Genomic DNA, 57,271 nt, shown 5'->3' on the forward strand with positions numbered 1-57,271 from the left:
AGTTGGCCGGAGGTGGTTATTTGTCCACCGCAACAGATATTGCGAAATTTGGGCAGGCGTATTTAGATAATCAGATTCTTGATTCGCAGATTCTTAAACCCTTTTTGACCGCTGGTGATGTAAATGGTACTTCCACCTTTTACGGATTGGGTTGGCAGGTAAGTGCTGATGCCAAGGGTAGGCCTTACTTTGGTCATATTGGCAACGGGGTTGGGGGCTATTCCAATTTTTATGTGTACCCAAAAGAAAAAATGGTCTTTAGTATTTTGATTAATTGTACGGACCCCAAAGTACAGGAACATCTGGATTTGGTAGTGGACACCTTGCTGATTTCTTCTGAAAATACCTCGTTATAAGTTATTTAGTGTCCATTCCATTCAAAAGATGCTGTAATCGCTTCGAAGATTATTTTGTTTAAGTAATTGTTATTAATTTTAAACAAAAAATAACCATGAAGAAATTCACTTTAATAGCAAGTATCATTTTTATGGGTGTGGCAGCTCAGGTTACTGCACAAGAAATTACCTCCTTTCCGGGAATGTGGGGACACGATTTTTATCAAGATAGGGAAAAGCTCACATGGAAGGAAGTAGATAAAATAATGTCTGAAAGCCAGGCGGCGCAACTGAATTGGCAAAAGTCAAAGAAAAATTTATTGGCCGGTAGTATCGTAGGAGCGCTTAATTTTGGGTCGGGAATCTGGTTCATCGTCAACGAGGTGGATAATGAACCTGTAACTGGTCCTGCAATAGCTTTTGCTGCTACAGGATTGGTAGGTTCTATCTTTTTTCACAAGGCGATGAAAAACAAGAAAGAAGCAATTCTTAACTACAATGAAAGTTTAGAAAGGGAAACATCTTTCAAGTTGGTACCCACAAGCAACGAGAACGGAGTTGGCTTGGCTTTGAAGTTTTAGTGTTTAGGATGTCAACTCTGTAAAAAGACTCTCCAGATTTTTGTTTTTACGGCTTAACTGGAGGGTCTTTAATTTGTTATCATGTGCAAAATCAAAAACCGCAGGGCGTCTGTCCTGTGTCGTATTAAAAGTAATTTCATAGACAAATCCACCTGTATTCTTCACTTGGGTCGCATTAGGTAATTGATTGAGAAAGGCTTCTTCTACTCGGTAATCAAATTCCACTTCAATGATTTGTTCTTGAGATTTGCGCAATTCTTCCAATTTCTTATCGGCTACCAGAACACCATTGTTGATAATAAGGACACGATCACAAACAGCTTCCACCTCTTTCATAATGTGGGTCGATAATAAAATGGTTTTCTCTTGCCCTATTTCTTTAATAAGCTTACGAATTTCAATTAATTGGTTAGGGTCAAGACCAGTGGTAGGCTCGTCTAAAATCAACACTTCGGGGTCGTGTAGCAGCGCTGCAGCAAGGCCTACCCGTTGGCGATACCCTTTTGATAGCTGACCTATTTTTTTATGGGCTTCGGGAGAAAGCCCTGTAATCTCAACAACTTCTGCAATTCTGCTTTTATCACATTTATAGACATCGGCATTAAATGCCAAATATTCCTTTACGTACATTTCAAGGTATAATGGATTGTGTTCCGGTAGATACCCTATGCTTTGTTGCACTTCTTTGGATTGTGTGAGCACATCAAAAGAGTTGACCTTTGCTATACCTTCATCGGCCTTATGATATGTGGTCAAAATTTTCATCATAGTGGATTTGCCAGCACCATTGGGGCCTAAAAACCCGACAATTTCTCCTTTTTTAAGGTCGAAAGAAATATCGTTCAGGGCTTTTTGGGTACCAAAAGTTTTGGTGATGTGCTGCACGGAAATGGACATATCGTAATTGAAATTTACCTGATTGAGGGACTATTATTATACTTGACGACGGCAGAAAAACCATTTTCAAAATCAAAAATAGCCAATAAATAGGGTATTTGCTTGAGTGATTAAAATATTAATCCAAAAAAATAGCTTCCTACAATTTGATTTCTAAATATAATTGTTACTTTAGCCAAAGTTTAAGTGTACAATGTCAAAGCAATATTTTTTTAGCGGTTTTTATTTTTACTTCTTTTTTAAAAGAGGTGCGGGACTGCTATAGAATATTGTAATCAAGATATTATGTGAAAGTCCCGTGAAAAACGGGACTTTTTTTGTTTAACGCGTATGCATTTTTTTTAAGAACTAATGAGTTTAAAGGTTGCCATTCAGGGGATTAAAGGGTCTAACCATCATCAGGTTGCCAAGGAGTATTTTGGGGAAGAAATTGATTTGGTAGAATGTATGTCCTTTGATTTTTTGGTAGACCAGCTTTTGGGAAAGTCGGCCGATGTTGGTGTCATGGCCATCGAAAATTCAATTGCCGGCTCCATAATTCCAAATTATGCCTTGGTCTATCACAATAACCTGCATATCATTGGTGAGCATTACCTGAATATCAATCACAATTTGATGATGCTCAAGGGTCAAAAAATAGAGGATATTGAAGAAGTGCGTTCACACCCTATGGCTTTGCTTCAGTGCAAGGAATTTTTTAGGGATTATCCGAATATAAAACAGGTTGAAGATGTAGATACTGCCGAGACCGCCAAACGAATTCAAGAACAGCAATTGAAGCATGTAGCGGCCATTGCCCCCCAAGTGGCATCGGAACTGTATGGTTTGAACATCGTAGCGCCCAGCATTCAGACCATTAAAAATAATGCGACCCGTTTTATTATTGTAAAGACAAAAAATAAGGTCCTTCCAAAGGAAGAGATTAACAAGGCATCGTTGCGGTTTTTGACCGACCATAAACGCGGCAGTCTCGCTACTGTGCTTAATGTGATGAGTGATTGTAGGTTGAACCTGACCAAAATTCAGTCGTTGCCAGTCATTGAAAAACCGTGGAAGTATTCCTTTTTTGTGGATGTAACTTTTGAGGAATACGACTATTTTGAAAAAGCCAAATCACTGTTGAACATCATGGCCGAAGACTTTAAAGTATTAGGCGAATACAAAAATACAAGAGTATGATACGCACGGCGAACCGTTTGCATACCGTAGAAGAATATTACTTTTCAAAAAAGTTGAGGGAGGTACGTGGCTTAATGGCCCAAGGCAAACCTATTATCAATATGGGCATTGGTAGCCCAGATTTGGCGCCTTCCAAAGAAATTATTGAGGCGGTACAAAATGCCGTTTGGGAAGAGGGGGCGCATCAATACCAGAGTTACCAAGGTTTGCCCGAACTTAGAGAGGCAATGGCAAGCTTTTACAAGCAGCGCTTTAATGTGACGGTAGAACCGGTAAACGAGATTCTCCCTTTAATGGGCTCAAAAGAAGGTATTATGCACATAAGCATGGCTTTCTTGAATGAAGGGGATGCCGTTTTGGTGCCCAACCCAGGTTATCCTACGTATACCTCCGTTACCAAACTGGTGGGGGCAGAGGTGAAGTACTATGGACTTACCGAAGAAGGAGGGTGGTTTCCTGATATTAGGACTTTGGAACAGATGGAATTGTCGAAGGTCAAAATCATGTGGGTAGGCTATCCTCACATGCCAACGGGGGCAACTGCCACGAAAACTCAATACAAAGAACTGGTCGATTTTGCCAAGAAGAACGATATTTTGATCGTGAATGATAACCCCTATAGTTTTGTTCTCAACGACCACCCCGAAAGTATTATGGAGGTAGAAGGGGCTAAAGAGGTGGCTCTGGAACTCAATTCCTTAAGTAAAACTTTTAACATGGCCGGTTGGCGTGTGGGCATGGTTTTGGGCAATGCGGAGCATATCAATGCGGTTTTGAAGGTGAAAAGCAATATGGATTCCGGAATGTTTTACGGCATTCAAAAAGGAGCCATAGCCGCATTGAACAGTGGACAAGAATGGTTCGATAGTTTAAAGGAGGTGTACAGCAAAAGAAGAAATTTAATCTTTCAGTTGGCAGATAAACTGAATTGTACGTATGACACGAATGCGGTGGGCATGTTTGTTTGGGCCAAACTACCTGCCGAAATTGAATCTGCGGAAGAATTTATAGATAAGGTACTGTACGAGAAAGATATATTTATCACTCCGGGTACTATTTTCGGAAGTAATGGGGAAGGCTACATTCGGTTTTCACTTTGCGTGACCGAGGAAAAAATACAAGAAGCCATCAGTAGGTTTTAAAGAGAATTAGTATGAACGTTTTTATCATCGGAATAGGATTAATTGGAGGTTCTTTTGCAAGGGATATTAGGAGATTGCGACCTGATACCACCTTTTATGGAATTGACGCCAACGAGGCACACCTAGAAGAAGCTTTAGCGTTGGGCCTGATCGATAAAAAATCCGATTATAGTGAGCTTGCGGTGGCGGATATGGTCATAGTGACTATTCCTGTAGATGTATTGGTAGAAGAATTGCCTAAAATTCTCGATGCGGTGAATGATGATTGTGTGGTGTTCGACGGGGGTTCTACCAAAAGCTTGATTTGCAAGGTGTTGGAAGACCATCCTAAAAGAAGAAACTTTTTAGCGGCACACCCCATTGCGGGAACGGAATTTTCCGGACCTTCGGCGGCCATTGAGAATTTATATGCCGGAAAGACCAATATCATCTGCGAAGTAGAAAAAACGGCTTTTAAATTGCAAGAGCGTGCCTTAGAGCTGTTTCAGGATATGGGAATGCGAATTAGGTATATGAATCCGCAAGCACATGATAAACACATCGCCTACGTGTCGCATTTGTCACACATCAGCTCCTTTATGTTGGGAAAAACGGTTATTGAGAAGGAGAAAAATGAACGTGATATTTTTGACATGGCGGGGAGTGGTTTTGAGAGTACCGTACGGTTGGCAAAGAGTTCACCGGCCATGTGGACCCCCATTTTTAAGCACAACAAAGAGAATGTGGTAGAAACCTTGGAAGAGTACATTCAAAACTTGCAAAAGTTCATGCAGCTCATTAAAGAAGATGATTATGAAGGTATCTATAAAGAGATGAACGATACCAATAAGATAAAGGAAATATTAAACGGAATACCCCTTAATAATAGTAAAACAGTAACAAACAAATAAGTCAAACAAGGAAGAAGAAAACAAAACGGTTTTTAAAATCCTTTCTGTCTTTTATCGCAGAAAAATTGAAACAATGGAAAACAAGAAAGAAATGAGAAAATGGTTGGATGATTTAGGGTTAGATCATCCATTGGTCATCGCAGGTCCATGTAGTGCTGAGACCGAGGAGCAGGTGTTGAGAATAGCCCACGACCTAAAAGATACGGACGTGAATTACTACCGCGCCGGTATCTGGAAGCCTCGTACCCGCCCAGGAAACTTTGAAGGGGTAGGTGCTCTTGGCCTAAAATGGTTACAGCGCGTAAAAGAAGAAACGGGAATGAAAACCGCAACTGAGGTTGCCAACCGTGCCCACGTAGAATTGGCCTTGGAACACGATGTAGATTTGTTATGGGTAGGTGCCCGTTCTACAGTTAGTCCCTTCATTATGCAAGAATTGGCAGACGCCTTGGAAGGTACTGATAAAGTGGTTTTGGTGAAGAACCCTGTGAACCCAGATTTGGCATTATGGTTAGGTGGTATCGAAAGGTTGTATACCGCTGGAATCGAGAAATTAGGTGCTATTCATAGAGGTTTCTCTACTTATGAAAAAACGAAGTATAGAAATATTCCAGAGTGGCAAATGGCCATTGAGTTTCAAGATAAATTTCCTGATCTGCCTTTAATCAACGATCCATCTCACATCACCGGTAAGCGTGACATGATTTTTGATGTTTCTCAAACGGCCTTGGATCTAAACTTTGACGGATTGATGATCGAAACGCACCACGATCCAGATAATGCTTGGAGTGATGCTGCTCAACAGGTGACTCCATCAAGGTTGGTGCAGATCATGAAGGATCTCAGAATCAGAAAAGAAAGCGATAGCGAGGCTGAATACAATGCCAAGTTGAGCAACTTGCGTGCGCAAATCGATATTCTTGATGGTCAATTGATCGAGACCATGGGTAAGAGAATGAAAGTGTCGGATGGTATAGGGGCCCTGAAGAAGGAGAAAAACGTTGCGGTTCTTCAATCTAACAGATGGAACCAAATTTTAGGCGCCATGATTTTGGAAGGAGAATCACACGGTTTAAGTGAGGAGTTTGTCTTGAAAATGTTCAAGGCTATCCACCAAGAATCTATCAATCACCAAGAGAAAATTATCAACGGATAATTACTTGGTAAACATATCAAAACAGCCCCGAATTTCGGGGCTTTTTATTTTTTATAGCCTATATGTTAGTCTCTTTTAAAGATGTATCGGGTAATAAAAATACCTTGCCCGTCTTTGTCACCGGCATCGGCTTCTACGCCACTGGTAACAAACACCAGCTCCCAGCCTTCTGAGGCCATAGCCGATAATTTCGAGGAAATTACGGCATCATTGGCCGCAATGTTCTGAAACCTGATTCCGGCAATATTGTAAAAGTTGAGAAGCTTGGTTTCTTCAAAGTTTTTTACACGAATATCTCCCCTTTTTGATTTGTTGCGGGTATTGTCTTCCTCGGTTTGTTCTGAGGTAAATTCCTCAAAATCTTTATCTTCTTGTCCATCGATAATTCGAGAGCGACCCATTCCGCTGGGTACTATAGATTCTACACTGGTAATTACCTTGTATTCTTGGGCCTCAAGTGCTACAAAAGCAAAAAAGAACATCGGTAGCAATAGTATTTTTTTCATTTTATAAAATTTTGTTTGTAGTTAAAGACAACAGCAAAAGAAAAAAGTTGCACGGGGCAAATGCCTCATCGATAAAGAGGTGCATTTATAAAACTATTGCTTTTCTTTGTAGCATATTAAAAATAAATGACTGGAACCGTTTATAAATCTACTGGCAGTTGGTACACCGTTAAAAATGAAAACGGGGATTTTTATGAATGCCGTATAAAGGGTAAGTTCCGTATTCAAGGTATTAAGAGTACCAATCCTATAGCGGTGGGTGATGTTGTGGAATTTGAAATAGAGCAGCTGGGAGATGATATTGTTGGGGTCATTCACCACATACAAGACCGTAAAAACTACATTATTCGTAAGTCGGTCAATCTTTCAAAGCAGACCCATATCATCGCGGCGAATTTAGATCAAGTTTTTTTACTGGTTACCTTGAACAATCCGGTAACCTATACCATTTTTATAGATCGTTTTTTGGCTACCGCCGAAGCCTATGAAGTGCCTACCATATTACTTTTTAATAAGGTGGATACCTATGAGCTGGAAGAACTGGCAGAGATTAAGTTTTTAGCGGAGATGTACCGGAAAATCGGGTATACTTGTATAGGGATATCTGCCAAAAATGGAAAGAATGTGGACAAGGTAAAAGAGTTGATGACCAATACCACCAGCATGTTCGCCGGGCATTCCGGAGCAGGCAAATCTACGTTGGTAAATGCTCTGGAGCCTAAACTGGATTTAAAAACGGCAGAAATATCCGAACAACATTTACAAGGGCAGCACACCACCACCTTTGCAGAGATGTTCGACCTTGATTTTGGAGGAAGAATCATTGATACTCCTGGTATCAAGGGTTTCGGAATTGTGGATATGGAAAAGGATGAAATAGGGGATTATTTTCCAGAATTTTTTGCTTTGAAAGGGGAATGTAAATTCAACAATTGTTTGCATTTAGATGAGCCCAAATGTGCGGTGAAGGAGGCCTTGGAGAACGATGAGGTTGCTTGGAGCAGGTACCGTAGTTATGTACAAATGGTCACTGGGGAAGAGGAAACCTACAGAACGGACATTCACGACAACAAAAAATAAGCAAACAATTTTAGAAAGGCATGCGATCGGTACTTCAGCGAGTGGCTTGGGCCAGTGTTACAGTAGAAGGGAAAAAGGTGTCAGAGATAAAAAACGGCCTCTTGATATTGCTAGGTATTGAAGATGCCGATGGAAAGGAAGACATTGAATGGCTGTCAAGAAAATTGGTAAACCTACGTATTTTTAACGATGATGATGGTGTTATGAACAAGTCATTGTTAGATGTCGATGGAGAGGCCATCGTGGTAAGCCAATTTACCTTACATGCGGCAACAAAGAAGGGGAATCGTCCTTCCTATATAAAAGCTTCCAAGCCGGAGGTGGCAATTCCCCTGTACGAGGCTTTTGTGAAACAATTGGAAAAAGACTTGGGCAAAAAGGTAGGTACTGGTGTTTTTGGAGCTGATATGAAGGTTGAATTGTTAAACGACGGACCCGTTACTATAACGTTTGATACAAAGAACAAGGATTAAGGCCCCCTTGTCGAATATATCTTGCTTTCTGTAAGAAAAATAGGTGATTTGTTGCCGTAAGGTACCAACTCACTTTTTCATGCGTCATCTCATTTTATTTCTATTTCTTTTCTCCTACTTTCCTGGATTTTCTCAAAGCGATGATTTACAGATTTTTAATCTAAAGACGGAACTGACTAATAATGCCAACGCCATAGTTCGTTTGGATGAAATGATGGTAGACATCGTTTCTAAAAAGGAAATGGTGTTGAAACGCAAGAAAATAGTTACGGTCCTTAATGAGGCAGGTAACAAGCATGCCGTGGCCTTTGTAGGATATGACAATGGCAAAAAGGTAAGGAATATTCAAGCCAAAGTTTACAATGCCCTAGGTAATGAACTGGAAAAAATTAAGGAAAAGGATTTTAAGGATGTAAGTGCGGTTGATGGAGGAACGCTATATACGGATTACCGATATATGTATTACCCTTATACGCCTGTGAGCTATCCATATACCATAGAATTGGAATATGAAATAAGCACCAAGAATACAGGAGAACTACCAGCTGCTTGGATTTTTCTAGATGATTTTTTAGTTAGTACGGAGGAAAGTAGCATACATATCAATTTTGCTAGTCCTGAACTGAAGCCTGAGATTAAGGAACTTCGGCTGGAGAATTTGGATATTGAAAAGGTGGTTACAGCTAACAGCATTCAATATTTGGCCAAAAATATACCCGCGATTAAAAGCGAAAGTCTATGCCCATCATTTTCAGAGTTAGCGCCACTAGTGCGATTAAGGCCGGTTAATTTTTACTACGAAGGTTTTGATGCTTCCATACAATCTTGGAATGATTTGGGAATATGGATGTCTTCCAATTTATTAAAAGGGAGGGACGAACTATCGCCAGTAACCATTGGGGAAGTTCAAAATTTGGTTAAAGATGTAGATGGTACGCTCGAAAAGGCTCAATTAGTATATGAATACGTACAGCAAAATACGCGATATATAAGTGTTCAAGTGGGTATTGGCGGGATGCAGCCCATAAGTGCCATAGATGTAGATCGCGTAAAATATGGGGATTGTAAGGGTTTGAGCAACTATACCATGGCTCTGCTTAAAACAGTAGGGGTAGAGGCTTATTATGCGCATGTTGAAGCAGGCAATGAGCAAGTGGATTTTGAGGATGATTTTCCTGATTTGGCCCAAGGAAATCATGTGATCTTGGCTATTCCACATGAGGGGAGCTATTATTGGATTGATTGTACGTCTCAAATCCATCCCTTTGGCTTTATAGGTGATTTTACGGACAATCGTAAGGCTTTTATAATTAAGCCCAATGGCGGTGAAATTGTACGTACCACCTCTTATCTAAACGAACAAAATCAGCAGCTTACAAAAGGTGACTATACGCTACAGCTTGATGGAAGTATGAATGGAAAGGTGTCCATTGTTACCAAAGGAATTCAGTATGATTCCCATTTCAATCTAACGGATAAAACGGAGGAGCACATAAAAAAACATTACAAGAACTTTTGGAATAATATCAACAACCTTCATATCAATTCCTATGAGTTCAAGAATGATAAGAAGGAAGTTGTTTTTAGGGAAGATGTTGCTATAAGTGCCACCAATTACGCATCTAAAAGTGGAGATCGTTTATTGTTTGCCGCTAATGCATTCAATAAAAATAAATATGTCCCTGGTAGGTACCGGAACAGAAAATTGCCCTTTGAAATACAAAGGGGATTTTATGACGAGGATCAAACGTCAATCACAATTCCGCAAGGTTATAGTGTTGAGTCCGTTCCGGAGACAATGACATTGGAAACTACCTTCGGAACTTATTTTCTCCAAATAAAGGAAGAAAACGGACAAATTGTCCTTGAACGAAGATTGTTGGTAAAGGCCGGAGAATACAGTGCAACGGAATATGGGGCGTTTCGTGATTTTATGAAAAATGTTTCAAAACATGACAACTCTAAAGTTGTTTTAAAACCTATCCTATGATAATTGAAAGAATGCTCTTAGTAGTAACACTTCTCGCTTGTTTTCAAACTCGGGCACAAGAGGTAGAATTTGGTAATGTAAGCAAGGAAGAGTTAATGGAAACATCCTACGCCCAGGATTCAGATGCCAGTGCCGCGGTTACTTTTAGAAAGCAGGAAACTTATCTGTTGTCTAGTAATGGAATTTTACGATTGATTACAGAGGTGCACGAGCGTATTAAAATTTATAACAAGGATGGTTTTGAGTATGCCACGGAGAAGGTCAATCTCTTTAAGGCAGGTTCTGATAAGGAAGAGGTTAGAAAAATAAAGGCCAGCACCTATAATTTAGAAGATGATAAGGTGGTGGAATATTCTTTGGAAAAGGATCAGATATTCGATACCGCAATGAGTTTTAATTATGATCAGGTAAAGTTTACCATGCCCCATGTAAAAGAGGGCTCCGTTATAGAGTTTACTTATTCCATCAGTTCTCCTTTTGTTTGGAATATTGATGAGTTCAGATTTCAAAGAGATATACCTGTAAAACATTTGATGGCGGAATTAAGGACGCCCAAAGGTTTTAACTTCCGGCAGACGCAGAAAGGATTTTTAATCCTAAATTCAAAGAAAACGACGAAGCAGGACCATCGTTTGGGAATGGAAGTTGTCATAACCAGCTATGACCTTAAAAACATCCCGGCCATGAAGGCCGAAAATTATGTGGATAATATAGATAATTATAGGTCAGGAGCCATGTTTGAATTGGTTTCCATAGATATTCCTGGAACTCCCTACAGAAGCTACGCCCAAACGTGGCAAGATGTTGCTAAAACTATTGGAAGTTCTAGTGATTACAAGAATGATTTGGACAAGACCAGGTCATTCAAAGAAGAATTGAAAACTGTTTTAGGAGGAAAAACGGACCAACTGCAAATTGCTAAAGACCTTTTTAAATATGTAAAAGATCAAACGGAATGGAACGGGTTGGATGGAAAGTCTTTTCAAAATGGAATTAAAAAGACGCTAAAAGAGAAAAAAGGAAATGCAGCGGACATTAATTTGTTGTTGGTGGCCATGATGAGAGATGCCGGCATACGGGCCAATCCGGTCATTTTAAGTACCAAGGATAACAGCATGCCTTTCTTTCCTACCGTAGACCGGCTAAACTTTGTTATTGCCCACGCCTTTATTGATGGTAAGGACTACTATATGGATGCAACGGAGGAATTCAGCGATATCAATCTTTTACCCGTAAGGGATTACAATTGGGGCGGGCTTCTAGTAGATAACCATAACAAGGTATGGAAGCACATTACCGCTATTAAGCCAAGAAAAGCCAATAATATTTATGCTTTGGATATTTCTTTGGATTCTGAGGGATATGCAGAAGGTAACTTTAAATCTAGATTAAGTGATCATTCGGCATACAGATTTAGGGAGAATTTTAAGAACAGGGATTTGGATGAATACCTAAACGAAATGGAACAAAGGTACTTGGGGATAGAAATTTCCGATTACGAAGCGGGAAATACGGATACCTATGAAGGAATGGTTACTGAAAAGTTTGTGTACGAAACGGAAAACGGTGCAGATGTGATAGGAGATAAGTTGTATGTACACCCCTTGGCTTTTTTACGTATGGATGAAAATCCTTTTAAACTGGAAAAACGGGAATACCCTATAGACTTTGGTTTTCCATTTAGAGACAGATATATGGTAAATATTAAATTGCCTCAAGGCTATGTTGTGGAATCTATGCCGGAAAATGTTTTGGTACATCTTCCCAATGAACTGGGTAGTTATAAGTACGTGGTCAAAAAAAATGCGGCAGGCATACAATTATCGGTTACCTTTGATTTGAATAGTGCCATAATTTCGGCTACTAATTATTCGGAATTAAAGGAATATTACAATCAAATAATCATTAAGGGATCGGAGCAAGTTGTTCTGGCCAGAGCAAGCAATGAGCATAACCAAAGCACAGCAGGAAGTAGATAATTGGATAAAAAATCACGGGGTTCGCTATTTTAATGAGTTGACCAATATGGCTCAACTTACTGAAGAAGTGGGGGAGGTGGCCCGTATCATTGCCCGCAGGTATGGTGAACAAAGTGAGAAGGAATCGGATAAGAAAAAGGATTTAGGGGAAGAGTTGGCAGATGTGCTTTTTGTGACCCTTTGTTTGGCAAATCAGACCGGAGTGGATTTACAGGATGCTTTTGACCGTAAATTGGAGCTTAAGACCAAGCGTGATCATGACCGTCATCATAACAACGAAAAGCTGAAATAGTCGTATATTTGCGGCTGAAATTTACCAAATGAACATTCTCTGGTTTTGAACGTAAAACGGAATAATATGTCCGTTAAAGTTTCAGGACTTTTACAGAGGACAACCGACTAAAGACAGCACCCTTTTGAAACTACAGTTAACCGCTCCGCCAAATACCCTTTTAAACGAAAATATCAAAATAACAGGCTCGAAAAGCGAGACCAATCGTTCCCTATTGCTGCAAGCTTTGTTTCCCAATGTGAAGATTGAGAACATTTCCAATTCAGATGATGCAGAGGTCATGCAAAAGGGTTTGAAAATAACTGATGGAGTGGTAGACATTCACCATGCCGGTACGGCCATGCGGTTTTTAACCAGCTATTTTGCCAGTCAAGAAGGGAAAAATGTGACTTTGACGGGTTCCCAACGTATGACCGAAAGACCGGTCAAGGTGTTGGTAGACGCCCTTAAAGATTTGGGTGCCAATATTACCTATGAAAATAATGATGGCTATCCGCCCATTCACATTAAGGGTAAAAAACTAACTGTAAATAAAGTAAGTCTTCCGGCAAATATCAGTAGCCAATATATTTCTAGCTTGTTGCTAACGGCACCAAGTTTGGAACATGGTCTGGAATTGGAATTGGTAGGAAAAATTACTTCCGTTCCTTATATAAAAATGACCTTGGCCCTGCTTTCGCAGATAGGGGTCCAGAATTCCTTTGAAGGGCAAATTATTAAGGTGGCTCCAAAAAAAGTCGTAGATGACATCACCTTAATAGTGGAGTCTGATTGGAGTTCCGCGTCTTACTTTTATAGCATCATTGCCCTGGCGGATGTAGGTTCAAGTATTACCCTTTCGGCCTATAAAAGAGATAGTCTGCAAGGAGATAGTGTGCTCTCCAAAATCTATACACAATTGGGAGTGGAAACGGTTTTTGGTAACAATACCGTAGAATTAAAGAAAATAAAGGAAGCTGAAATAGATTCCCTGAACGTTGATTTGGCCGATGCTCCGGATATTGCCCAAACAATTTCCGTGACCTGTTTTGGATTGGGAATCGGCTGTCACTTAACCGGTTTGCATACGCTTAAAATCAAGGAAACCGATCGGTTGGAAGCATTGAATACAGAGCTCTCTAAATTGGGAGCACCCATTTCAGTAACCGATAGAGACTTGACACTCTTGCCTGGCGAAAATATAAACAGCGGAGTATCTATTGATACGTATAACGATCACCGTATGGCGATGGCCTTTGCTCCACTTGCCCTTAAAACGGATTTGTTTATCAACGATGCGGAAGTGGTCTCAAAGTCATATCCTGATTTTTGGAAGGATTTAAAACAGCTTCAAATTGGCGTAGAGGAAGTTAACTAGGTTAACCTGTTCCTAGCATTTTAGAGTCCTAAAGCTCTTTTCCTGATAATAAAATTGATTTCTTCCATTTTTGTTAGTTGTGTGCAATTTCCGCAGTTTTTCAAGAGGGATGGTTATCTTCGTTTTTGATGGTAATTCTTATTGGTAATTTTGTTCAATAGAGGGAAGCAATTGAATTAAAAGTGATTTTTGTTCGCTTCCGCTAATGCAAAATTAAAAGCATCTTAAAATTTTATGTATATGTTCACCTCTGTAACAAAAGGCAAGTTTCTAATTCTGGCTATAGCCGTTTTCCTTATTCATAATATACTTTGCTCACAGGCGTCACCTAACTTTACAGTAGGAAAGAATACCAAGGTAATCAGTAACCAAGAGGGGTATTCCGGCTTTATCTCTCGATTTTTGATGGAGGACCTAAATCGGGTTTTTGAAAATTCTGATAATTCGCAAACTATAAATCATATCGTTTTGAGAGTTGCCGGTGAAACTTCCAATCTTTCCATACGTTCCCAACTAAAAAAAATTGATAGTGGTCTAGAAGGAAAATGGGAGGTTTTTAATTATAAAACCCTAAAAATAAAAGGAGCTGACTATTTGGTAATAACCGGGTCTGATAATCGTGGACTGGCATATGGTGTTTTCAATTTGTCCCAGAAAATTGGAGTAAGTCCTTGGCATTTTTGGGCAGATGTGCCGGCCAAAAAACGTACTGAGCCCTTAGCTGTAAGTGATACTTTGAGCCAAAGCCCTTCTGTGAAATACAGGGGTGTTTTTTTAAATGATGAAGATTGGGGGCTACAGCCTTGGGCAGCTAAGACTTTTGAAACGGATATAAAGGATATTGGACCTAAGACCTACGCTAAGATTTTTGAACTCCTATTGCGTCTAAAGGCTAATTTAATCTGGCCAGCAATGCACCCCAGTACCAAGGCATTTTACCATTATCCACAGAATAAGGAAATGGCTCAAAAATACAACGTAATTATAGGTACTTCACATGCAGAACCCCTAATGCGTAATAATGTGGATGAATGGGATAGTGAAACTATGGGTGCTTTTAATTTTACCACTAACAAGGATAGAATTTTAAATTATTGGTCAGAACGCATAGATGAAGTAAAGTCTTTTGAGAACCTTTATACCCTAGGTATGAGGGGAAAGCATGACAGTGGAATGGAAGGGGTAAAATCCGATGCTGAGGCTGTTGAACTTACTAAAAGAATTTTAGAGCAACAACGTCAAATGTTGGTCAATGTTTTAGGGAGGCCCATTGTGGAAATTCCTCAGGTTCTAACACTATATAAAGAAGTTTTGGACCTCTATAAAAAGGGTCTAAAAGTACCGGAAGATATTACGCTCATTTGGCCAGATGACAATTACGGCTATATCAAAAGTCTTCATACGAATTTAGAGCAAGAACGCCCTGGAGGTTCCGGTGTTTATTATCACGCCTCTTATTGGGGAAGACCCCACGACTATCTTTGGATAGGTTCAACGAACCCTTCTCTCATGCATTTTGAAATGAAAAAAGCATACGAAATGGGAGTGGATCAAGTTTGGGTAGTAAATGTAGGGGATATTAAGCCCATAGAATACCCCACACAGCTATTTTTGGATATGGCATATAATATGAAACCCTTTTTGACAAATGATGCTGTTTCAAGCCATTTGGAGAATTGGACAGATGTGAACCTTGGAGACAAGGATTTGGCAAAAATACTTTGGAAAAACTATGAGCTTGCATTTAAAAGGAAACCGGAATTTATGGGGTGGAGCCAAACGGAACCTACAAGGCCAACGCACCCAACCACTTTAACTCTGGATGAAATTGACCGGAGATTGGTCAGTTTTCAAACTCTTGAGCAACAGGTAGAGGATAAATGGCCTAGAGACAAGGATATGAATTCTGCGTATTTTCAGTTGGTTGCATATCCTGTCTTGGCGGCAAGTAAAATGAATCAAAAGTTTCTCTATCTCGATAAGTACTATACCGAAGCACCCGAAAAGCGCTCCGATGAAAATGAATACTTTCAAAAAGCATTGAATGCCTATCAAGAGATAGTTCAATTGACCCAACAGTACAATCAAGAAATTTCCGGTGGTAAATGGAATCACATGATGAGTATGGAACCTAGGGGATTACCGGTATTTAGCAGTCCTATGGACTTGAAAAATGTTGAACAAAAGACCAATCTAACTGCTATCCAGCCTTTTCTAACCATAGCCGCAGGTAATTTTCAAAGAATAGAAAAAACGGCAGAGGCCTATTGGGAACGAATAAAAAAGCCTAGTTTTTCAGGTAATGCCTTAGTTTCTAAGCCTTTTAAAACAACAGCGTCTATAACAGATAATAATTTTTCGGTAGTGGAATATGATTTTGAGGTTACTGAAAATGCATCGTATGAACTTCAACTTCAAGCATTGCCCCTACATCCACTAAATTTAAAGTCAGGACAAAAGGTAAAAGTTCAAATTGATAATGGTGAATTTCAGATTGTCGATTTTCAAACTTTTGGTAGAAGTGAAGAATGGAAGCAAAATGTATTGTCAAATAAGACAATCAAAAAATTGCAACCCGTAGCATTGGATAAAGGCCATCACACTATAAAACTTCAAATGATCGATGCCGGAGTGTTGATTGATTATCTTTTTCTTTATAAGAAATAGATTTTTCCATTGTACAGTGAATGGCGAGGCGTAAAAATGCCTTGCGTGTTAAAGACAGTGGTTAGAAAAAATTATCATTTTTCATAAGTTTAAATGGGAAATTATGAAGTAAGTAGCTTAATGTCAGTGGATAACATCCTCTTTGTCTTACCTTCAATCACCGGAGTTGTTTTTATCCTTTCGGGTAGCATTCTTTACAAATACCCTCCTAAAAAAATCAACTGGTGGTATGGTTACCGAACCTCAACTTCCATAAAAAGTAAGGAGCGTTGGGACTTTGCTCAGAAGTATTCGGGAAAGTTGATGATGAAATTAGGGATGTTTTTAATAATTGTTGGACCTTTAGGGTTGTTTTTCAACTACCATGAAATTGCTGCCTTGGGAATAAGTATGGCTCTTGTCATTCTAGTGGTCATTCTTCTAATTGTGCAGACGGAAACGGCCATTAAGAAACGGTTTCCAAAAAAAGAAAGTGAATAGTTTTTTGGTAGATGAATAATTTTAAAGATGAAAGAACACGGGTATCAAGTGAAAATAGAGTGGACGGGCAATGAAGGACAGGGAACTCTAAATTATCGCTCCTACAATAGAAACCATGAAATAATTGCCGAAGGAAAATATGATGTCATCAATGGTTCATCGGACCCTTCTTTTATGGGAGATCCAACCAGATATAATCCAGAAGAACTTTTTCTATCTTCACTTTCGGCCTGCCACATGTTATGGTATCTGCACTTATGTTCTGTCAATAAAATAGTGGTTACGCAATATTTGGACCATGCAACTGGCGTAATGGAAGAGGAGGAAAATGGAAGCGGTAGATTTACCAAAGTAACCCTGCATCCCCATGTTAAAATTTCCGATGCAAATAGGATTCTAAGAGCGAAAGAACTACACCATGAAGCCAATAAGATGTGTTTTATAGCCAATTCATGCAATTTTCAAATTGCTCACGAGCCTGTTATTGAGTCAGAAACTTGACTTTTAGATTAGATAAAAGTAATTGTCTTTTTTCATGCAATTTGAAGACTAGTAGGGATAGCATAAACGCGTAAGTCTAGGTTTTAACTATCTTAGTGAAAATTCGCCTATTTAGATAGTGCCACAGAGGCGAAGGTAAAGAGCTAAAATTAGCCAATGACATTAGAAGAAAGAATAGCGAAAGCGGAAACAAGGGTTTTTAAGGCCGTATTTCCGAATACCACAAATCATTATCATACCATGTTCGGGGGCACCGCCATGCAAATGATGGACGAGATTGCATTTATTACGGCAACCCGCTTTACGAGACAAACCGTTGTTACGGTTAGCAGTGAAAAGATTGATTTTGAAAAACCCATTCCAGCCGGAACCATTGTGGAACTCATAGGGAAAGTAATCCATTTAGGGAATAAAAGTCTAAAAGTAAGTGTTGAGATTTTTATTGAACAGATGTATTCTGAAAATCGGGAGAAAGCCATTTATGGAGAATTTACTTTGGTGGCTATTGATGAAAACAAGAAACCGGTAAGTATTAGAAAATAAGGCTCAGTCGGTTTTATGTCTCTTAAAATTGCTAAACCATATTGGATTAAACCTTTTTGAAATGGATAAGAATAAGACCAAATGGATACTAAGAACAGTTTTATTCCTAGGTACGGCCATCTCCCTGTTCTTTGTGCCTTGGTTGTTGGTAAAAGCTTGGATCCTACCGTTGCCAGATACGGTACAAGAGCAATTGGATGAAGCCGTTTCCCATGGCTTTGATGGGATGGTGGTCTATGTTGACCAAGCAGGTAAATCCGCTCAGTATTATGCATCTGGTTGGCATAATAGGGAGAAGAAGATTCCGGCCAAACCGCACGCGCTTTTTAAGATTGCTAGCATTAGCAAACTTTATGATGCAGTCGCAGTGACCAAATTGGTCAGTGAAGGAAGGCTATCGTTGGATAAAACCCTTGCTGATTATTTGCCTGAACTTACAGGAAGAATTGAGTATGCCGATAAAATTACCTTGCGGTTGCTGATACAGCACCGAAGTGGGATTCCCAATTTTACCGATGCTCCAAATTTTTGGGCTACACCCGTGGGCTATCAGGAAAGTTTGGAACTAATTCTGGACCAACCTGCCAATTTTGAACCGGGTAAAGACTACGAATACTGTAATACCAATTATTTATTGCTCAATAAGATTATGGACAATGATTTGGGATATCCCAATTTTCAATTTATTCAGAAGGAGGTTTTAAAACCAATGAAATTGGAAAACACTTTTGGTTCTCTCAGCGAAGTTGATTTAGGGAAGGTGATGAGCGGCTACCATGTTGGGTACCCAGATGATTTAAAAACGGACGATTACGGAATGCTCGCCACAGCGGAAGATGTAGGTATGTTTCTCAGAGCCTTAAATGATGGTTCATTGTTTGCACCAGGCGAGCAAGAAATTTATTCTTCCATTTACGAATATGAACACTCGGGTTGGGTGCCCGGATATCAAAGTTTTGCCGAGTATCATGAAGATATAGATGCGGTAGTGGTCGCTTTTTATAGCACCACGGACCCCAAACTGTACAATTGGAACCTTTCAGAAATTATAAATAGCAGGATTGTAAAAATTTTGGGAAAGGAGTGAAGTACTTCCTTTCTGTAGAAAATGTATGTTAAATATATACCGGCGGATTTGAAACTGCCTTTGGTGAAATTGAAGTTGTATCGATATTTAGACCCTAGTATCGATGCGGTAGTATATGTTAATTTGTCCATTAAATAATTTGCATCTCAATTTGAAACATCTCTGTATCCTATTATCTGTTCTGCTCTTTTTAGCTTCCTGCCATGAATCAAAGCTATCACCGACTGAAAAGGTCACCCAATATTACAAAGGCTTTGATCAAGGAGATTTTTCCAAAATTCGAGAGGTAATGTTCGATACACTTACCATCGTTTCTGGAGATTTTGTAACACCCTATTCGCGTGAAAATTTTTACGAGTTTTTTAAATGGGATTCCGTTTTTCAGTCCACCTATGAAATTCAGGATTTAATACAGGAAAATGAGAAGATTTTGGTCACCATCCGATCAGAATCCCAAGTACAACTTTTTGGAAAACAATCCCCTTACCACAAAATTTGCCTTAAATTTTACCAATGGTAAAATCTCGAAAATTGAAGATTTAGGTAGTGAGACGGCCAATTGGGAATTATGGCAATCAAAACGGGATTCTTTGGTCAATTATATCAAAAGATACCACCCAGAACTTGATGGTTTTATAAATGACATGAGTATGAAAGGCGCACAAAACTACTTAAGCGCTATAGCGCGTTACCAGAACCAAAACCGTTCCAACTAGATTACTTTCGTACAAGTAGTTTTTCCTGAATTGAAATAAACCTCAATATAATCAGTCATTTACTTGACAACCCCTATTTTCAGATTGTATATTTGCAGCCGCAAAACTTTTAACACAAATCTTGATCCATAAATTCACTTCCTAAAAATCCGCACCTTCAAGGTAGATTTTTAGGCTTCTTTATTTTTGGGTCATCACATTAATAACCAGATATGAAATTATCCAACTTCAATTTTGAGCTTCCTGACAATTTGTTGGCCGAGTATCCTGCAGAAAACAGGGATGAGTCCAAATTAATGGTCATCCACCGTGAAACAGGTAAAATTGAGCATAAAATGTTCAAGGACTTGATCGATTATTTTGATGAGGGAGACGTAATGGTTTTGAACAATACCAAGGTATTTCCAGCACGTTTATATGGTAATAAGGAAAAAACAGGTGCCCGTATTGAAGTTTTTCTTTTAAGGGAATTGAATGAGGAGCAGCGCCTTTGGGACGTATTGGTAGATCCTGCACGTAAGATCAGAATTGGAAACAAATTGTATTTTGGTGATGATGAGACGCTAGTGGCAGAGGTAATAGACAATACCACGTCTAGAGGTAGGACCCTCCGTTTTTTATATGACGGTTCCTATCTTGATTTTAGAAGAAAATTGCGTGATTTGGGGCAGACTCCCCTTCCTAAATACATCAAAAGAGATGTAGAGCCGGAAGATGAGGAGCGTTACCAGACCATTTATGCCAAGTACGAAGGTGCTGTAGCCGCGCCAACTGCCGGACTCCACTTTTCCAAGCACCTTTTAAAGCGTTTGGAAATAAAAGGATTGAACTTTGCCGAAGTTACCTTACATGTTGGTTTAGGAACTTTTAACCCAGTGGAGGTGGAAGATTTGAGCAAGCACAAAATGGATAGCGAGGAGTTGGTAATTGATGATAAAGCCGTACAGACGGTAAATAAAGCCAAAGCAGAGAAAAGAAAGGTATGCGCGGTAGGAACCACCGTAATGAGAGGTTTAGAGAGCGCTGTATCTTCAGAACAAACCTTAAATACGTTTGAAGGTTGGACCAACAAGTTTATTTTTCCTCCCTATGACTTTAGTATCGCCAACTGTATGATTACCAATTTCCACTTGCCTAAATCTACCTTGTTAATGATGGTTTCGGCATTTATTGGGCATGACCTTATGAAAAAGGCATATAAAGAGGCTATTTTGGAACAATACAAATTTTATTCTTACGGGGATGCCATGTTGATCCTCTAGAAAATAAGAATTAGGTTATCCGCAAGGAAAGCCCAAAAATCCCTTCTTTAGAAAATTGATATTTAGAGAAGGGATTTTTATATATTACAATCTGTGGAAACAAAGAAGAAGGACATAAGGGCATTGACCAAGGAACAACTAAGGGAGTTTTTTGTGTCCCAAGGTGATAAGGCCTTTAGGGGTAACCAAGTGTATGAGTGGTTATGGCAAAAGTCTGCGCATTCTTTTGAGGGTATGACCAATATTTCCAAGACTACCCGCGAAATGTTGGAGAATAACTTTGTGATCAACCATATTAAGGTAGATCAGATGCAGCGCAGCAATGACGGGACCATTAAAAATGCTGTTCGTTTGCATGATGATTTGGTGGTGGAATCGGTTTTAATTCCTACAGAAACCCGTACCACGGCCTGTGTTTCCAGTCAGGTTGGCTGTAGTTTGGATTGTCGCTTTTGTGCCACGGCTAGGCTAAAAAGGATGAGAAACCTCAATCCGGACGAGATTTACGATCAGGTAGTGGCCATTGATAATGAAAGCAGGTTGTATTTTGATCGGCCCTTGAGCAACATAGTCTTTATGGGTATGGGCGAGCCCCTTATGAATTACAATAATGTGCTAAAGGCCATTGATATGATCACTTCTTCGGAAGGGTTGGGAATGTCCCCAAGAAGAATTACGGTTTCTACCTCGGGCGTGCCCAAAATGATTAAAAAAATGGCGGACGATGAGGTAAAATTTAAATTAGCAGTTTCCTTACATTCCGCTATTGATGCAACCAGGACCTCTATTATGCCGTTTAATGCTACATTCCCTTTAAGCGATTTAAGGAAGGCCTTGGAATATTGGTACGATAAGACCAAGAGCCGTATTACCTATGAGTATGTGGTGTGGAAAGGTATCAATGATACCCAAAAAGATGCTGATGCTTTGGTGGATTTCTGCCGTTTTGCCCCTAGCAAGGTTAATCTTATTGAATACAATCCCATTGCTGATGGAGAATTTCAGCAAGCGAACGACAAAGCGTTGAACCTTTATATAAACACTTTGGAACGTCATGGAATTACCGTAACTGTAAGGCGTTCAAGGGGTAAGGATATTGATGCTGCCTGCGGACAGTTGGCAAATAAACAGTAAGGGTTTCCTATTTTCTATATTCTATTTTATTGGCCGAAGCCTTCCGGTAAATAGAGGACAGTTGCGAGTTATTTTCGCTAAATTTACCGCTCCCAATTAGAAGGGGGTTTAAACCGAACTGCTTGAAAGTCGTTGCGCAAATAAAAGAGCCTGTCAACCGTGAAATGGAACTATTTGAAACCAAGTTCCGTGAGGCTATGTCTTCTAAAGTGGCGCTCTTAAACAGGATTACCTATTACATCGTAAATAGGAAAGGGAAGCAAATGCGGCCTATGTTCGTTTTTTTGACCGCCAAACTGTTAAGCAATGGAGAGGTCAATGAACGTACGTATCGCGGGGCTTCCGTAATTGAACTGATTCATACGGCCACTCTAGTACATGATGATGTAGTTGACGAGAGTAGTAAACGCAGGGGTTTTTTTTCCATCAACGCACTTTGGAAAAACAAGATTGCCGTATTAGTAGGAGATTATCTGCTTTCAAAGGGGCTCTTGCTATCAATAGATAACGAGGATTTTGATTTGTTGAAGATTATTTCCGTCGCCGTCAGGGAAATGAGCGAAGGGGAATTGCTTCAGATTGAAAAAGCCCGAAGATTGGATATCACGGAAGAGGTCTATTATGACATCATCCGCCAAAAAACGGCTACCCTTATAGCCGCATGCTGTAGCTTGGGAGCTTGTTCGGTAAAACCGGACTCGCTAGAAGTAGAGGTTTTTAGAGAGTTTGGAGAGCTTTGCGGAATGGCATTTCAGATCAAGGACGATCTCTTTGACTACGGAGAGGCAAAAATTGGCAAACCTACCGGTATTGATATCAAGGAGCAAAAAATGACCCTTCCGTTAATTTATACCTTAAATAACTGCTCCAAAGAAAAAAAACGATGGCTCATCAATTCCGTAAAAAATCATAATAAGGATAAAAAACGGGTTAAGGAAGTCATAGCCTTCGTAAAGGAAAGTGGGGGACTCGAATATGCCGTTTCTAAAATGTTGGAGTTTAAGGAACGCGCCCTACATATCCTAAAATCCTATCCGGAATCTCCTTATCGCAGCTCTTTGGAGTTGATGGTCAACTATGTGGTGGATCGTAAAAAGTAGACTTTTTTATAAATTTCAGTAAATTTTTACTCCTCAGGCAACCTTCTCGCAACTTCCGGCGTCTAACTTTATAGAAGCAACCAAGGAAATTTGAAAATTATACCTTTTTATACCAACGAGAAGCAACTAATTCGCAAGTCGATTTCCGGAAATCGAAAGGCGCAAAAGGCGCTTTATCAAAAGCATTCGCCTTTAATGTTGGGTATCTGTAGACGTTACGTAAAAGATATGCAGTTTGCGGAAGACGTAATGGTTAGTGGTTTTGTAAAGGTTTTTAAATTTCTGCCAGAATATAGGTTTGATGGTAGTTTTGAAGGTTGGATGCGCCGGATCATGGTAAACGAGAGTATTTCGTTCTTACGGAAAAAACAGTTCGTGGTTTTTGATGACACCATGATTACGGAATCAGCTGAAATACATCAGGAACATTCTGCCGAAGAGGTGGCGTACATTCAAAATTTAATAGATGGACTACCGGATGGTTATCGCGCTGTATTTATGCTGTACGCGGTAGAAGGGTATAAACATCAAGAAATTTCCAGTATGCTAGACATTTCCGAGAGCACATCCAAATCTCAATTGTTCAAGGCAAGAAAGTGGCTTCAAGAGCGATTAAGAAACCATAGAAAAATAGGTTATGAGCAGGAATAATTTTGATGAGGAAATAAGGAAGAAGTTTGAGGCCAGAAGACTTACACCTTCGGCTGGAGCCTGGGACAAAATTGAAGGTCAATTAGGGAGTCCGCCGGCTTATAAACCAACTTATTATAGATGGGGCGTGGCGGCAGCGTTTATTGCCTTTCTATTATTATCAGTGCTTTACGTGATTGAAAAGGACAATTCTACGCTGTCGGTAGAGGAAGTAGTTGTTAAGCCCCAACAGGAATTAAAGGAAAAGGTTGAAGTTGAAGTTGCAGATAGTGATGTGGATGAAAGGACAATTGTGAAACCTACTTTTGAACAAGTGGTGGAGACTAGTCCAAAGAAAGCAGTGAAAAAGGAGGAGGAAAAGCCTTTTGTTTTTAAAGACGAAGAAGTAATAGTGGTCGTAGAGGATGTAATGGTAAAGGAAAAGGTTAATGGGGACGATACCAACAATTTGTTGATCAACACAAAGGTAGAGGAGTTGATAGCTCAGGTGGCAATATTGGAAACAAATAAGCAAACTTTAACCGATGCCGAAGTCGATTCTTTACTGAAGGAAGCGCAAAACGAGATTCTAAATTCAAGAATTACGGAATCAAGCGGTTCTGTAGATGCCATGGCTTTATTGGCAGATGTAGAAACCGAACTGGATAAAACCTTTAGAGATCAACTTTTTGATGCCTTAAAAGATCGTTTTATCAAAGTTCGCACGGCGCTGGCAGATAGAAATCAATAAAAATTCAATTCATCAATTTTATCTCTATTTAGAAATGAATGGAGAGGAGTTTATTCATACCCTATAATTTTTAGCACTGGTCTTTGTCTAAAATAATGGGACAATCAATCAAAAAAATCATCAATCATTAAATTACAGATCATGAGAATTATTATTACTTATTTATTGACTGCTTGTTCACTTCTGTGCGGTTATTACTTAACCGCACAAGAAGATGAAACTTTAAAGGTTAAAATTGAGCAGTTGGAGCAAAAGAAGCAAGACGTTGAACAATCGGAACGTGAAGCCTTAAAAAATGAAGTAGAACGCATTAATCAACAATTGAACAATGAGGAAATTAGTTTTGAACAGGCCCAAACCCTAAAAAAAGGGGCTGCGGAGCTCAGGGCCAAAAATATTGAGAATAAGGTGGCTATCATTGAGAATCAGATAGCCTTATTAAAGAGAAACGGAAACTACAATCTCAATTCTGAGACGAGTAGTGTGGAGTTGGCCATTGGTGGGCGGGATGAAGAGGGAAACTTACTTTTTGGGGTGCAGTACAATCCCGGTGATCAGGACAAAGTGGTTTATGACCGTAGAACGTACGGTGATCCAGTGATTGCATTTGGTCTTAACAATGCCATTACAGAAGGGCAGTCAATAGAGGATTCACCCTATAAAATAGGAGGAAGTCGATTTTTTGAAATTGGGTGGGCGTGGAGAACAAGAGTATTCAAAAACAGCAATTTTTTAAGATTACATTATGGCGCTTCCTTTCAATTTAACGGCCTTAAACCTGTAGACAATCAATATTTTGTTTTAAATGATGGTAGTGCAGCACTTCAGGAGTTTGACCAAAAATTATCCAAATCTAAATTTAGGATGGATAATTTGGTGTTGCCATTTCATTTGGAATTTGGTCCTTCTAAACTGGAGCGCACCAACGAAAAAATGAGATATGACATTCACAATCAATTTAGGTTTGGAATTGGTGGTTATGCAGGAGTAAATTTGGGAACACGCCAAAAATTGAAGTATGAATTGGATGGTGAAAAGGTAAAAGATAAAATTAAAAGGGACTATAACACCTCCAATTTTGTTTACGGTCTCAGCGCATATATGGGGTTCGATAGTATTTTGTTGTACGCAAAGTATGATTTAAACCCCATATTTAAGGATGCCGTTAATAAGCAGCGAAATATTTCTGTTGGCCTACGCCTGGATTTGGATTAGATTTTGTTTCATTTCATCAGTAAACTCTTCTTCAAAGTAAACACGTTTGCAATGTGAACATTCAGCAACCATGCGAGTAGAAATTTTAAAAATTCGTATCCAAAATAAATGAAACCAATTACTAGTCTTGGAAATTGTTAGGGTTCCTAATTGTTTGCAGTGAGAACAAGTAGTATGTGGCAAAGGAAGCTGCACTGTTTTGCCAAATCTGGTTCCAAAAAATAAAATCATTTCAAAGATTTCAACGGTTATGGAATAAATTTAAGTAAATAACCGTGGATAGTAAAAGCACTTTTTAAAAGTGCTTTTTTCTGTCGCTAATGTACAGTTTATAAACCTACCGGTGTTGGCATTCTTTTTTGTAAGGCATAAATATATTGATCCAAATATTTCTGGAGATACGTAGAATGAGGGGTAAGGCTAAAATCATGACAGCAACGATAACGCAATAAGTCTCGATCAAATCCAAACCTAGAATCAAGTAACAAATGATAAAAGCTGCGGTAGCAAAAGTTAGACCTACAGGATAACTAACGTACATAGCGCCATAAAAGAAGGAGGGCTCAATCTTGTATTTGGTATTACAGACCCCGCAACGTTCCTTCATTTTGAGCGTACTTTTTAATCGGTAAGGATTTTTCTTAACATACATACTCTCATTATGGCATGCCGGACAGGTGCCAGTGAAAATGCTATACAATTTGGTGCCTTTAAGAAATGACATATATAGGAATTAATTAGAGTACGGTACGTTTGCAAATCTAAGACCCTATGTGTTGGTTTTTGTTTTAAAAATTCTCAATAAATGGTAATTTTGAGACATTTATTAGATTGCCTATGATTCCTGTTCTCCACATTGATCAGTTTGATGACCCTAAAAATCTTTCGGAGGTGTACGCTAATGATTTGTCCGCACACCTACAAAAAAATAAAGACTTGGTATATAGCGCCCACAAGCATGATTTTTATCTGGTGGTCTATTTTAGCAAAGGGGCCGGGGTACATGAAATTGATTTTGATAGTTTTCCAATATACCCTGGTAGCATATTTTTTCTTCACCCCGGGCAAACCCATTTATGGAAGTTTACCGAAGCACCCGAAGGACTACTATTTTTTCATACCAAGGAATTTTTTGAATGGGGTTTTACCCATATTAAGACAGATCAGTTCCCCTTTTATAGTTGGAATGGAAATCCTCCTTTCATGCACTTACATAGAGAGGAAAGGCCAAAGGTTCAAAGCTTGTTCATGGAAATCTATCAGGAGTATAGTAATGATAGTAGTCTAAAGGAGCAAAAACTAAGAAGTCTTGTGCATTTATTGTATATAGATTTAAGCCGATTGTATACTATTAGGGATGACCATCAATTAATAGCATCAACCACCTATTTATCAACCTTAAAAAGGTTGAATGAAAGCATACAGCGAAACTTTAAAATACATAAATCGGTATCCTTTTATGCAGACGAACTTCACATCACCGCAAAGCATTTAAACCGAATTACCGCTAGCACCTTGGGTAAAACTCCATCGGACTTGATATATGAACGTATTTTGTTGGAAGCTAAACGTCAATTGGTGCATAGCAATGCGACCTTGTCAGCAATTGCCACTGACCTAGGTTTTGAAGACAATTCTTACTTCTCCAAGGTATTTGTTCGTAGGGTAGGGGTAACACCATCGGCCTTTAGAAAATCCTATAAATGTGGATAAAAGAAAAAAAATCCCGGGTTGGATTTCCAAACCGGGATGTACAACTAACTTCTTGGTTTAATTTTATAGCAACTCAAAAGTCACTGAGATGTAGTATTCCCTGTTATTTTTTATGTTACCGTAATACAATGATTCTTGGATCTTGGAGTAATTGGTATCGCTGATCATAATGGCCTTGCCAATTTTTCTTCCCACTTTGGTTGCAATGGCATTGGCTTTTTTCTTTGCACTTTCAAAGGCTTTTTCAGCATAGGTTGCAGCTTGTTCCGGGTCTAATTCAAACTCCAAACTAGATTCTGATCTAGATACCCCAAGGCTTTTTACGCTCAAGAACTTTTTCATTTCGTCAATGGATTTAGTTCTGAATTCAACAATAGTTCCTTCTTTCTCATAACCCAGAAGATTATAGGCGAACAAATCTTCCTTTAACGTACTGGATGAAATTCCTGCTTTTTCAAGCTTATCGTAATATCCGCTTTTCACCTCGGAAATGCTAATGGTTTGAGCATCATAATATACATTATTGAGACTCACTATCATTTTGCTTATGTATTCAGGGGACATGGAATATTGGTAGGTACCATTTACGGTAATACTGTTGGTATCTGTCTGAGCTTGTAAAGTTAATAATGATATGAAAGTAAAGGCAATTGAGAGAAATAGCTTTTTCATGATTATAGTTTTAAATCGCCCGCTAGGGCCTGTATTAATTTGTTAATGGTTTAACGTTGTCCAATGAATTATCTTGTATTATAGGAACAAAAAGGAAGCTACTATCATCCATGCTCCAACCCCAATTCCGACAATACCCAATTTACCTTGTGAGGGAGCTATTTTCTCTCTTAGTTCAGCTGCCTTGGCTTTTGCCGCTTCATTTTTTGAGAGTAGTAATTTATTGATGAGGCTTGAACTTAGTAAAAAGCCCAACCCGGCAGAAATAAGGTTGCCAACCAAGAAGGTTACCCACCAAATAGGTGCGGTACTTAACCAGCCCATATTTAACAAAGCGGAAATGATACCCCATAGGCCCCAAAAGCAGAAAACAAGGCCGATCCAACCTTGATACGGTTCAATTTTTTCCAAAAGCTCGTTGGCATTCGGTTTTTTGGATAATAACAAAGAAGGTACTGCGATAATGCTCAAAAAGATAAGAGAAATTCCCCAGATCATAATTTAGAATTTTGTGCCAATTTTAGTTTGGCGGGTTATACAAGTTGTTTTTTATAATGGTACAAAGATGGGGTTGGGTCAGCCTTTTGGGTACCCTTGAGATAGCGAATTGGTACCCCCTGTATTCAGGGGGGTACCCTATTTGTTAAAAAATTATTAAACGCTAGTAGGCTCTTGAGGGATGCTTTATTTAATAGTACCTTGTTTTAAAACTACAACTTATGAAACATATCTATTTTGGAATAATGGCCCTGGTCCTTCTGACGGGGTGTAAACAAGAAAAAAAGGTTTCTGAGGAAACTAAAGAAGACTTGGCAGACAACGGTCCAGTTACGGTACAGACGGCCATAGGACCTTTGGAATTGGCCGCGCCCTTTTCTTCGGAATCCGTAACCAAACAGAGTAAGGTCATAGGATGGGAGGATGGGCAAAAACCCATGGCACCGGAAGGGTTTACCGTTAGCCGTTTTGCAGACAATCTGAAGCATCCACGTTGGACCTACATTGCGCCTAACAATGACATGTTCGTGGCGGAGGCCAACACGAAGGAGAGTGCAAATCAAATAACGCTTCTTAGGGATACGGACAATGACGGAACGGTTGATGAGAGACATCTATTTGCCCAAGGTCTCAACCAAAACTTTGGAATGTTGGTCTTAAACGGATATTTCTATGTGGCCAATACTGACGGACTTTACAGATATCCTTATAAAGAAGGGCAAAATAAACTGGAAGGCGAGGGCGAGAAAATTGTGGAACTCTCCGCAAGCGGATATAATAACCATTGGACCAGAAATATAATTACCAATAAAGAAGGTAGTAAAATTTATATTTCAGTAGGGTCTGCTAGTAATGTAGGCGAACAAGGAATGGAAACCGAGAAAAGAAGGGCCAATATTTTAGAGGTGAACCCAGACGGTAGTGGAGAAATTGTATATGCAGATGGAATACGAAACCCTGTGGGTATGGACTGGAACCCTGTTACAGGAGATCTCTGGACCGCCGTAAATGAGCGTGACAAGATTGGAAATGATTTGGTGCCGGATTATATCACCAGCGTTCAGAAAGGAGGCTGGTATGGATGGCCCTACAGTTATTACGGACAAATAAACGATCCAAGATGGGAAGAAGACCCGCATCAAGATTTGGTAGATAAGGCTATTATTCCAGATGTGCCGGTGGGCAATCATACGGCATCCCTTGGTTTGGAGTTTTATACGGCGGACCAATTTCCGGCATCCTATAAAAATGGTGCCTTTGTAGGCCAGCATGGATCCTGGAACCGTGCTATTTTTTCAGGCTATAAGGTGTTGTTTGTACCTTTTGAGAATGGAAAGCCACAACAACCGCAAGACTTTTTAACCGGTTTTATTGCTGATGAGGAAGCAGGTGAAGTGTATGGTAGACCGGTCTGCGTGATTACTGCTCCGGACGGGTCTCTTTTGGTGAACGATGATGATAGCGGTATTATCTGGAGGGTTACAGCAGAATAAACATAAATTAATCTAGAATATTAGAATTTGAAATAGTGCTTATCTTTGGGCACTATTTCTTTTTTACCCAAGTATTGATTTCAAAAACAACCATAGATCAAGTATTTGAAACCGCTCGTTTAGAGGAGGTCATTGGAGATTTTGTTCAACTTAAAAAGTCCGGCTCCAACTTCAAGGGGTTGAGCCCTTTCACAGATGAGCGAACACCCAGTTTTATGGTGTCTCCAGTAAAGCAAATATGGAAAGACTTTAGTAGTGGTAAGGGGGGTAATGTAGTTGCTTTTTTAATGGAGCACGAGCATTTTACCTATCCTGAAGCCATCAAATACCTTGCGAAAAAATACAATATAGAGATAGAGGAAACCCAAAGAACAGATGAGCAAAAGCAAGAAGCCAATGAACGTGAAAGTATGTATCTGGTTTCTGAGTTTGCCCAAAAACACTTTGAGAAAATGCTTTGGGAAACTGAGCTGGGAAAGGCTATTGGACTTTCTTACTTTAAAGAACGGGGCTTTACCCAAGAAACCATTAAAAAATTTGGTCTAGGATATTGTTTGGACGAGTGGGACGGGTTTACCAAAACTGCATTGGATAAAGGGTATAAGCTTGACTATTTAGAAAAAACCGGGCTTACTATTGTTAAGGAGAATCCTCAGAACCCAAACGACCCTAGAAAGTTTGATCGTTTTAAGGGTAGGGTAATGTTCCCTATACATTCAATGAGCGGAAGGGTATTGGGTTTTGGCGGAAGAATTCTAAAGACAGATAAAAAGGCCGCTAAATACCAAAATTCACCGGAAAGTGATATTTACCACAAGAGTAAGGTTCTATACGGAATTTATCATGCCAAGCAGGCCATTGCCAAGGAGGATAATTGTTTTTTGGTGGAAGGGTATACAGATGTCATTCAGTTTTTTCAAAGAGGAATTGAAAACGTAGTTTCTTCCAGTGGTACCGCTTTAACATCGGAACAAATTAGACTTATCAATAGGCTCACCAAGAATATTACCGTATTATTTGATGGCGATGCCGCGGGTTTAAGGGCATCCTTGAGGGGAATTGATTTGATCCTGGAGCAGGGAATGAACGTGAAGGTCTGTACGTTTCCTGAAGGAGAGGATCCTGATAGTTTTGCGAAAAACAATGAACTGGAAGAGATTCAGCTATATCTAAAGGAAAACTCCAAGGATTTTATTCAGTTCAAGGCACACATTTTAGCAAAGGAATCGGGAAATGACCCTATCAAAAGGGCGGAAACGGTTAGGGATATTGTCCAGAGTATTTCCAAAATTCCCGATGGAATCAAAAGGGAAATTTACGTGCAAGAATGTGCGGGCATCATGAATGTATCAGAATCTGTATTGTTCAGTACGTTGGCCCAGATGGGTATAAAGGACCGTACGGAAGCTGCAAAGGCCCAAAAAGAAGAGCAGAAAGCCTTTGATGTGGTCAAAAATGATGCTACCATCGAGAAGGTGGACGTTCAATATGAATTGGAGCGAAAGATTATTGAGCTCCTGCTATTATACGGAAGTGAAACCGAAGAATTTGAAGATCTCATCCTAAAGGAAAGTGAGGAAGGCGATTTAATTTTGGAACCCTTAAGCATAGAGGCAAAGGTCTATGAGAAAATTTTCTTGGATTTGCAGGATGATGAGATAGAATTGGCAAACGAGCAATTTAGAAATATCTATTACAAACTTATTGAAGCTCTAAATCAGGACCAGGAATTTCAGTTGAACGCATTCCTTTCCGGTCTGGCCCAAGATATGGTAGGCGAAATTTCATCCATTATGATGGAGGAAGAAAAATACGTATTGCACAATTGGGAACGCAAGGATATCTTTCCAAAAGATAAAAAACTGGGAGTGGCCCAGTTGGTAAGTGAAACTATTCTAACCTTGAGATGTTTTTTGATAAAGAAGAGAATGCTGGCCCTTCAAGATAATACCAAGGGAGGAGAGGGAGACCATAGGGAAACCTTGGAGGAAATCATGAATTACATTCACCTAAATAAACTTCTTAATAAAAAATTGAATCGAGTTTTGTCATAAAAAAATCCCGAACGAACGTCCGGGATTTTAAATTTCTTAGTCTTAGTCTTTTAAATTTATCGCCAAAGTCTTAGTAAAGTTCCAAAGCTTTAGCTTGTTGAAGAAGATCAACCATGTTGTCTACATTCAACTTTTTCATTAGGCGCGCTTTGTAGGTACTAACTGTTTTCTCGTTCAAATTAAGACCTATGGCCACGTCCTTATTTCGCTTTCCACTAGCAAGTAATTTTAGAACCTCTACCTCACGTGTAGATAATTTTCTAAAGAACCTACGTGGTTTTTGTGTACCCTCATCAAAAGCAAGTCGCTGCGCGAGTTCATTGGTAATAAACATATTACCTTCGCTAACCTTTTTAACGGCAGAAATAATGTAATCAATGTCCGATGCTTTTGAAAGGTAACCAAAGGCCCCAGCCCTAATGGTACTCAAAGCATACACATCTTCAGATTGACCACTGTACATAAGAACCTTAACATCAGGATTTTCTTTCTTAAGTTTTCTTAAGGTGGCAATTCCGTTGATTTCTGGAATATCCATCTCCAACATGATAACGTCGGGGGTAACTCTTTCTAATTTTTCAAAAAGCTCCGAAGTTGTAGATGCCGTATCTACTACTTGAAAGCCTGTAGCACTTTCTAAAACGCTTGTAACACCCATCCTGACAATTGGGTGATTGTCCGCAATTAATACTTTAATCATTTTGTTAGTTTTGTTCTAGATAATAAACTTTCGATTAGGGCGTGGGAAAAAATACTGACACGCAAAATAAACTTTATAAATCTAATTTCTGAGGCTAATGTCATATTTTTTTCACAAAAACGGCCTTTCTGATGGATATATTCGTTTAGTTTACACCTAATTAGGACAAATTGCTATTTGAGTTGTTCCGGAATTTCACAGACCGGAATCGGCAGCATTTTGTGTTTATTGGCCGTATTGAATCGCATAAAGATACGAAATACTTCTCTTTCTCGGCCAGAAAAATCGTTTTCGTCCTTGCCTTGCTCCAACATGGCCATCGCCCATTCCAATTCTGGGTAAGATGCCCCGATCTGGTCTTCATCCGTTCTATCATCTCCCCAAAGCCCATCCGTAGGGGCCGCATCGATAATTTCTTGGTTGACCCCAAGGTGTTTGGCAATATCATAAACCTCGGTTTTCAACAGGTCTGCTATGGGGCTCAAATCCACCCCTCCATCTCCGTATTTAGTGTAAAATCCCACCCCGAAGTCTTCTACTTTATTGCCAGTTCCCGCGACTAAATAACCTTTTAAAGCGGCAAAATAGTATAAGGTGGTCATTCGAAGACGTGCCCTGGTATTGGCCAAGGACATAAAGCGTTCCTCTTCATTTTCAACAGGGGGCAGGGAAGCTACCAAACTGTCAAAAACCGGGGTTAGGTTTACTGGTTGTCTTTTAACGTTCTTGAAATTTGCTTGTAGCCAATTAATGTGATTGGCGGCCCTGCTAACTTGGTTTTCGGCTTGATGAATGGGCATCTCCAAACACAATAGGTCCAAACCTGTTTTTGCACAAAGGGTAGAAGTTACCGCAGAATCTATTCCGCCAGAAATCCCAATTACAAATCCTTTAATTTTAGCATTGGTGGCATAGTCCTTAAGCCATTTTACAATATGCTCCGTTACCTTTTCTGTTTGCATAAGATGTTGTTTTATTGAGATACGTTAACTTTGTTGGTTAAAATTAGTACCTACCAGCTTAATATTAAAATGTATAGGAAAATACTTAAATGGAAGGCCGGCATTTTTACGATATTTCTCGTTTTAACCGTCTTTTTTAGTTGTAATGATACCAATAAGATAGAGGCCGAAATAGCAAACGTGCCCATAGATCTTCAAGTTGCTAGGTTTGATAGGGAATTTGCCTCTGCACAACCTAAAGATATTCCTAGGTTAAAAACAAATTACCCATATTTATTTCCCCGGCAATACGCGGATAGTGTTTGGGTGGCCAAACTTAGCGATACCTTACAAGTAGAATTACTGATGGAGGTGGAAAAAGTCTTTCCAGATTTTGAGCAGGAAGCTTTGGAATTGGAAAATTTATACAAGCACATTAAATACTATTTTCCTCAAACCAAGGTGCCCAAGGTGGTTACTTTAACATCAGACGTTCAATATGAGAACCGGATTATTCTAACGGATAGCCTGTTACTCATTGGTTTGGATAATTATTTGGGAGCGGATCATAAATTTTATGTGGATATTCAGAACTATATAAAATCCAATTTGGATAGCGAGTATTTGGTAAGCGATGTGGCCAGCGCCTTTGCAAAGCAGGTAGTTCCCAAACCCCAAAGTCGCAATTTTTTGGCCAGTATGGTTTATTATGGAAAAGAATTGTACATAAAAGACCAATTACTGCCTTCAACAAAGGATTATTTGAAGATCAACTATTCGCAAGACCAATTGGAATGGGCAAAAGCAAACGAGGAACCCATTTGGAGAAATTATATTGAAAACGAATACCTTTTTAGTACGGATGCGAAATTGTCCAGACGGTTTTTGGACCCTGCGCCCTTTTCCAAATTTGGATTGGAACTTGACAATGAATCTCCAGGAAGAATAGGCAGGTATATGGGATGGCAAATAGTGAGAGCTTTTATGGATAACAATAATGTGTCCTTACAGCAAATGCTCAATTTACCAGCGGAAGAAATTTTTAAAAAATCGAATTTTAAACCTTCAAAATAAAATGGCGAAATTACATACCTCAGAAATTACTTTGAAAGTAGAATTGGATGAAAACCGGGTACCGGAGACCCTCACGTGGTCTGCGCAAGACGGTGGAGTGGACAATGAGGAGGCGAAGGCCATGTTGTTATCCGTTTGGGATAGCAAGCATCAAGAATCCTTAAAAATTGATTTGTGGACCAAGGATATGCCCGTTGATGAAATGAAAGTGTTCTTTCACCAAACCTTAGTGTCCATGTCCGATACTTTTTATAAGGCCACTCAGGATGAAAAAATGACCGCTACCATGAAAGATTTTTGCGATTACTTCGCTGAGAAATTGGAGCTTAAAAAGTAACATTGTCAAGATTTAAAAATATAAACGACCGGGTTTTACCGGTCGTTTTTTATTTCCTTTTTTTATGAAGAAGGCGGTTGGTAGGCAGGAACAAGATTGTCTTTTGCAGGAATAGTCTTTAAATAGGCAAAAATTGCCGCTATGTCATCATCGGTTAAATAGGAATAATGCTTTGGCATGGGCGGCATAATGGGGCGTGAATTTTCTTGGCCTTTGTATTTCATATCCCTTAATGCCTTGGTAAATTGTTCCAATGACCAATTGCCAATACCGCTTTCGTGGGGCGTAAGATTAGCTGCATAACTGGTGCCCCAAGGTCCTACTGCAGAAGTTAAATCTCCAGCAAATAATACCCATGGTCCAATAGGTACGTTTTCAGGAATGGGAGGTAACGGTTGTGAGGCATCAAAACCCATCATAAATTTATCCATATCATGAATAGGGCCTTGTGCTGTCATCTTTTTAGGAGTATGACAATCAGTACAGCCCAGTACATCTACCATGTATTTACCATGATCTATCTGGTTTTGTAGCTTTTCTTCATCACTAATGACAGTGATAGGGTCTTCTTTGGGCAGGTCTTTACAGGAAAAGAAAATTAGACCTACGAATACAATTAATGTTGGAATTGATGTTTTCATAGTAGATGGTATTTAAAGTCATGTGATAAATTAATTTTTTTTGAAAAACCATTGTGCTCGAATTGTATCAATGGTGCCAAACCTTGTATAAGGGGGAGAAATAAGGGTCGGACTTTGAATGGGGAAGATAAGCTTGAAGGTCAATACCTTAAGACTGCTGAGGGGCCTTAGCAATTTCCATATCAAATTGATGGGCCGTGGCCAGTACTTGGTGGATTATATCTGGGTGTACTGATTTCTCTAACGCATTTGGTTCGGTAATGTCCACCCCAAATTTTTCAAAAAAGCTTAGAAACCCTTTGGGACTATGAATACTAACAAATTTGCAGGGTAAATTACTTTTGTTGTTGAAGGTGTGCAGTGTTCCGGGCGGTACATCCAGAGATTCTCCAGCTTTCAGGGTTTGTAGTGTACCATTTACAAAGAATTCCATTTCACCTTCCATGATAAGAAAGGTTTCCTTGTATTCTTTGTGAATATGAGGTGGCGGTCCCTGGGTTCCAGCCGGGGTTTTAATTACTGTAAGATCATAATCTCCAGTAGTTGGGTGAAGGGTAACCTCTTGGCCCAATACCCAAAATGTCTGTAATTTTTTCATTTCATGAGATTTTTGTCTCACAATGATAGTGTATTATTTTTTAGTTTCAAAATTTTATAAGACATTTGTCTCATGAGTGATTCGCATTTAAGTTCGGGGAGAAAAGCCCAAAAGCAACAGACACGACAAAAAATACTAAAGGCGGCAAATGATTTAGTGAAGAATCATAGTCCGTTAAATATGGATGAAATAGCCAAAGAAGCAGGTATTTCTAGAGCGACAATTTATAGGTATTATTCAAATACTGAAGAAATTGCCACTGAACTCATTTTATATCTGAATGTACCTGATTCCGATAAACTGATGTCTGATTGGGAGGGCCAAAATCTTAATGATGGCTTGAAGGGCATACAAAATGCCTACTTGGATTTTATATTCAATAATGAAATTCCTTCCAAAAAATTCTTAGGAGCTATACTTTCTTCTGTCGACCCAAAATTGGAACGAGGTCAAAATAGGATTACATCGGTTCGTGAATTTTTAGCTTCAAAGGATATTCAGATGAAACCAGAGGAAAAGAAAAACCTAAGTGTCATTGCTACCTTGTTGATGGGCATTGAGGCGGTTATTGTCACGAAAGATGTTTGTGGTCTTGACAATCAAAAATCTAGAGAAGTTTTAAATTGGGCATTGGACCGTATTTTACAAGGATATGAGTAAAACATTATGAACCTAATTACTACCTCGGCTTCTCGTCCAAATCCAGGCCAAGCATTCCCTTTGCAATCACTTCACGAGCAAAATAGGTATTGGCGGGATGTATTTTAGCCAGTCGTGCATCACGGAAAAGCCTCTCGAAACCGGCTTTATGAATGATACCGGCTCCGCCCATAATATCCATAGCTTTATCGGCCACCTTCCAAGACCCTTCGGCTGCCCTACATTTGGCGGCTACAATTTTTACTCCCCATGCTGGTCCATAATCCTTACCTTCAGTATATTCTCGAACCAAGGTATCTAGGTGAGGTTCTATACTTTCCATTTCAAGAACCATATCCGCAATATCACGTTGTATACCTCCGTGATAAGCCATGGATGGTCTTCCCAATGAAATAGATTTTTTATTAGGTAGTTTTTCCAAAACTGTGTTCAAAATACGTTGGGCGAGCCCAAAATAGACATTGCTGAAACCAAAGCATGCCCAAGCAAAGGCCCCAAGAATAAAACCATCTATGCCGGCAAAACCGGTGGGTACTTTTCGTGAAATGTATTTATCAGGAATGAAAACCCCGTTTAATAAGGTGTCATCAGAGCGCGTTCCCCGCATACCCAAAACATGATCCCAAGTAGGCTTAATTTCGTAATTTTTGCTGTCTCGCGGCATAAAAGCGTGTACAATCTGTGGGTTTTCCGGGTCACTGTTATCTTGCGCATGAAATCCGAGATAATTCCAAACAGGAGTGAGGCTCCCGAACATTTTATGCCCCGTAAATTTATAGCCACCTTCTATTTTTTCAGCTTTACAAGTGGAGTAAAGCATGGGGCTGTCATTTCCAGATTCTCCGTGTCCCGCTGCAAAAACTTTACCCCTTCCGGCTTCTTCCAAAAGCCATTGAAGTGAGGTGTCCCCCGCTCGATAAAGATCTGCGGACAGTCCCGTCCAGTAAATATGCATGTTCAGGCCCAAAGCGGTGGGAGCTGCGTGATAGGCTAATTTACGGGTCAGTTGCATACATTCGTCCAATTTCATGCCCATACCCCCAAATTCTTCCGGTACGGCCATGGTTAGATATCCGGCGTTTTTAAGCACTTCAAAATCTTCCTGAAAGAACAAGTTGTTGCTGTCGTAGTAAGCGGCACGGTTACCACATTTCTCAAATATTTCGGTTAAGTTGTCTACAAATTCCTCTTTTGATTTCTTTTCTAGTGTTTCCATGGTATTCAATTTAGAGGTGTTCATACCTAATTTTTATTTGCTTCCCAGTTGACGAGTTTTAAACGGTGTTTTGACAAGTTCTTGGGTGTTGTAATTGCCAACTAGGTATCCAAAAGTCAAAAACTTTTCACCTACCACGGTCTAAATGTGATTACTCTTCCTTTTGCTGATTTTAAGGATTATGGGGGAAGTTGGGTAACCCTTGTTTTATTTGCTCTAAATTAGGTCGAAGCTCTCTTGGAGAATGTAAGTTTTGGTTCAAATACTAGCACTTTATAATCACTTCAGACATTCGGTGGGCAAAATCTTAAACCGTTCTTTGAACATTCTGGTGAAATAAGTGGCACTGCTAAACCCATGATCAAATGCAATCTCAGACACGTTTCTATCTTTTTTGCATAGGGCCTGCAAAGGACTTCTTAATCGAACCTCACGTATAACTTCATTGGGCGATAGGCCGGTAAGTTTTTTGATGGTCCTATACGTTTGGGCTTTGCTCGCACCTAAAGCCTTTTCTAAATGGCCTACCTTAAATTTTGGGTTTTCAATGTTTTTTACAATGGTATCATATAATATAGCAAGTAAGTTCTCTTCCTTATTGTTGAAGGATTGAATTCGAGAATTTTTTAGATGTTCAGAGGTAAATTGCCCATATGATTTTTTGGAGGTATCGTCTATTAAAATCAATCCGGGTTTGCCTATTTGGGAGAGTACTTTCAGCCGATTTAATGCGTTTTCAAACAATTTGTTACCCGTATCATCTACGGGCATTCCGGTTACCACGGAAATATTGAAAAAAGAAAAATTTGGTTGAGAAGACAAATGCTCTTGTAATGCAAAGGCACAAGACAAAGCGTTTTGACATTGAAGAAACGTAGAAAGGATAAAGTTTTCAGGTTGCTCTACGAGATTACCTTTGTACTTATTGATATAATTTTCAATTTTTTCATAATCACCCATTTTATGAATTGAATTTGGGTTTCCTTCAATTCTTAATAAGGTGCGAAAGCCCGTGTCTATTTCTCCTGTAAGGGTAGTCGCCAGGTCTTTTCTGTTTTTGCTGCCTTCTCCTAGGTATGGAAAAAATTCATTTTCTGTGCTAATTTTTACCACATTGCAAGCGCCGACACCGTGGGCTTTTAAATGGCTTTGAACGCAAGCCTCCATATTCGGGGCCTTCATTAAACAACAAACAGTCCGCTCTTCCAGGTTCAGGTAGTATTTTTCATAGACAACCCCAAACTCTTGCTGAACGGCGACATCCCTGAGGTGGGCCTTGTATGCATCCTCTTCTGTGAAGGGAAGGTGTTCTATGTGATGAATATCCATGAATAGGGGCATAGCTACATTTCAAGATTTAAGCAAGCGTAAGGGGAACGGCCAACTTTTTCGAGGGAAAGGAAAAAAAGCAAATAAAGGAAGACAGGCACAAAAAGGTTTACTGCCTTTATCCGCATACTATTGAGCAGCCATTATGAACATAATTTACGAGTAAATGAGTAGTTAGTATCGAAGAAGTTTATAGATGGAAGCATTTTCTGTATCGTTGGTATGTTTTCTTTATAAATGGAAAGTGTAATCTTTTGATTAACAATGCTTGATGGTTGAAATCCAACAAAAAATGCGACCCTGAGGTCGCATTTTTTGTTTTCCAAGCCTACGGATTTTAATTCGCCATAGGAACTTCCATCAAAAGCACTTTGCTATCGGTTTTAAACTTGAAATCCACCTCTTTTGCCTCGGTAATTCCAAGTCCGTCCCTTCTTGATAGTTCATCCTCATTAACGGACACCGAGCCTTCCAAAACAAACACGTACAAGCCGTTGTTTTCATTTTTTAAGGTATGGGTAGTGGCTTTTCCTTGGTCAAAATCGCCTAAGTGGAACCAAGCATCTTGATGTATCCAGACACCTTCGTCTTCGGCATTGGGCGATACAATTTGACGAAAGGTATTTTCGGTATCCTTTCCATCTAACGTAATTTGATCGTATCGTGGCGTAACATTCACCTTATTGGGAATGACCCAAATCTGCAAGAACTTCACCAATTGATTTTGGTTCTTGTTCTTTTCACTATGTTGAATTCCCGAACCTGCACTCATCACCTGTATATCCCCTTTCTTTATAACGGCGGTATTCCCCATGCTATCCTTGTGTTCAAGATCGCCCTCCAGAGGTATAGAAATAATTTCCATGTTACTGTGCCCATGGGTGCCAAAACCCATTCCGGCAGAAACCTCGTCATCGTTCAAAACCCTCAATACCCCAAAATTCATTCTTTCGGGATTGTGGTAATTACCAAAACTAAAGGTATGGTAGGTGTTGAGCCAACCGTGATTGGCATGGCCTCTTGTAGCTGCTTTATGTACTATTGTTTTCATAATCGTCTTTTAAATAATTATCCATTGATTTAGGAAAGCACATCTTGAATATGTGGGTTCTTTTGAAAAACACTATTGGCAAAAGGGCAAAGGGGGAGTACTTTTTTCTTTTCTTCTCGTGCAAAGGATACTAATTGCATTAACAATTTTTTACCTGCTCCTTGCCCTCTAAGACTGTCGTCTACTTCGGTATGGTCAATAATCATTTTGTTGGGTCCGGCCCATGTATACGTCATTGAAGCCAGTCGCTGACCATCATTTTCTATAAAGAAAGCTCCTTTTTTGCCGTTATCTTCCTGTTGTACTTCCATCTTATTTTGGGGTTGATTTAGTCTTCTAAATATCCGAATTTGCCCATATTGAAATCTTCAATGGCTTGAACCAATTCTTCCCTTGTATTCATTACAAAAGGACCTTGGGCCGCAATAGGCTCATCTATGGGTTCTCCGCTTAAAATTAGTACAACGGCGTCTTCTGTTGCCTTGATTCCAAAATCCTCCCCATCATTTTCAAATAACACGAAATGATCGGTAGGTACTTCTTCGGATTCATTTACTAAAATACTTCCCTCAATTACCAATAGCGCCGTATTGAAAGTTTGCGGAAAGCTAAAATCTGCTACAGCCTCCTTTTGTAGCCGGGCGTTATACATATTCATAGGTGTGAATGTAGAAGCCGAACCTTTTATTCCTTTGTAATCGCCTGCAATTACCTCTATAGTACCCGCATGGTTCTCAAGCTCATAAGATTGGATATCATCTTGGTTAAGTGCTTGATATTTGGGTTTAGACATTTTATCCTTCGCAGGAAGGTTCACCCATAGTTGCACCATTTGAAAATCGCCTCCTGTTTTTGAAAATTCTTCTTCATGGTATTCCTTATGTAACACTCCCGAGGCTGCTGTCATCCATTGAACGCCACCTTCACCAATAATTCCGCCGCCGCCGGCACTATCATGGTGCGCTACCTTACCTTTATAGGCAATGGTAACCGTTTCAAAACCGCGGTGCGGATGTACACCTACTCCCTTTGGTTGCTCTGAAGGAGGAAAATAAAATTTGGAATTATAATCCATTAAAATAAACGGACTCATTCGCTCCATGGTCAACCTAAAACTGCTGGGAATAAAGTTATGAACCCTAAATCCATCGCCTACAAAGTGGGGCGGTCTTGGGGGCACTACCAATTCTATATTTCTTGTACTCATGATTCTTTTGTTTTATGGTACCAAAATTACAGGACAACAGATAGTTGCGCATTGACTTATGTTAAGAAAGTAATTTACCCCAAAAAACGTCCAAGAAAGTTAAAAGGTGATAGTTTATCCTTGCTTGAAGTTCTCTTTGGCCAAATCTCTACGTACCCTACTGAGACTTTCAGGTGCAATACCCAAATAGGAAGCTACCATCCATTGGGGAACACGAAGGAGTACATCTGGGTGTAATTTTATAAAGTTGAGGTAGCGGGTTTTTGCCGATGCGCCTAAAAGCAGCTTTACGCGTTTGTTCAAATGCCGGATGTGATTATGCAGTAGCCGGTCGTTCAATTTACGAAAAGAGGGGCCAAGTGCCGAAATTTTATCGACAAATTCAGTATCTAAAAGTACAACTTCCGTTTCTTCAATGGCATCTATGTAATAATCGGAGGGCTCATTGAAATAAATGCTACCGCGGTCGCTCACCAACCAATTTTCAGGTGCAAATTGTAGAATGTCCTCTTTTCCTTTTTCATTGAGGGCATACATTCGCAACAATCCTTTTTCAACAAAAAAAGTAAGCTTACATATCTCTCCTGCTTGCAGAAGTAGTTCCTCCTTTTTAACTTTTTTGGTACGGATACCATCACAAAGTTGGTCAATGGCATCTTTGGGCAGTCCCCATTGTTGGTTCAAATACTTTTTAAAATTGAGGAGTTCCACCGGCTCGTGTCTTACTTACTGTTAAGTGCTTTGGTGACCACCTCTCTTGTTTTTTCGTAGCATGTTTTCATGAGGGTAGGGGCATCCATAGTATTCCAATAGGTTTTGTTGAAAAGTTCAACGGAAAATCCACCTCTAAAACCTGCTTGGTAGAGTTTGGGAATGATGGTGTCAAAATCGCAAACACCGTCACCAGGCAAGACTCTATCGGCGTCGGTCAACAAATTATAGGCTGGAGAAGCTGGGTAATCGTTCATGTGGATTACCGGAAGTTTTCCTGCATTGATCAGGTCTATGGTATCCCAATCATTGCCACCTCTGTGTACATGGTAAAAATCCAACAACATGGTAGCCTTGGGGTGGCCCGTGGCAATGGCGATTTGGGCACAGTCCGATATTCTGTGAAGGGCACCCATTCCCCAAAGTTCTAAAATGGGGGTAACCCCGGTCTCGTCGCCCAGTTTTAGAATTGCTGCGTAACGTTCAGCGTATTGGTCGTATTTATTAGGGTCTATTTTATCGATTCCTTGAACCGGGGTGGCGATGAATTTTCCGCCAAGTTCCTTGGTTATTTCCATTTCCTCTCTTAGTTGTGCCATGGCTTTTGATCTCTCCTCGGCATTGTCACTGCACCATTTTGAGAAACCGATAATGTTTTCGAGTACCAAGTTGTGTTCCTTCAGCTTATTTCTCAAGGTAGCGGTAGAACCTCCTTTTTCAATAAAGGTTTTAATATCGCTCATCCACATTTCTATACCGTCAAAACCAGCATTGGCAATCAAGTCAATTTGAATATCTGCCGGTAATTTATAGTGCAACAAAGTACTGCAATTCATACTGATTCTAACAGGCAGCTTTTCTTCTAAAAGTCTGTTTTTATCGATTCTTATATTGGCAAAGGATAAGTTGCTTAGGGCAGCTGCGGCTCCTAGGGTGATGGATCCTAAGGCTTTTCTTCGATTGATTTTGGTGGACATGGAGAGGAATTAAAAATTTTAAATTTAGTGAAAGGTTTGGTTAAAACTTAGAATAAGGGCAAAATAGCCTTTTGCATGATGGTAAAAGGAAGCTTGTCTTCCGGCAAATTATAAGCGTCGCCGGTAAAAATAACTACTAAATCATTATCCGGAATTATAAAAATATACTGTCCTCCATTACCCGTAGCGGTTTTGGAAACAAGTATGTTGCCATTGGACTGAAGCGGAATGCTCCACCACAAATACCCATAGTCTAAATTAGTAATCTTTGTTTTGGAGGTGGTGGCCTCCATTATCCAGTTTGAGGATACAAGTTGATTGCCTTTCCAGTTGCCCTGATTCGCTACTAATAATCCCAACTTGGCAAGGTCTCGAGAGCGGAGGTACAATCGTTTACCTGAGGTGATGACTTCTTTAGAACTGGTATGTCCCCATTTTTGATGAATAATTCCCAAGGGTTCAAAAAGATATTTTTGGGCGAATTCATCTATTTCCATTCCCGAGGCTATCCTGATAATTTCAGCAAGTAATACCGTTCCCATGGAACAGTAATTGGATACCGTTCCCGGTTCATTTACCAATGGTAACTGTAGCGTATAGGTTATCCAGTCTTTCTTCTTATGAACTCTATCTTCCTGCCCTTTTGATTTTTTGTTCCAATCATTGCAATCGAGTCCGCTGCTCATGGTAAGCAAATTTTCAATGGTGATCTTTCTTTTTACACTCCAATCAACCTCGGAATAGACGGTACCAAAATACTTCTCTATGGAATCATCTACGCTTTTAATAAAACCTTTATCTATGGCAATCCCCACCAATAAGGCCCGAATACTTTTGGTAACAGATCGTAGGTCATGGACTTCTTCTGGTTTCTGACCGTTAAAATATTCTTCCAGGAGCAACTGCCCGTCCTTAAAAAACAGCATGCTGTGTAGGTGATTTTCATGCTCTTTTAGTTGGTGTAGCAGCTTGAATAGATTGGTGGTATCTGTGGTGAACTCTAAAAGGGAGGCTACTTCAAGTCCGTCATTTTTTTCGATTGGAGGGGGGTAGTTGTAATCGTACTGGGCGTACGCCCTAATAGCACACAAGAAGATTATAATAATCAATAGTTTTGCTGATCCGCTTTTTAAATACATTAATCAATTTTTTCCATTTCAACCCAAAAAGGCATGATATTTTTGCCTCCTTGAGAGTAAAAGGTTATTAAGTCAGTTTCCATGGCTGGAAAATACACCTCATTCATTTCGATGACATCGGCTGTTTTGGCTTCATGAGTTATTTGTCTGATGATAGAATTTGTCTCTACATACATTTTTCCTTGAGGATCAATCGGCTTTATAAACTTAAATTTTAGATTATAAGTGCCCTCTTGTATGCTTACTCGCCATTTACCAAATACCTCTTCTTGACTCCAAATGCCCCTCTCCCCTCCAGCATCATTTCTATTGAGGATAGCAGGGTTTTCTTGCTGATGGCCCAGTAGAATTCTGGGAGGGTTCACCATATGTTCAGAGCTTATTAACTCTTTGTATGCAATGTCCATTTCCATTTTTAATTGCGCTGACAATTCCTTTTGTTGCGAGATTATATTCTCTTGCTCAAACGGGTCTTTGTGAAGATTGTAAAGTTCAAATTTTTCCAGTTGGGCATTGTAATCCACATTTCCGACCAGCTTATGTTCACCTTGAAGTATAGACATGTTTTGGTATAATTCAGGATATTTTCTAGTCCAATAAAAAAATAGGGGTCTGCCCTCCCAATCTACAGTGTTGCCATTTATCAAGGGAAGCAGGTCTTTTCCATCTATTGTACGGTCTTTTGGTATTGAGGCGCCACAAATTGAGGCAAGGGTTGGCAATACATCCATATGAACTGCTGTTGTTTCTATATCAACATCTTCTTTTTTAAAAGTTTTGGGGAATTTCATAAAAAAAGGCACCCGAACACCGCCTTGGTACACCTTTCCTTTTCTACCCTTCAGTCCAGCTACATATCGTCTTTGTTGAGGACCATTGTCGGTCATAAAAATCACAACCGTATCCTCTTGCAATTTCAATTCCTTCAGCTTTTTCAAAAGTAGGCCAATATTGTCATCAATATTCGAAACCATAGCATATACCTTTCTAGCATCTTCTTTGTCTTTCTCAGACATTTCAGGAAAAGGTTGCCCACTGGTATCAAAGCCAGAAGTGGGGTCTATTTGTTTATATTTCTCATAATACTTCTCCGGAACTTGAAGAGGCGTGTGGGGAGCATTAAAAGATAAATAGCAAAAGAAAGGTTCATCTTTGTTGTTTTCAATAAAGCGAACTGCTTCCTGAGTAAATATGTCGGAGCAATAGCCTTCATATTTTTGCTGTTGATTATTATGCCATAGAACGGGATCAAAATAGCTGCGGTCTCCTTGAAAATAGGTGGTTATATCTCCTACCTGGCCCATGCCGCCTGAAAGATGGATTAGAGATTCGTCAAAACCTTGGTCACTGGGTCTGCTGGGGTAATTATCGCCTAGATGCCATTTGCCAAAAATACCTGTACGGTAGTTGGCGGTTTTCAGCATTTCAGCAATAGTAACTTCTTCCGTAGCCATGATGGCTCCGCCGTTATAAGTATCCCTGATTCCTGTCCGAAGGGAATAACGACCGGTCATTAAACTCGATCGGGTTGGGGCACATACTGGTGAAACGTAAAATTGATTGAATCTAACGCTTTCTTTTGCCAATTGATCAATGACAGGTGTTTTTACATGGGGATTGCCCGTAAAACCTAAATCGCCATAGCCCTGGTCATCGGTAATAATAAGAATTACGTTTGGTTTCTTATGGGATTGCGAAATGGAATAAAAGGGTTGTAAAAGATAACAACAGACTAGAATAAGTTTAAGCGAACGGTACATGAAAATTGGTTGTTTGGTAAGTGTTGAAGATAACCAATTTTAAAGTTAGCTGAAATTGAAATTCTAGAGTTCTTTTAAAACTTTACACGGATTGCCAACCGCTAAGACATTATCTGGAATACTTTTGTTTACCACGCTTCCTGCCCCTATGGTTACGTTATCGCCTATGGTTACTCCCGGAAAAATAATCGAGTTGCCACCGATCCAAACGTTATCGCCAATAGTTACCGGTTCTGCTGAGGTGAGATAGCTCGTGCCTTTTTCATTTTCAATGATACGGTCAGAGGCTTTAAGTGGATGGGAAGCAGTGTAGATTTGAACATAGGGCGCAATAAGTCCGTTTTTTCCAATGGTAATTTTGTTATTGTCCAGAAACATGCAATTGGTATTGATAAAGGTGTTGCTGCCAATCGTAATATTCTCACCGTAATCACAGTAAAAGGGCGTTTCGATCCAAACACCCTCTTGTATACTTCCCAACATTTCCGAAAGAATTCGCTGGCGTTCATCTGTCAATTGCGAATCTAGCAGATTGTATTCTTTCATAAGCCTTCTGGCCTTGTGGTATATGGTAAGCAATTCAGGGTCACGGGAATTATAGTTCATTCCCTGAAGCATCTTTTCCTTTTCGGTCATAGTTTTAATAGAATATGATATTTATTCAAATTCCTCATCGAATGCATCATCCCATTTAAAGGCATTCACAATCCAACCGTAGTCGTTTTTATAGTATGTAAATTTGAGCCGAATGGCACTTTTACTATACCTAACCAAGTAGGTTTCCCTGAGGGCTATGTTACTAATGGTCTCGTTTTTAATTTTGTCGGCACCTATGGCAGCGCCAAATCTATTTTCAAGTACGTTGAGGTATTTTATGGTTTTTTCTTCTATGGCATTCAATTCATTTTGGGGCATGGGCCAATAGGGAGTCAATCTCCCAAAAGCAGTTGATACTTGATTTTCCTTAAAGAGGGTTGCAATATTTTTAGAAAGCTCCTGGGTCTCTTGAATATTGTTTAGGTATTTATCTTGGGCGGTAGCAACATAAAAGCAGGAATAAAAAAGAAAAAATAATATCACAAATTTCAAATACGGTCTTTGCATCATACAAGTTTTAAAACATGGTTATGTAACTAAAAGCTTTATTTAAGTTTTAAGTCCGTCATCTTTGAAAAATAGACTTCTTCCTCTCCCTCCATGAGCTTTAGGAAAACTCCCATGGAATCCATTGTCTCGCCCATTAAATTATTTTCTACAATGTAGGAATGATGGCCATTGGTGAAAATAAAATGGTAGCCACCTCCGGAACCCTGCTTTTCAATTTCGCCATCCAGTAGAATCAAGTCCGGCCTTTCTGTCGTAGATTTAGGCTTGTTCCAAGCCATATAGCGCACATCGTTACTTTTTAAACGATCTACACGAACAATGTAACTATCGTTTTCGCAATAGATAAGGTTAAGCTGTACTTCAGGATTCAATTCAACGGCCGCTTCGTGTTCAATAAAGGTTTCACTTTCCTTTTCCAGCTTTTTTTCCTTTTCAATAATCTCAGCTTCCTTTTCTAAAAGTTCCTGTTCTTTTTTATCGTTTTTACAAGCGATAACCGTTAAAGCTAAGCACATGGCGAGGGAAAATAATCTAAGCATGCCACAAAAAAATAATCAATGAATTGAGTCCGGTTCAAAAATACCTCATTTAGGTAAAATTAAAGCTTAAGATACGTACTCTGTATGAAATTCTAACCATTTTAAAGCCAAATTGGTTAAAACGTCGGATATAAAACTATAAGGTACTTTTTGATGAATTAGTTTTATTTAGACGATTGAAATTATTGACAGTTTGATGGAATAGGGAGCTTTTCTAGAATCCCTAATTTTTGAGTGTTTGAAGATTTATTTGACTGATTTTTTTTTTTACATTGAAAAGAAAGCCCCATAGTAAAATGGGTGATCAATGCTTGCTATCCGAGTATAAAATAAAAGCGAACCAACCGGTTCGCTTTACAATTGAAGAGTATCGGGAATTTTAGATTGTGGGCTGTGTAACTTTTTCTAATTCCTTTCTTTTTTCTTTGAACTTTTCCTGGGCTTTTTTAATAGAAACCTCTAGTTCATCTAGCGTTTCTTCTGCTTTTTTTATTCTCTCTTCTTTCTTCTGTACCTCTTTGGCAGGAACGGAATTTTCTTCTTTTTGTTTTTTTACACGTTTTTTAGCTTCCTCTACCGATTTTCGACCCTTTCTTAAAACTGATTCGTCTTCGTTTAACTCATCTTTCGATTTGTCCAGTTTCTCTTTTGCTTGGGATGCTCGGTAGGCCCCAAACTCTTCTCCCTTTAGTTCTCCTTTGTTTTTGCCATAAGCATTACCGCTATTTTCTTTTGAAGCCTTGATTTCTTTCTCTGGTTCTGTGGCATCTTTCTCGATTTTATTTTTTACTTCTTTGGTCTTGTTTTTAGCCTTGCCTTTCATCTCTTTCCCTTTTTCTTTGGCCATTTCCTTTTTAGCTTTTGAACCCTCATGTTCATTCTCTACTTCTTCAACCTTCTGCTTGCCATTTTCTAGTAACTCTTTACCTTTTCCTTTAGCTTCCTGCGATTTGCCCTGGGCTTGTAGGCCCAGCGAAATGCCTAATAGTAAGGTGAGTGATAAAATTATTTTTTTCATGGTTTATGTATGTTTAATTTTCTTAATTACAGGCTATCTAATTCCTTGATAATTTGTTCTACTTCTTCCGTTTTACGGTTTACTTCTGCTATGGTACTGTCAATCGATTCTTCAACAGCTTGAATAGCCTCCACTTGCTGGTCAATTGCTTTTTGGTCTTCTTTCTGGCTTCCCTTGCAGGCCAGATTGAGGAGGCTAACTGTCAGAACGACAATAGTTATTATTTTAGTTTTCATTTTGAAAGGATATGTGTAGGATTTTTCCTTAACGAAAATTGTTTGGAAATATTGTTTTTGAGGATGGTTTGATAGGGAAGAAATTCCTGATATTCAGGTAATAAAAAAAGGAAATTATGGAAGGGCCAGATGTTCAAATAACCTGTGTTAAGAAAGGGGGCTAAATAAAAACGGTTGCTATTACAAATGAAAAGAAAGCCCCGTACTGTCAATTACTTTAAAGCAAATAGTTGGCAACCGAGGTTTGTCAAGTTGCCAACTGTAACTGATCGGGTACAAGGATAAAGTAGTACTATTTACTCCCAGTTGGGCATGGAAGCGTTGGTAAAAATCAATTCTTGATCGTCGTCTTCAACGGCATCCAATATTTTTCTATAAATCTGTTTTTCAGAAATTCCGTCGTTGGATGTGTAGGTGTAGATAATGGCTCCCTCGTTAGGCGCATATTTGGCATCAAGGTTATTAAAGCCGGTAGGCTTGTCCGTATCAATTTCCACTGTACTGTCCGATACGGTGTTGTATTCAAATATTCTGCTGTCCAACTGTCTGTATTGTGAATTTTCTGCACCCGATACATCTTGTGTGTAAAGTAGTTTTGTGCCGTCTATGGAATAATCCAGCCCACCAAAAGCTCCCGTTGTACCCTCAACTATTGTGGATACTAGGGTGCCATTTGCCGGGTTTACTAATTGAATTTTTACGTTATAACCATTGGTGTCATTGGTTTTAATGGCAATTAAATTATTAGTTGGATTTGCTGCCACCTCACTAATGAACTCACCTGCAGGTGCCTCATAAATAAGGGTAGTTCCTGATCCATCAATTTGAACACTATATAATTTATTGAAGTTAGGGTAATACAGAACATTGCTATTTTGAGACCAAGTAAACTCCAATTCACTCTGTTTAAAGCCCGCCACAGGAATATTTTTAGTCAATTGTATTTTATTGCCGCCATTTAGGTCCATCATGAAAAGTTGTGCATCACCCTCTTGTGTGGCCAGAAAGGCAATTTTGTTAACGGTAAAGTTGGCTTTAGGCCTATAAGAGTTAATGGACGATGAAGTAAGCTGTACTTCGTTTTGATTGATTTCGGAATTGTTGGCCCCAGCTGGCTCGCCCCCAGAAACAATTACATTATTTCCGTTTACATTCCTAACAAATAGGAAACGATTGTCTTCCACTCCTTTTAATTGAAAGCTACCGAGGTTGCTTTGAACATCTTCTGAAATGCCGTCTGTTGCCTTTATTTGCCAAAAGAAATTGGCACCCACCGTGAGCTCTTCAACGGTCAAAACAGTGTCTTTTAGGTTTTCAAATCGCTGTATTTCACCTGTAGTACCATTTCTAAGTTCCAATTCATAAAGAATATCATCAGCGTCGTTCCTGGCAGAACTCCACACAAATTCTACAGGGCTCTCTACATTCTTGGACTCGTCCATGGGAAATAATAATTCAGGCCTTAGGGGACTTAAATTAGCTGCTTCCACGCTATCTAGTTCAAAGACGATATTGGTGGTTTTTTCTCCGAGGATACTGGCGGGTTCAAAACTAGTTTGAAAGTCATCTTTATCTGCTTGAACGGAATAATCCCCAGCACTTATTTCGTTAATAACAAAATTTCCTTCGGCATCTGTAAAAACCGTTGTAGAGGAAGGATTGGTAGTGATTTTTACGTTTTCTAAAGGTATATTTTGATTGTTGGCGACCACCCTGCCTTCCAATTTGCCAAAAACGGTATCTCCAATGGTTTCTTCTTCGCAAGCAGTGAGTGCCACGATAAAAACCATCAGAAGTATTAAACGGGAGTTATATGTATTGTTCATTTTATTTTAAGTTTGTTTACTTTAAGTTCTTACCAAATCTCCATTCAAGGCCAAGGTGAAAGTTGTAATAAAAATCGTCTCTTACGCCATTAATAATGTTGTCCATTCCATCGGTAGCGGTATGATTGTTTTCTGCTCCTATGCTCAAGGAGAGCTGCGGATTGAAATTATATTTGAGGGCCAAACCGTATTGAACATTAAAGCCTGTAGTGTCTTCAGAAAGTTCGGGGTCAGGTTGGTCCATGTCAAAAATACCGCCAATACCTGCATAGATATAAGGAGTTAAATTGTCCAGGGGCAGTAAGGTATAGCCCAGTTGTAGGTTGGTACTTAAATAGGATTTCTCAAAATTTTCTCCTCCTGTGAAATTCAGGTATTCCCCCTTAAGCCCAATATCCAATTTAGGTGATAGGTAGTAGCTATATTTGAGCCCTCCACCGGCACCTAATGATTTTTTGGAGTAATCCCCATTTAAAACGGGCCCATTGCCATATACTCCAAAACTGTGTCTAAGTATGGATTGCGCTTGCTTCCTGTTATAAAGTAAGGTGTTTTCTTCCTCTTCTTTCCTGGAATTGTACATGGCCACAATGGCCTCGTTTGTTTCCTGTCCACTGGCCGTGCTCCATAGATTGTCTTCTATTCCTTCGATAATTAGGGACTCTACAGCATTCTCAATTGCATTTTGTATGGCCAATTGTACCGGTTCATTTTTGGTAATACCTGTTTCTACTTCCAGTAGACGCTGAAATTTCACATATTTAAACAAGCTGGCATCCAAAGCTTGTGAAAGAATGGTTTTGGAAACGTAAACAGTTTTTAGGATTTTTCCATTGGATGTGGAAACTGCCCGTAAATAAATGGTGATACGGTCTTGCCGGTATTGGGTCGAGCCTCCGGCGCCAAAATAGCGCGCGCCATAGCCCCCCGTAATGATGTTGCTATCATAGGAAATAATGCCTCCCTCCAATAAAATTCCGGCATAAAGCAGTGGTGGTAAATTGGGTTGTCCGCTATTATCCCCAGTGTATTCCTGCCTTGTTGAGCGAATGATATTCCGTTCATTAAGAAGGTTGGATAGGTTTTCCCGTTCAATGGGAGTAAACCATTTACTGTCTTCAAGGGCTTTTATGAGCATAGTAGTGGCTCCTTGGGGTACGGCGGTACTAAAGGTGCTTCCGTTCTCTACGTTTTTATATTGACCGGTCTGATCCTTAAAGTTATAAACGCCCACTACCACAGGTTCACTGGGTTGGGGTATGTTCTTTAAAAAATCTGTGGTGGAGGTGGTTTCTCCAATTCTTGCTGGAGTAGGGGCCACCGGTTGGTTAAAGTAGGCACCACATCCAGAAAGTAAAACCACTATAGCGAGATAGAGGGAATTTTTAATAAATTTCATAGATGATTAGTTGGGTACAATAATTTGGGTTTGTTCGCCAGTTGTGGTATCCAAAATGTTTACCACCAAGCCTTCACCCGATTCAAAAATTTCCAAGAGCAAGTCGCCCACGTTAAAGGTGCCGGGTTCCAGGCCATCACCAAGTTCGGTAGTGAAAACAGAGCGGGTCAATTGCCCGAGAATTTGTCTGTTTAGACTTTCTTGAAACTCTTGAAGTTCAGAGGTTTCATTATCAAATCTTTGGTTATCCGTAAAGGAGTTTTGCGCATTGGCCGAGCTCAAAAGCCATTGATAGTTAAAGGTGTTACCTCCAAAGTTTGGATTCTTGGGGGTGTATACCAACTGCTGTGAATAGGCGGTATATCCTAAAAGAAAAATAAAGTAGAGTATGGGTTTCATATTAGTATTGGATTGTATTTTGGCTAATGGCACGGTTTTGAATAAAGTACTGGTTCACCCTTATGATGGATTGATCTACCATTTCCTTCAAATAGGAGCTTCTTGGGTTTAGGAAAAATTGAACGATTAGATGGTCGCCTGCATAAATTTTGATTTGGGTGTTGCCGCCAATGGCAAGTACTTCGTCTACTTTTACAATTTGATTGCCGTTTATATTGTTGTTATTGTAAGCTAGGTAAAACATTTGGTAAAAATCCCTTCCAGGTTTGGTTTTGGTATTCTCAAAAACCATCCCTCTCATAAGGTCTATATCCTGTTTTTTTGGTAGTTGTTCTTTGGTTAAAAGATTGTTTTCACTGACTATCTTGGGTTTCAGGTCGTCCTCGCCTTCAAAACCATTAATGACCAATCTGTCTTTTCCTACCACTTTTTCATCTTCATAGATAAGTACAAAAACTATGGTACGTTGGTCTTCCTCAATAGCAAGGGTGGCGGTACTTATGTTCTTGCGTTCTCCAGATTCTATGATAAAATACTGTTCATCCTCAAATTTTTCGTCCTTGTTTTTTACGATTAGGGCCCGGTATCTGAGACTCTTTTTGAGTTGGGTCTTATTAAAGGCCGAAAAGACAATTTTGGTAAGGGCATTTTCCGAATCAACATCTATGTGTGCTTCTACCTCCTTATTAAAGGATTGCCCTGTTAGTACGGAACAGCTCCATAAAAAAAAGACAACTAGGGAAAGGGTAAGGGATTGTGGAGAATGCATTATGGGCAAGGGCTAGTTGGTGTTTCTTATAATAAGGCTCTGTGATCCTTCACTCATTTTAATTTTCATTTTATCCACAATGCTGTTAGTACCGTGTATGACAAGATTTTGGTTATTGCCATTTTGTTCTACGGACCTTTCAATGAGTTGTTTATTGTTAAATAGATTGTACTCCAGTAAAAGATTGTTGTTGCCCTGTTGAAGCACCGTATAGTCTATGGCCGTAGCTTTCAGGTCAAGGTCTATTTTGTTGGAATTACCCGATTGCACCAATTCTACGTCTGAAATTTGCGATTCTGTTTGTACGGTAGAAGTATTGTTGTTCCCAATTTGATTGATGTAAACACCTCTATTGACTACATTTAGCTGGTTTGATTGTAGACTTTCACTGCTCTGTTGAGAATAGAAATTGAGCTGTTGGCTGCTTGAGTCAAAATGAGCGGGTGTTATATCTGAATCTTCTTCGATAATACCTTGGGCATTGATAACAAAGCCTGAAAAAAGAAATGCCAAAAGAAGGGTTAGCTGTGGGTTTGGTCTCATACAATTCTAGTGGTTAAAGTTGAAAAACTACGGAACAGTTCTCTGTTCCGTAGTTATATTCATAGGTTGCAACGTGATTAATCAGCCTGCATAATGTTGGCTACATTATTATTGCCTATTTGAGATATGTCACTATTGTGGCCTACTCCCATTTGTTTTGCATTTGCCATATTATGATTGCCATCTTGAGAAATAATACTTGTTAAATCGTGACCAGATTGATTTAAGGTTGCTTGATTGTGGTTTCCGTCTTGAATAACTGTACTATAATTCTTTAAAGGATTTGCAACCAAAGGCGTATTCTTTTGATTTACAATTGCAGAATTGGTGCTGCCAGAGTTTTGAAAAACTTTGCTATCGTTCCCTTTGAATTTTTGATTTACGTCAACATGTCCATATGAACCTGCTTGGCCAACTTCACTGTTGTTTACAGAGCCTATTTGGTCCACGTAAGCCATATTGTTATTACCACTTTGGTCGATATCAGAATGATTATTTAAGATTCGCGGACCATCTGCCACTTGATTTACAAAAGCTCCATTGTGATTCCCTGATTGGGTTACAATACTGGAGGAATGTCTCACAGCATTTTGCTTTACTTTGGCTTCATTATTATCTCCAGATTGGTCAATGTTACTTGTATTGTGCTTCACTAAATTACCTACTTGGTTGAGTAAAGCAGAATTGTAATTTCCAGATTGAGAGATATTACTTTTGTTGTTTTCACCGTTGCCGGTACCGTCCTGATTCGTGGTTGCCTCGTTATTATGACCAGATTGGCTAATTATACTTGAACTTTCAATAGCCCCATCTTTTTGATTTACGGTAGCCATGTTGGCATTCCCACTTTGGTTGATATCACTAAAACTTAAATCACTATCCTGATTTGCATTTGCCGTATTATTATTTCCGGATTGGTCTATGATGCTTTCGTCAGAACCAGTGGCACTCATTTGTTTGGCTGTAGCCTCATTATAATCACCAGATTGATTAGTAGTAGATTTATCATTATTACCACTTTGATTGGTGGTTGCCGTATTATTATCACCTCCGCCTAAAACATTGATAAAGGCTAAGTTTTCATTGCCATTTTGTTTTATGGTACTTGTGTTGTAGTTAGCGTTCTCACCTTCTTCTCCAGGATTGGGACCTGTTCTGCGTTTGCCAACGGTAATGAATCCTTCATTTTCAGCACCATTTTGATTCACTGTAGAGGAGTTATTGTTTCCCCAAATATCTACAGCCTGAGGATCAGCGAAATAGATAGATCCGGAGGAACTCCCTGTGTTATTACTGGTACCATTTTGCTTAACATCTACCGAATTGTGATGACCCGATATATCTACCGTTGCATTGTTAGTTGTACCATTTTGTTTGATGTCCGCAGAATTGTTATTAGCCGAATTTGCAGAAATTTCCAAGACAGAATTATTGCCAATACCATCTTGTTCTAAGGTAGAGGTATTGTAGTTTCCTCCAATTCTTACTACACTTCTTTGGGCATCACCATCTTGATTGACAGTGGTATTGTTGTGACTCCCATTTTGAGAGACCTTACTGTCATTATCCTGCGCCATCACAAAAGACCCCATTGCAAGTGCCATAGCACTTAAGACTACTTTTTTCATAAAGATTAAATTAATTATTAGTAATTGGTTAAAATGTACGTTTGGTCATTTTCAGTTTCCTGAAAAAAAGGCATAGATCGGTAGTCTCAAGACAACATAGGTAATCTCAACTTCACACTACTTTTCTAAAAAAATTAATTGTAATCTGTTCAAGTAAATTGAACCTTAGGGGGGATCATGATAAGTGAAAAATGACAGCGATAAATACCCTCGTTTTTACTTCAAATCATGTGGTAATGATACTCACTAAAAAGTGGAAATAGAACCCTTAATCGATGAAATGCAATATTTAATAGTTTAAAATACAGTTTGAGCGTAAATTCTTTCCTGAATATTAATTTTTGTAAGAGTTGTTTTCTGTATATTTTAACGATATAACATTTTTAATGTCGATAAAATGATAGTCCGTTTAATTTTAGGTGTCAAAATTATCTAATTGGCAAGATTTCGATATTAGCGAAATAATGGAAATATGACCATTTTGAACTTTTTTATACCGGACCCATTAAAAATTGAGGAGCATTTTCAATCGTGACTTTGGGGACCAAATATTTTACTATTGTGAAATGTTGGGTGATCGGTATTTCAGGAAATTGATGTCCGCTTTTGGCTTACCTTACCGCTTCGAAATTTTATTGTTGGAAATATTCTTTTGCCGGCTACTTTTAAAGCGGGTCATTCCGTCACTTCGTTTTTTTAGATGTTTGCTACTTGTACCGCTATTGACCCGTTTGCGCCAGAGTTTAAATGAAGAAGCTTTGAGTTCTTTACGCATGAGTATGATGACATCGGCTTCGGCAAGTCCAAATTGTACTTCTATAGCTTCGAACGGCGTCCGGTCTTCCCATGCCATTTCTATTATTCGGTCTAACTCTCTTTCGGTCATTTGTATCAATGCTTTTTGCAAAAATAGGGATACCATAAAAGACAATGGCGCGCATTCCTTTGGAATGCTAACTCAAAAAACAACGGTGAATAATTAAGGGATAGAGCTCACCTCCGTAAACTTCCACGTGTCATTAATTTTTTGAAATTGAAAACTATGTTGCATCCCTTCCTGTTCGTCTGTAGGTTCTATGGTGGTGACCAAAAT

62 protein-coding genes (2 of these 62 cut by a window edge) are annotated in these 57,271 nt (G+C 39.3%); 30 read left to right on the forward strand and 32 right to left on the reverse strand.

All coding sequences use genetic code 11. From position 1 onward, the window contains the following. Positions 1–356: the 3' end of a serine hydrolase domain-containing protein gene (locus tag BIZ36_RS08665; protein ID WP_187457492.1), read on the forward strand. It extends 769 nt beyond the left edge of the window; 356 of the gene's 1,125 nt are visible here — the last part of the coding sequence; the start codon falls outside the window, past its left edge; it ends in the stop codon at positions 354–356. A gap of 95 nt (positions 357–451) precedes the next feature. Continuing rightward, positions 452–916: a hypothetical protein gene (locus BIZ36_RS08670; RefSeq protein WP_187457493.1), complete on the forward strand. Its 465-nt coding sequence runs from the start codon at positions 452–454 to the stop codon at positions 914–916. Positions 917–919: 3 nt separating this feature from the next. Here BIZ36_RS08670 and gldA read toward each other — a convergent pair whose 3' ends face one another. After that, positions 920–1,813, reverse strand: a complete 894-nt coding sequence (gene gldA / locus BIZ36_RS08675) for a gliding motility-associated ABC transporter ATP-binding subunit GldA (RefSeq protein WP_187457494.1) — start codon at positions 1,811–1,813, stop codon at positions 920–922. 351 nt (positions 1,814–2,164) lie between these two features. Between gldA and BIZ36_RS08680 the strand changes: the two genes are divergently transcribed. From BIZ36_RS08680 to BIZ36_RS08695, 4 genes are all read left to right on the forward strand, one after another. Beyond that, positions 2,165–2,992, forward strand: coding sequence for a prephenate dehydratase (locus tag BIZ36_RS08680; protein ID WP_187457495.1), 828 nt, complete (start codon positions 2,165–2,167; stop codon positions 2,990–2,992). Then, positions 2,989–4,134, forward strand: coding sequence for a pyridoxal phosphate-dependent aminotransferase (locus BIZ36_RS08685; protein ID WP_187457496.1), 1,146 nt, complete (start codon positions 2,989–2,991; stop codon positions 4,132–4,134). The genes BIZ36_RS08680 and BIZ36_RS08685 overlap by 4 nt, the downstream gene beginning before the upstream one ends. Positions 4,135–4,145: 11 nt before the next feature. Continuing rightward, positions 4,146–5,024, forward strand: a complete 879-nt coding sequence (locus tag BIZ36_RS08690; RefSeq protein WP_187457497.1) for a prephenate dehydrogenase — start codon at positions 4,146–4,148, stop codon at positions 5,022–5,024. A gap of 73 nt (positions 5,025–5,097) precedes the next feature. Further along, entirely contained in the window at positions 5,098–6,180 is a 1,083-nt protein-coding gene (locus BIZ36_RS08695) for a bifunctional 3-deoxy-7-phosphoheptulonate synthase/chorismate mutase type II (RefSeq protein WP_187457498.1), read from the forward strand. 65 nt (positions 6,181–6,245) lie between these two features. On the opposite strand, the gene BIZ36_RS08700 is transcribed toward BIZ36_RS08695, so the two are convergent. Then, complete coding sequence (locus BIZ36_RS08700) at positions 6,246–6,686, reverse strand: hypothetical protein (RefSeq protein WP_187457499.1); 441 nt, start codon at positions 6,684–6,686, stop codon at positions 6,246–6,248. A 126-nt stretch (positions 6,687–6,812) separates the two neighbouring features. Between BIZ36_RS08700 and rsgA the strand changes: the two genes are divergently transcribed. The 18 genes from rsgA to BIZ36_RS08790 all read left to right on the forward strand — a co-directional run bounded on the left by rsgA (position 6,813) and on the right by BIZ36_RS08790 (position 25,943). Next, positions 6,813–7,766, forward strand: a complete 954-nt coding sequence (gene rsgA, locus BIZ36_RS08705; protein ID WP_187457500.1) for a ribosome small subunit-dependent GTPase A — start codon at positions 6,813–6,815, stop codon at positions 7,764–7,766. 20 nt (positions 7,767–7,786) lie between these two features. Continuing rightward, positions 7,787–8,239, forward strand: coding sequence for a D-aminoacyl-tRNA deacylase (gene dtd / locus BIZ36_RS08710; protein WP_187457501.1), 453 nt, complete (start codon positions 7,787–7,789; stop codon positions 8,237–8,239). A 79-nt stretch (positions 8,240–8,318) separates the two neighbouring features. Beyond that, positions 8,319–10,229 carry a DUF3858 domain-containing protein gene (locus BIZ36_RS08715; protein ID WP_187457502.1) on the forward strand — a complete coding sequence of 637 codons (1,911 nt, stop codon included), beginning with the start codon at positions 8,319–8,321 and terminating at the stop codon, positions 10,227–10,229. Further along, on the forward strand, positions 10,226–12,208 hold the full coding sequence (locus BIZ36_RS08720; protein WP_187457503.1) for a DUF3858 domain-containing protein: 1,983 nt from the start codon (positions 10,226–10,228) through the stop codon (positions 12,206–12,208). The genes BIZ36_RS08715 and BIZ36_RS08720 overlap by 4 nt, the downstream gene beginning before the upstream one ends. After that, positions 12,174–12,500, forward strand: coding sequence for a nucleotide pyrophosphohydrolase (locus BIZ36_RS08725; RefSeq protein ID WP_187457504.1), 327 nt, complete (start codon positions 12,174–12,176; stop codon positions 12,498–12,500). Before BIZ36_RS08720 ends, BIZ36_RS08725 begins: the two co-directional genes overlap by 35 nt. 124 nt (positions 12,501–12,624) lie before the next feature. Then, positions 12,625–13,857, forward strand: a complete 1,233-nt coding sequence (locus BIZ36_RS08730; protein WP_187457505.1) for a 3-phosphoshikimate 1-carboxyvinyltransferase — start codon at positions 12,625–12,627, stop codon at positions 13,855–13,857. 240 nt (positions 13,858–14,097) lie between these two features. After that, complete coding sequence (locus tag BIZ36_RS08735) at positions 14,098–16,524, forward strand: glycosyl hydrolase 115 family protein (protein ID WP_187457506.1); 2,427 nt, start codon at positions 14,098–14,100, stop codon at positions 16,522–16,524. Between the two features lie 93 nt (positions 16,525–16,617). Beyond that, positions 16,618–17,004 carry an SdpI family protein gene (locus BIZ36_RS08740; RefSeq protein WP_187457507.1) on the forward strand — a complete coding sequence of 129 codons (387 nt, stop codon included), beginning with the start codon at positions 16,618–16,620 and terminating at the stop codon, positions 17,002–17,004. Positions 17,005–17,031: 27 nt separating this feature from the next. After that, positions 17,032–17,505, forward strand: coding sequence for an OsmC family protein (locus BIZ36_RS08745; protein WP_187457508.1), 474 nt, complete (start codon positions 17,032–17,034; stop codon positions 17,503–17,505). A gap of 156 nt (positions 17,506–17,661) precedes the next feature. Further along, entirely contained in the window at positions 17,662–18,048 is a 387-nt protein-coding gene (locus BIZ36_RS08750; protein WP_187457509.1) for an acyl-CoA thioesterase, read from the forward strand. Between the two features lie 61 nt (positions 18,049–18,109). Further along, positions 18,110–19,135: a serine hydrolase domain-containing protein gene (locus tag BIZ36_RS08755; RefSeq protein ID WP_187457510.1), complete on the forward strand. Its 1,026-nt coding sequence runs from the start codon at positions 18,110–18,112 to the stop codon at positions 19,133–19,135. 419 nt (positions 19,136–19,554) lie between these two features. Further along, positions 19,555–19,851 carry a hypothetical protein gene (locus tag BIZ36_RS08760; RefSeq protein ID WP_187457511.1) on the forward strand — a complete coding sequence of 99 codons (297 nt, stop codon included), beginning with the start codon at positions 19,555–19,557 and terminating at the stop codon, positions 19,849–19,851. A gap of 212 nt (positions 19,852–20,063) precedes the next feature. Beyond that, positions 20,064–21,113: a tRNA preQ1(34) S-adenosylmethionine ribosyltransferase-isomerase QueA gene (gene queA, locus BIZ36_RS08765; RefSeq protein ID WP_187457512.1), complete on the forward strand. Its 1,050-nt coding sequence runs from the start codon at positions 20,064–20,066 to the stop codon at positions 21,111–21,113. Between the two features lie 93 nt (positions 21,114–21,206). Continuing rightward, positions 21,207–22,247: a dual-specificity RNA methyltransferase RlmN gene (gene rlmN, locus BIZ36_RS08770; protein ID WP_187457513.1), complete on the forward strand. Its 1,041-nt coding sequence runs from the start codon at positions 21,207–21,209 to the stop codon at positions 22,245–22,247. Positions 22,248–22,411: 164 nt separating this feature from the next. Continuing rightward, entirely contained in the window at positions 22,412–23,347 is a 936-nt protein-coding gene (locus BIZ36_RS08775) for a polyprenyl synthetase family protein (protein ID WP_222937327.1), read from the forward strand. A 90-nt stretch (positions 23,348–23,437) separates the two neighbouring features. Continuing rightward, positions 23,438–23,998, forward strand: coding sequence for an RNA polymerase sigma factor (locus tag BIZ36_RS08780; protein ID WP_187457515.1), 561 nt, complete (start codon positions 23,438–23,440; stop codon positions 23,996–23,998). Then, complete coding sequence (locus tag BIZ36_RS08785) at positions 23,985–24,728, forward strand: hypothetical protein (RefSeq protein WP_187457516.1); 744 nt, start codon at positions 23,985–23,987, stop codon at positions 24,726–24,728. Before BIZ36_RS08780 ends, BIZ36_RS08785 begins: the two co-directional genes overlap by 14 nt. A 141-nt stretch (positions 24,729–24,869) precedes the next feature. After that, positions 24,870–25,943 carry a porin family protein gene (locus tag BIZ36_RS08790; protein WP_187457517.1) on the forward strand — a complete coding sequence of 358 codons (1,074 nt, stop codon included), beginning with the start codon at positions 24,870–24,872 and terminating at the stop codon, positions 25,941–25,943. Here the strand turns inward: BIZ36_RS08790 and BIZ36_RS21300 are convergent. Both BIZ36_RS21300 and BIZ36_RS08800 read right to left on the reverse strand, forming a co-directional pair. After that, entirely contained in the window at positions 25,923–26,174 is a 252-nt protein-coding gene (locus BIZ36_RS21300; protein ID WP_187457518.1) for a zinc-ribbon domain-containing protein, read from the reverse strand. The two genes, BIZ36_RS08790 and BIZ36_RS21300, sit on opposite strands and share 21 nt — an antisense overlap. 106 nt (positions 26,175–26,280) lie before the next feature. Next, positions 26,281–26,667 (reverse strand): DUF983 domain-containing protein, encoded by a 387-nt coding sequence (locus BIZ36_RS08800; protein ID WP_187457519.1) that lies wholly within the window; start codon positions 26,665–26,667, stop codon positions 26,281–26,283. Positions 26,668–26,780: 113 nt separating this feature from the next. On the opposite strand from BIZ36_RS08800, the gene BIZ36_RS08805 reads away from it, so the two are divergent. Next, positions 26,781–27,656 (forward strand): AraC family transcriptional regulator, encoded by an 876-nt coding sequence (locus BIZ36_RS08805; protein ID WP_187457520.1) that lies wholly within the window; start codon positions 26,781–26,783, stop codon positions 27,654–27,656. A gap of 63 nt (positions 27,657–27,719) precedes the next feature. On the opposite strand, the gene BIZ36_RS08810 is transcribed toward BIZ36_RS08805, so the two are convergent. Together BIZ36_RS08810 and BIZ36_RS08815 are read right to left on the reverse strand one after the other, a co-directional pair. Continuing rightward, positions 27,720–28,328 (reverse strand): SIMPL domain-containing protein, encoded by a 609-nt coding sequence (locus tag BIZ36_RS08810; protein ID WP_187457521.1) that lies wholly within the window; start codon positions 28,326–28,328, stop codon positions 27,720–27,722. Positions 28,329–28,406: 78 nt separating this feature from the next. Beyond that, complete coding sequence (locus BIZ36_RS08815; RefSeq protein WP_187457522.1) at positions 28,407–28,826, reverse strand: hypothetical protein; 420 nt, start codon at positions 28,824–28,826, stop codon at positions 28,407–28,409. Between the two features lie 221 nt (positions 28,827–29,047). Between BIZ36_RS08815 and BIZ36_RS08820 the strand changes: the two genes are divergently transcribed. Beyond that, positions 29,048–30,319, forward strand: a complete 1,272-nt coding sequence (locus BIZ36_RS08820; protein ID WP_187457523.1) for a PQQ-dependent sugar dehydrogenase — start codon at positions 29,048–29,050, stop codon at positions 30,317–30,319. Between the two features lie 74 nt (positions 30,320–30,393). Continuing rightward, on the forward strand, positions 30,394–32,373 hold the full coding sequence (gene dnaG, locus BIZ36_RS08825; RefSeq protein ID WP_187457524.1) for a DNA primase: 1,980 nt from the start codon (positions 30,394–30,396) through the stop codon (positions 32,371–32,373). Between the two features lie 70 nt (positions 32,374–32,443). Here the strand turns inward: dnaG and BIZ36_RS08830 are convergent, their stop codons facing one another. Next, a complete protein-coding gene (locus tag BIZ36_RS08830; RefSeq protein ID WP_187457525.1) occupies positions 32,444–33,073 on the reverse strand; it encodes a response regulator in 630 nt (209 codons plus the stop codon). Between the two features lie 173 nt (positions 33,074–33,246). Beyond that, positions 33,247–34,035: an NAD(+) synthase gene (nadE, locus tag BIZ36_RS08835; protein ID WP_187457526.1), complete on the reverse strand. Its 789-nt coding sequence runs from the start codon at positions 34,033–34,035 to the stop codon at positions 33,247–33,249. 69 nt (positions 34,036–34,104) lie between these two features. Here nadE and gldB point away from each other — a divergent pair, with 69 nt between their 5' ends. Beyond that, on the forward strand, positions 34,105–35,088 hold the full coding sequence (gene gldB / locus BIZ36_RS08840) for a gliding motility lipoprotein GldB (protein WP_187457527.1): 984 nt from the start codon (positions 34,105–34,107) through the stop codon (positions 35,086–35,088). Position 35,089: 1 nt separating this feature from the next. Next, positions 35,090–35,425, forward strand: a complete 336-nt coding sequence (gene gldC, locus BIZ36_RS08845; RefSeq protein ID WP_187457528.1) for a gliding motility protein GldC — start codon at positions 35,090–35,092, stop codon at positions 35,423–35,425. 62 nt (positions 35,426–35,487) lie between these two features. Here gldC and BIZ36_RS08850 read toward each other — a convergent pair whose 3' ends face one another. Both BIZ36_RS08850 and BIZ36_RS08855 read right to left on the reverse strand, forming a co-directional pair. Next, on the reverse strand, positions 35,488–36,066 hold the full coding sequence (locus tag BIZ36_RS08850) for a c-type cytochrome (RefSeq protein WP_187457529.1): 579 nt from the start codon (positions 36,064–36,066) through the stop codon (positions 35,488–35,490). A 148-nt stretch (positions 36,067–36,214) separates the two neighbouring features. Then, positions 36,215–36,664, reverse strand: coding sequence for a cupin domain-containing protein (locus BIZ36_RS08855; protein ID WP_187457530.1), 450 nt, complete (start codon positions 36,662–36,664; stop codon positions 36,215–36,217). Between the two features lie 72 nt (positions 36,665–36,736). Between BIZ36_RS08855 and BIZ36_RS08860 the strand changes: the two genes are divergently transcribed. Continuing rightward, positions 36,737–37,324, forward strand: a complete 588-nt coding sequence (locus tag BIZ36_RS08860; RefSeq protein WP_187457531.1) for a TetR/AcrR family transcriptional regulator — start codon at positions 36,737–36,739, stop codon at positions 37,322–37,324. A 19-nt stretch (positions 37,325–37,343) separates the two neighbouring features. On the opposite strand, the gene BIZ36_RS08865 is transcribed toward BIZ36_RS08860, so the two are convergent. From BIZ36_RS08865 to BIZ36_RS08970, 22 genes are all read right to left on the reverse strand, one after another. Further along, entirely contained in the window at positions 37,344–38,540 is a 1,197-nt protein-coding gene (locus BIZ36_RS08865; RefSeq protein WP_187457532.1) for an acyl-CoA dehydrogenase family protein, read from the reverse strand. Between the two features lie 279 nt (positions 38,541–38,819). Further along, complete coding sequence (locus BIZ36_RS08870; RefSeq protein ID WP_187457533.1) at positions 38,820–39,881, reverse strand: nickel-binding protein; 1,062 nt, start codon at positions 39,879–39,881, stop codon at positions 38,820–38,822. Positions 39,882–40,206: 325 nt separating this feature from the next. After that, the gene (locus BIZ36_RS08875) at positions 40,207–40,920 is read right to left on the reverse strand and encodes a pirin family protein (protein WP_187457534.1); all 714 of its coding nucleotides are present in this window, start codon (positions 40,918–40,920) and stop codon (positions 40,207–40,209) included. Positions 40,921–40,949: 29 nt separating this feature from the next. Continuing rightward, positions 40,950–41,231, reverse strand: coding sequence for a GNAT family N-acetyltransferase (locus tag BIZ36_RS08880; protein ID WP_187457535.1), 282 nt, complete (start codon positions 41,229–41,231; stop codon positions 40,950–40,952). A 17-nt stretch (positions 41,232–41,248) separates the two neighbouring features. Then, the gene (locus BIZ36_RS08885; protein WP_187457536.1) at positions 41,249–42,127 is read right to left on the reverse strand and encodes a pirin family protein; all 879 of its coding nucleotides are present in this window, start codon (positions 42,125–42,127) and stop codon (positions 41,249–41,251) included. A 114-nt stretch (positions 42,128–42,241) separates the two neighbouring features. After that, positions 42,242–42,838, reverse strand: coding sequence for a Crp/Fnr family transcriptional regulator (locus BIZ36_RS08890; protein ID WP_187457537.1), 597 nt, complete (start codon positions 42,836–42,838; stop codon positions 42,242–42,244). A gap of 11 nt (positions 42,839–42,849) precedes the next feature. Further along, entirely contained in the window at positions 42,850–43,815 is a 966-nt protein-coding gene (locus BIZ36_RS08895; protein WP_187457538.1) for a sugar phosphate isomerase/epimerase family protein, read from the reverse strand. A 47-nt stretch (positions 43,816–43,862) separates the two neighbouring features. Beyond that, a complete protein-coding gene (locus BIZ36_RS08900) occupies positions 43,863–44,954 on the reverse strand; it encodes a serine hydrolase domain-containing protein (protein WP_187457539.1) in 1,092 nt (363 codons plus the stop codon). Next, positions 44,954–46,714 carry an arylsulfatase gene (locus BIZ36_RS08905; protein ID WP_187457540.1) on the reverse strand — a complete coding sequence of 587 codons (1,761 nt, stop codon included), beginning with the start codon at positions 46,712–46,714 and terminating at the stop codon, positions 44,954–44,956. Before BIZ36_RS08905 ends, BIZ36_RS08900 begins: the two co-directional genes overlap by 1 nt. A gap of 63 nt (positions 46,715–46,777) precedes the next feature. After that, positions 46,778–47,350, reverse strand: coding sequence for a sugar O-acetyltransferase (locus BIZ36_RS08910; RefSeq protein ID WP_187457541.1), 573 nt, complete (start codon positions 47,348–47,350; stop codon positions 46,778–46,780). A 21-nt stretch (positions 47,351–47,371) separates the two neighbouring features. After that, complete coding sequence (locus BIZ36_RS08915; protein WP_187457542.1) at positions 47,372–47,821, reverse strand: hypothetical protein; 450 nt, start codon at positions 47,819–47,821, stop codon at positions 47,372–47,374. Between the two features lie 35 nt (positions 47,822–47,856). After that, positions 47,857–48,360 carry a hypothetical protein gene (locus tag BIZ36_RS08920; RefSeq protein WP_187457543.1) on the reverse strand — a complete coding sequence of 168 codons (504 nt, stop codon included), beginning with the start codon at positions 48,358–48,360 and terminating at the stop codon, positions 47,857–47,859. 379 nt (positions 48,361–48,739) lie between these two features. Continuing rightward, the gene (locus BIZ36_RS08925) at positions 48,740–49,378 is read right to left on the reverse strand and encodes a hypothetical protein (protein WP_187457544.1); all 639 of its coding nucleotides are present in this window, start codon (positions 49,376–49,378) and stop codon (positions 48,740–48,742) included. A 26-nt stretch (positions 49,379–49,404) separates the two neighbouring features. After that, on the reverse strand, positions 49,405–49,614 hold the full coding sequence (locus BIZ36_RS08930; RefSeq protein ID WP_187457545.1) for a hypothetical protein: 210 nt from the start codon (positions 49,612–49,614) through the stop codon (positions 49,405–49,407). Between the two features lie 296 nt (positions 49,615–49,910). Continuing rightward, positions 49,911–51,440 (reverse strand): carboxypeptidase regulatory-like domain-containing protein, encoded by a 1,530-nt coding sequence (locus BIZ36_RS08935; protein WP_187457546.1) that lies wholly within the window; start codon positions 51,438–51,440, stop codon positions 49,911–49,913. A 16-nt stretch (positions 51,441–51,456) separates the two neighbouring features. After that, positions 51,457–52,839, reverse strand: coding sequence for a CsgG/HfaB family protein (locus BIZ36_RS08940; protein WP_187457547.1), 1,383 nt, complete (start codon positions 52,837–52,839; stop codon positions 51,457–51,459). Between the two features lie 6 nt (positions 52,840–52,845). Then, positions 52,846–53,238 (reverse strand): curli production assembly/transport component CsgF, encoded by a 393-nt coding sequence (locus BIZ36_RS08945; protein WP_187457548.1) that lies wholly within the window; start codon positions 53,236–53,238, stop codon positions 52,846–52,848. A gap of 1 nt (position 53,239) precedes the next feature. Beyond that, a complete protein-coding gene (locus BIZ36_RS08950) occupies positions 53,240–54,007 on the reverse strand; it encodes a CsgE family curli-type amyloid fiber assembly protein (RefSeq protein ID WP_187457549.1) in 768 nt (255 codons plus the stop codon). A gap of 12 nt (positions 54,008–54,019) precedes the next feature. Continuing rightward, positions 54,020–54,550: a hypothetical protein gene (locus BIZ36_RS08955; protein ID WP_187457550.1), complete on the reverse strand. Its 531-nt coding sequence runs from the start codon at positions 54,548–54,550 to the stop codon at positions 54,020–54,022. Between the two features lie 77 nt (positions 54,551–54,627). Then, positions 54,628–56,178 carry a hypothetical protein gene (locus BIZ36_RS08960; RefSeq protein ID WP_187457551.1) on the reverse strand — a complete coding sequence of 517 codons (1,551 nt, stop codon included), beginning with the start codon at positions 56,176–56,178 and terminating at the stop codon, positions 54,628–54,630. Positions 56,179–56,794: 616 nt separating this feature from the next. After that, on the reverse strand, positions 56,795–57,064 hold the full coding sequence (locus BIZ36_RS08965; protein ID WP_187457552.1) for a TIGR03643 family protein: 270 nt from the start codon (positions 57,062–57,064) through the stop codon (positions 56,795–56,797). 93 nt (positions 57,065–57,157) lie between these two features. Next, positions 57,158–57,271 carry the end of a hypothetical protein gene (locus BIZ36_RS08970; RefSeq protein WP_187457553.1) on the reverse strand. The gene runs 432 nt beyond the window's last position, so the window shows 114 of its 546 coding nt (coding positions 433–546); its start codon lies beyond the right edge, outside the window; it ends in the stop codon at positions 57,158–57,160.

The organism is Cytophaga sp. FL35 (assembly GCF_014349235.1).
Taxonomy (GTDB): domain Bacteria; phylum Bacteroidota; class Bacteroidia; order Flavobacteriales; family Flavobacteriaceae; genus Euzebyella.

Excerpts from the sequence above, each read along its gene's own strand:
- BIZ36_RS08775 (WP_222937327.1), top strand. The coding sequence starts at position 22,412 with ATGGAACTATTTGAAACCAAGTTCCGTGAGGCTATGTCTTCTAAAGTG.
- nadE (WP_187457526.1), bottom strand. The coding sequence starts at position 34,035 with ATGCAAACAGAAAAGGTAACGGAGCATATTGTAAAATGGCTTAAGGAC.
- BIZ36_RS08880 (WP_187457535.1), bottom strand. The coding sequence starts at position 41,231 with ATGGAAGTACAACAGGAAGATAACGGCAAAAAAGGAGCTTTCTTTATA.
- BIZ36_RS08830 (WP_187457525.1), bottom strand. The coding sequence starts at position 33,073 with ATGATTAAAGTATTAATTGCGGACAATCACCCAATTGTCAGGATGGGT.
- BIZ36_RS08735 (WP_187457506.1), top strand. The coding sequence starts at position 14,098 with ATGTTCACCTCTGTAACAAAAGGCAAGTTTCTAATTCTGGCTATAGCC.
- BIZ36_RS08955 (WP_187457550.1), bottom strand. The coding sequence starts at position 54,550 with ATGAGACCAAACCCACAGCTAACCCTTCTTTTGGCATTTCTTTTTTCA.
- dtd (WP_187457501.1), top strand. The coding sequence starts at position 7,787 with ATGCGATCGGTACTTCAGCGAGTGGCTTGGGCCAGTGTTACAGTAGAA.
- BIZ36_RS08745 (WP_187457508.1), top strand. The coding sequence starts at position 17,032 with ATGAAAGAACACGGGTATCAAGTGAAAATAGAGTGGACGGGCAATGAA.
- BIZ36_RS08860 (WP_187457531.1), top strand. The coding sequence starts at position 36,737 with ATGAGTGATTCGCATTTAAGTTCGGGGAGAAAAGCCCAAAAGCAACAG.
- BIZ36_RS08785 (WP_187457516.1), top strand. The coding sequence starts at position 23,985 with ATGAGCAGGAATAATTTTGATGAGGAAATAAGGAAGAAGTTTGAGGCC.
- gldA (WP_187457494.1), bottom strand. The coding sequence starts at position 1,813 with ATGTCCATTTCCGTGCAGCACATCACCAAAACTTTTGGTACCCAAAAA.
- BIZ36_RS08695 (WP_187457498.1), top strand. The coding sequence starts at position 5,098 with ATGGAAAACAAGAAAGAAATGAGAAAATGGTTGGATGATTTAGGGTTA.
- BIZ36_RS08895 (WP_187457538.1), bottom strand. The coding sequence starts at position 43,815 with ATGTCCACCAAAATCAATCGAAGAAAAGCCTTAGGATCCATCACCCTA.
- BIZ36_RS08950 (WP_187457549.1), bottom strand. The coding sequence starts at position 54,007 with ATGCATTCTCCACAATCCCTTACCCTTTCCCTAGTTGTCTTTTTTTTA.
- BIZ36_RS08820 (WP_187457523.1), top strand. The coding sequence starts at position 29,048 with ATGAAACATATCTATTTTGGAATAATGGCCCTGGTCCTTCTGACGGGG.
- BIZ36_RS08700 (WP_187457499.1), bottom strand. The coding sequence starts at position 6,686 with ATGAAAAAAATACTATTGCTACCGATGTTCTTTTTTGCTTTTGTAGCA.
- BIZ36_RS08760 (WP_187457511.1), top strand. The coding sequence starts at position 19,555 with ATGAGAAGATTTTGGTCACCATCCGATCAGAATCCCAAGTACAACTTT.
- BIZ36_RS08925 (WP_187457544.1), bottom strand. The coding sequence starts at position 49,378 with ATGAAAAAAATAATTTTATCACTCACCTTACTATTAGGCATTTCGCTG.
- BIZ36_RS08755 (WP_187457510.1), top strand. The coding sequence starts at position 18,110 with ATGGATAAGAATAAGACCAAATGGATACTAAGAACAGTTTTATTCCTA.
- rsgA (WP_187457500.1), top strand. The coding sequence starts at position 6,813 with ATGACTGGAACCGTTTATAAATCTACTGGCAGTTGGTACACCGTTAAA.
- BIZ36_RS08905 (WP_187457540.1), bottom strand. The coding sequence starts at position 46,714 with ATGTACCGTTCGCTTAAACTTATTCTAGTCTGTTGTTATCTTTTACAA.
- BIZ36_RS08945 (WP_187457548.1), bottom strand. The coding sequence starts at position 53,238 with ATGAAACCCATACTCTACTTTATTTTTCTTTTAGGATATACCGCCTAT.
- BIZ36_RS08680 (WP_187457495.1), top strand. The coding sequence starts at position 2,165 with ATGAGTTTAAAGGTTGCCATTCAGGGGATTAAAGGGTCTAACCATCAT.
- BIZ36_RS08965 (WP_187457552.1), bottom strand. The coding sequence starts at position 57,064 with ATGACCGAAAGAGAGTTAGACCGAATAATAGAAATGGCATGGGAAGAC.
- BIZ36_RS08885 (WP_187457536.1), bottom strand. The coding sequence starts at position 42,127 with ATGAGTACAAGAAATATAGAATTGGTAGTGCCCCCAAGACCGCCCCAC.
- queA (WP_187457512.1), top strand. The coding sequence starts at position 20,064 with ATGAAATTATCCAACTTCAATTTTGAGCTTCCTGACAATTTGTTGGCC.
- BIZ36_RS08850 (WP_187457529.1), bottom strand. The coding sequence starts at position 36,066 with ATGAAAACATCAATTCCAACATTAATTGTATTCGTAGGTCTAATTTTC.
- BIZ36_RS08720 (WP_187457503.1), top strand. The coding sequence starts at position 10,226 with ATGATAATTGAAAGAATGCTCTTAGTAGTAACACTTCTCGCTTGTTTT.
- BIZ36_RS08790 (WP_187457517.1), top strand. The coding sequence starts at position 24,870 with ATGAGAATTATTATTACTTATTTATTGACTGCTTGTTCACTTCTGTGC.
- BIZ36_RS08800 (WP_187457519.1), bottom strand. The coding sequence starts at position 26,667 with ATGTCATTTCTTAAAGGCACCAAATTGTATAGCATTTTCACTGGCACC.
- gldC (WP_187457528.1), top strand. The coding sequence starts at position 35,090 with ATGGCGAAATTACATACCTCAGAAATTACTTTGAAAGTAGAATTGGAT.
- BIZ36_RS08870 (WP_187457533.1), bottom strand. The coding sequence starts at position 39,881 with ATGCCCCTATTCATGGATATTCATCACATAGAACACCTTCCCTTCACA.
- BIZ36_RS21300 (WP_187457518.1), bottom strand. The coding sequence starts at position 26,174 with ATGATTTTATTTTTTGGAACCAGATTTGGCAAAACAGTGCAGCTTCCT.
- BIZ36_RS08920 (WP_187457543.1), bottom strand. The coding sequence starts at position 48,360 with ATGCTTAGATTATTTTCCCTCGCCATGTGCTTAGCTTTAACGGTTATC.
- BIZ36_RS08715 (WP_187457502.1), top strand. The coding sequence starts at position 8,319 with ATGCGTCATCTCATTTTATTTCTATTTCTTTTCTCCTACTTTCCTGGA.
- BIZ36_RS08740 (WP_187457507.1), top strand. The coding sequence starts at position 16,618 with ATGGGAAATTATGAAGTAAGTAGCTTAATGTCAGTGGATAACATCCTC.
- BIZ36_RS08725 (WP_187457504.1), top strand. The coding sequence starts at position 12,174 with ATGAGCATAACCAAAGCACAGCAGGAAGTAGATAATTGGATAAAAAAT.
- BIZ36_RS08685 (WP_187457496.1), top strand. The coding sequence starts at position 2,989 with ATGATACGCACGGCGAACCGTTTGCATACCGTAGAAGAATATTACTTT.
- BIZ36_RS08935 (WP_187457546.1), bottom strand. The coding sequence starts at position 51,440 with ATGAACAATACATATAACTCCCGTTTAATACTTCTGATGGTTTTTATC.
- BIZ36_RS08930 (WP_187457545.1), bottom strand. The coding sequence starts at position 49,614 with ATGAAAACTAAAATAATAACTATTGTCGTTCTGACAGTTAGCCTCCTC.
- BIZ36_RS08900 (WP_187457539.1), bottom strand. The coding sequence starts at position 44,954 with ATGTATTTAAAAAGCGGATCAGCAAAACTATTGATTATTATAATCTTC.
- BIZ36_RS08865 (WP_187457532.1), bottom strand. The coding sequence starts at position 38,540 with ATGGAAACACTAGAAAAGAAATCAAAAGAGGAATTTGTAGACAACTTA.
- gldB (WP_187457527.1), top strand. The coding sequence starts at position 34,105 with ATGTATAGGAAAATACTTAAATGGAAGGCCGGCATTTTTACGATATTT.
- BIZ36_RS08810 (WP_187457521.1), bottom strand. The coding sequence starts at position 28,328 with ATGAAAAAGCTATTTCTCTCAATTGCCTTTACTTTCATATCATTATTA.
- BIZ36_RS08690 (WP_187457497.1), top strand. The coding sequence starts at position 4,146 with ATGAACGTTTTTATCATCGGAATAGGATTAATTGGAGGTTCTTTTGCA.
- BIZ36_RS08915 (WP_187457542.1), bottom strand. The coding sequence starts at position 47,821 with ATGATGCAAAGACCGTATTTGAAATTTGTGATATTATTTTTTCTTTTT.
- BIZ36_RS08875 (WP_187457534.1), bottom strand. The coding sequence starts at position 40,920 with ATGAAAACAATAGTACATAAAGCAGCTACAAGAGGCCATGCCAATCAC.
- BIZ36_RS08855 (WP_187457530.1), bottom strand. The coding sequence starts at position 36,664 with ATGAAAAAATTACAGACATTTTGGGTATTGGGCCAAGAGGTTACCCTT.
- BIZ36_RS08910 (WP_187457541.1), bottom strand. The coding sequence starts at position 47,350 with ATGACCGAAAAGGAAAAGATGCTTCAGGGAATGAACTATAATTCCCGT.
- BIZ36_RS08940 (WP_187457547.1), bottom strand. The coding sequence starts at position 52,839 with ATGAAATTTATTAAAAATTCCCTCTATCTCGCTATAGTGGTTTTACTT.
- BIZ36_RS08805 (WP_187457520.1), top strand. The coding sequence starts at position 26,781 with ATGATTCCTGTTCTCCACATTGATCAGTTTGATGACCCTAAAAATCTT.
- BIZ36_RS08670 (WP_187457493.1), top strand. The coding sequence starts at position 452 with ATGAAGAAATTCACTTTAATAGCAAGTATCATTTTTATGGGTGTGGCA.
- BIZ36_RS08750 (WP_187457509.1), top strand. The coding sequence starts at position 17,662 with ATGACATTAGAAGAAAGAATAGCGAAAGCGGAAACAAGGGTTTTTAAG.
- BIZ36_RS08960 (WP_187457551.1), bottom strand. The coding sequence starts at position 56,178 with ATGAAAAAAGTAGTCTTAAGTGCTATGGCACTTGCAATGGGGTCTTTT.
- BIZ36_RS08815 (WP_187457522.1), bottom strand. The coding sequence starts at position 28,826 with ATGATCTGGGGAATTTCTCTTATCTTTTTGAGCATTATCGCAGTACCT.